Here is a 40,530-nt window from a genome sequence, read left to right as displayed (position 1 = left end):
GCAACGGTGGCTAACTCGCGGCCCCTCAGGGGCCGCGCTCGAGCGCGCCAGCGCTCCAAAAACACAGCCTCAAACAACCCGGGACCACTCAAACCCTGAAGCTCTGCCACACAAGACCCCCCAGACCACCAACACCCCGAAGCTCTGCCACACAAATCCAGTCCAGACCACGAGGCTCGAGCCATCACCCACTACCTCAAATCACGTACCCTCGAGCTCAGATCATGTCCTTCTTGTCCAACCAACGCATGACAGGCCACCCCAAAGCAACTGGGATCCAACAGGTTAGGACGCGGTAGAGCAGCACAGCAGGAACCGCGATCTCCGCCGGAACCCCAAAAGCCGCGAGACCACCGATCAACGCAGCCTCGACCGCACCAACACCACCCGGTGTCGGCGCGGCCGAGGCCAGCGTCCCGCCGATCATCGTGACAATAGTGACGGTGACGAAATTCGTTCCCCCACCAAAAGCTTCGATCGCAGTCCACAACGCCAGCGCCTGACCAAGCGTGATCGCCCCACAACCACCCACGATGATCACAAACCGCTTCGGATCCTTAGCCAGGTCAGCAAGTTCACCGAGAACTTCCTTGAGTTGCGGCCGCACAGAATGATTCACCCACCGGCGCAGAGTCGGCACGAACATGAACGCGCCGATCAACCCAACCCCCACGCCAGCGATCAGATACAGCACGGTCGCATCGGGCACGATGTGGGCCAGATTGGTGGAAGTGCCTGCCACCACGCTGAACACCACCAGCAGCACCAGGTGCGTGATCACCTGCATCGACTGTTGTAGGGCAACCGCGGCCGTCGCGCGCAGCGTGGACATGCCCGCTTTCTGCAGGAACCGCACGCTCAGCGCCAACCCGCCCACACCGGCGGGGGTGGTGGTGGCCACGAACGTGTTGGCCAGCTGTTCCAGCAGCAGGTCGCGCATTCGAACAAGCCCGTCGGCGCACGCACCCAGCGCTGCGGCGGCACCGACGTAGGTCAGGCCGGATACCGCCAGGCCCGCCAGTGCCCACCACCAGTTCAGCGTGCGTAGCTGGCTGAAGAAGGTCGGGACCTGGCTGAAGAACGGGTAGGCCACGTAGACCAGGGCGACCAGCAGCACGAGTTGGATGATCTGGTTGCGGGAGAAGCGGGTGATCTGTTCGGGTTGGATGCGGTCGTGGCCGGTTTGCCTGCGCACTTCCTCGCGCGCGGTGGACATCACTTTCTTCCACTGCGGCACCGATTTTCGGATGCCGACGGACATCGCTGATTTCGTCAAACGTCGTGCGGCATAGGCGACTTCGTCTTCGCCGAGCACGTCGATCGCCGCCGAGACGGCTTCGTGTTTGCCGTAGAGCGAGGTGGTGGTGACCAGCAGTTGCGCGATGTCGGTCTGGGTTTGCGCTTGCGCGGCACCGAATTCCGCGGTGGCGAAACCGCCGAAGAGCGTGTCCCCCTGGGCAACTCGCACATAGTCCGGTTGCATATCGCCGAGGCTGATCTGGTTTTCGTGCAGGTGCACAAGCCCGCGCCACACCCCCGGCAGCACCTGAGCGGACAGCGTCGCGATCGGTGTTCCGCGAGGCACGGTGTGCGCGTACAACATCCAGCCGCGCGCCATCCCGGCCACCGCGACCTGATGGCAGTCGGCCATCCCGAAGTCGCCGATCGCGATGCCCATCAGCGCCCGGTGTTCCACCGCCCGGTGCATCGAACCGTGCAGCGGCGCGGTCTCGTCGGAGCGGAAGGTGATCCACCGCCACAGCTGCCGGATCGCGCCGAAGCTGCGCTGGTTCTTGCCGTACAGCTCGACGTAGATCTCGTCTTCGGGTCCGTCGACCTTGGTGGCGAGCAGCAGCGGTCCGCGCCCGGCCGGTCGGTCGACCCGGAAGGATTTCACGGTGTATCCGCGCCCGGCCAGCACCCGCACGGCGGCGTCGAGGGGCACTTCGAGTGCGGGCGTGCCGACCAGCCAGACGATCACCGCGCCGACCAGCCACCCGACCACCAGCCCGAGCATGGCCCGCGCGGGCACCACCGAGCTCACCACCAGGTGGATGGGCGCGAACATCAACAGCAGGAACCACATCCAGCGCCGCGGCGTCACCGGCAGCCAGGGGCTGGACACGGTGAGCATGGCCGCGAGCATGGCGATCCAGCGCGGGTCGTCGAGGAATTGCGACAGGAAGGTGTCGAAGCGGTCGGGCACGGGCAGGTGCCATTTCGGGGTGGAGATGCCGGCGCCGGTGATCGACAGGGCCAGCACCGCCAGCGCGCCCGCCGCCGCGTACCCGAACAGCAGCTTCCACTGCCTACGCAGCAGGAGTTCGATGAAGATCGCGAACGGCAGCGCCAGGATGAGCATCCCGTAGATCAGATAGACCATGGTCGACTGGTCTTGGCTGAGGAAGCCGACGATTTCGGCCACCGAGCTTTCCAGCGCCAGCCATTCCGGGCGGGTGATCAGGGACCCGGCGATCACCACGGCCAGCGCGATCACGGCCAGCACGACCCGCACGATGTCACTGGTACGTCTGATCAGCGGCTGCAGAAGCTTTCCCGTTACCGGGATCTCCCGACCGTCGACTCGCATGCAGTCACTGTATTTGAGGTGTCACGCGAGCAGCCACCGCCGCACGGTCGTGACCGGGGATTACTTCGATGTCGGGAGGCAGAGCGTGCAGGCGGTGGATGGTTTCGAAGGCCTTGTCGCGGTCGGCGTCGAACAGTTCGCCGACCAGCGGGGCGGTTTCGCGCACGAGGTCGATTTGCAGGGTGCTCCACACGGCGTCGCCCGCGAGCAGCACGTGGGTGCCGTCGTCGACGGCCAGCAGGATGCCGACGCTGCCGGGGGTGTGGCCTGCCAGGTCGACGATCTGGACGGAGCCGTCGCCGAACAGGTCGTGGCTGCGGGGGAAGGTGAGAATGGGCGGGCCGTCGAGTTCGTAGAGGTCGAAGGCGCGGCCGCGCAGGGGGCCGCGGGCGACGCCGAGCGGGGCGTGCGCGCCGGTCATGGCCCAGCGGTATTCGGCGGCGGGCACGCGGATCGGGACCAGGCCGGGCAGTTCGTACAGGCCCGCGACGTGGTCCCAGTGCAGGTGGGTGGGGAGGACGAAATCGATGTCGTTGCCGGTGAGGTCGTGCGCGGCCAGCACTTCGCTCAGGCCGTGAACCGGGTTGTCGGGGGCGACCAGCAGCGGCACCGGGAACGGGAGTTCGGGCAGTACTCGCTGGTGCACGCCCGCGCAGACCGCGGGGTCGACCAGGAAGGTGGCCTCGGGGTGGCGGATCAGGAAGGCCGACATGGTCAGCGGGGTCGATCGCAGGGTGCGCACGCCCTCGGCGACGATCGCGGTGGGGGCGGACAGGTGCGCCTGGACCAGTGCGGTGAGGCCGACGGTGGTGTGCGCGGGCGGGATCGGGGCGCAGTCGAGGGTGTCGAGGAAGGTGGCGTCGGCGGTGCGTGGGCGCAGCAGGCGTGGGCCGGTGGCTACGACAGCGACGAGACAGGCAAGAACCGTCGATAACATCGTCGTTCGCTCACCCATAGGTGCCACCGTAGGCGATCGCCCAGACCCCTACCACCTGGCCAGGTGAGGCGGGTGGCGGTGGCGATAATCCAGGCTTACTCGTCGCGGCCCATGAGCCGATCTGTTTCGCGCCGTTCACGTTTCGTCGGTCGACCGGCACCACGCTCACGTTGCGGCAGCAGCGCGAGGACTTCCTTCGGAGGTGGCGGCGGGGAGCGGTCGATCAGGCACTGGGCGGCGACCGGCGGGCCGACTCGCTTGTGGATGATCCGCTCGACCACGACGATGCGTTCCAGGCCCGCGTGGCGGACCCGGATCTCGTCACCGGGGCGGATGGTCAGCGCCGGTTTCGCGGTGACCCCATTAACGCGCACATGCCCGGCGCGACAGGCTTCTGCCGCGGCCGAGCGTGTTTTGAACAGGCGCACCGCCCAGGTCCACGCATCCACGCGGGCTTGGGTGTCGGAGCGCTGTTGCGCGGGGGTCACCCCTTAGACGATACGACGAGCCGTGACGACGTCGTCAGCCGAGAGCTGGGTGTAGGACACCGGGGTGCCCGACTGCACGGCGTTGAGCAGCTGACCGTTGCCGGCGTAGATGCCGACGTGGCCGCCACCGTTGGTGATCACGATGTCACCGGCCTGCAGGTTGTCGAACGATACCGGCGCGCCCACGTGGGACTGCTCGAAGCTGGTGCGCGGCAGTTCGACACCGGCCTGACGGTAGGCCCACTGCACGAGGCCGGAGCAGTCGAAGCTGGCCGGACCGGCCGCGCCCCAGTTGTACTGGGCGCCGACCTTGCCGCGGGCGGCGTCGAGGGCGATGTTGCCCGGGGACTGCTGCTGCTGGGAGAACGGGTTCTCGAATTCGACGCTGGGGAGCTGCGGTGCGGCCTGGCCTTGCGGGGCGACCATTGCCTGCAACTGCTTCTCGACCTGCTGGGCCGGCTGCTCGAGCTCGGGCGGCAGGTCGAAGTTACCCAGACCCGGAATGTTGATCGTGGCTGCCTGCGAAAGCGCGGGCATCGCACCGGTTGTAGCGGCCACCGCACCCAGAACGAGTGCACCCTTGACGGAATTCGGCAGTCGAGAATCCCGCTGCAAGCTGTGTTTACCCACCGAGACGAGTCTCCGATCTTGCTTCTCTCCCGCCGCTTCGTCGCGAATCGCGGTGGCGATGACGACTATTCGGCGGTGACCCAATGGCGCCGCTTCTCTGACGAACCGACAGACTCCACTAAGTCACAGGAAGATTACGGCCTGTGATGCACGCTGTCCAGCGAAGCACGCAAGTTGTTTTCCTGCAGCCGGAAAAGCCCAGAACAGCGACACTTTCACCGGCGTGTCGGCGCGGGTAACGATTTGATCGGCGTTGCGGCGCGTCGCGTTACCGATCGCGTTCGGTGCCGACGCGTTCGAGTTCGGCGATGCGGGTGCGGGCGTCGGCCAGGTCGATCTCGAGCCTGCCCAACATGATCAGCAGCGGCCCCAGCGCCAGGGTGGCCAGCGCTTCCGGTGGCAGTTCATACCCCTCTTCGAGCGTGGCCTCCAGCGTGGCCTGCAGGTTGCGCCGGACCGAGTCGGCCAGATGCGCGCCCTGCGGCAGCGGCCAGGCGGCCACCATCTCGGCAGCGGACTTCGGTTGCTCGGACATCGCTCCCCTTCGCCATCACGGACTTCTCTGCTGTTCGCTAGCAGTATCTAGGACACAGCCCAGAGTTACCGAGATTCTGGTGTGCGCACGCGCTACGGTTATCCGGCATGGACCCCGTGCGCAATCCGTATGCACCCGGCGCAGGCCAGCGTCCGCCCGAATTGGCCGGGCGCGACAAACAACTCGCGGCCTTCGACATCGTGCTCGAGCGCATCGCCCGCGGCCGCCCCGAACGCAGCGTGATGCTCACCGGCCTGCGTGGCGTGGGAAAGACGGTGCTGCTCAACCAACTTCGCTCCGCGGCGATCTCGCGGAACTGGGGCACCGGCAAGATCGAGGCCAGACCCGATCAGGATCTGCGACGGCCGTTGTCGTCGGCGTTGCACATGGCGGTGCGCGCGATCGCGATGTCGGCGCGCAATGCCGAGCAGGTCGACGACTTCCTCGGCATTCTCAAGGCGTTCGCGTTGCGCGCCACCGCGGACAAGGGGATGCGCGAGCGTTGGCAGCCCGGCATCGATGTGCCCGCGGTGACCGGTCGCGCGGATTCCGGCGATATCGAGATCGACCTGATCGAACTGTTCAAAGAGGCTGCGGCGCTTGCCGCGGACATCGGTGTGGGGATCGCGATCTTCATCGACGAGATGCAGGATCTGGGCCCGGCGGATGTGTCGGCGATCTGTGGTGCGTGCCATGAGTTGAGTCAGGATGGTGCGCCGCTGATCGTGGTCGGTGCGGGTCTGCCGCATCTGCCCGCGGTGTTGTCGGCGTCGAAGAGTTACTCCGAGCGACTGTTCAGTTATCACCGGATCGATCGGTTGGATCGTGAGTCGGCGGACCTGGCGTTGATCGCGCCGGCCGAGCGGGAGGACGTGAAGTTCACCGAGACGGCGTTGGACTCGCTGTACCAAAGAGCTGATGGTTACCCATATTTCGTGCAGGCGTACGGCAAGGCCGCGTGGGATCAGGCGCCGGAGAGTCCTATCACCGCCGAGGATGTCGCGGTGGCCTCCCCCGCTGCCGAGGAGGAGCTGGCGGTGGGCTTCTTCGGTTCCCGCTACGAACGTGCGACGCCTGCTGAGCGCGAGTACATGCGGGCCATGGCCGATCTGGCGGGTGACGATGCGCCGGTCGCCACGTCGGCTGTCGCGGCGGAGTTGGGACGCAAGCCTGCGTCGGTGTCGCCCGCGCGCGATGGGTTGATCAAGAAGGGGCTGATCTACTCGGCCGAACGCGGCACGATCGGCTTCACGGTTCCGCATTTCGGCCGATATCTGCGCAGTGTATGAGTCTCTTCCTGACTCTTGGTTGCCTACTAGAAAACTGTAGAAACTCCTGTCGAGCATCGACTCGATAACCCTCTACAGCTTTCTAGCAAAGAACATAGACAGCTGAATACTCTCCTGAGTAACGGTGGAAGCCCCGCCGGGATCGGTTGCGCATCGGGTGGATAACGCCAGGGTTGACGGGTTAACGCGCTGGAAATCTAGTCCGAAAACACCAGCAGGAACTCGCCACCCCAGGTGCGTTCCGCGCGACAGAGGAGGCCGCGATGTCGAAGACCTTCCCTCTCGAAACCGACGGTCGCCGGTGCACTGTCGTCGCCGACGACGGCGTGCCGATCGCGGTCCGCACCTTCGGCGCCGCGCAGGCCCCGCTGACCGTGGTGTTCGTGCACGGCCACTGCCTGCACACCGAATCCTGGTCGTTCCTGCGCGAACATCTGCGGCTGCAGTGGGACGACGACACCCGCATGGTGTTCTACGACCACCGCGGCCACGGCGAATCCGGGCACGCCCACCACGCCACGTACACGATCGACCAGCTGGCCACCGATCTGGACGCGGTGCTGCGCGCGGTCGCGCCGACCGGGCCGGTGGTGCTGGTCGGGCATTCGATGGGCGCGATGGTGGTGCTCGCCTACGCCCGCCTGTACCCCGACGCGATCGGGCATCGGGTCGCGGGGATCGGGTTGCTCGCGGGGGCCGCGGGTGGGATCGCGCAGGTGGGTCTGGGTCGACTGCTCAACCGGCACGCCGTGGCCTCGCTGCAGCACGCGGTCGTGCACGCGCCGCGGGTGATGCAGGCGTCGAAACGCTTGTCGCGCTGGATCGTCGGGCCGTTGATCCGCGAAGCGAGCACGGGCACCCGACGGGTGAATCCACGCGTGGCCGCGATCGCGACCGCGGTGCTCAACGAGACCGCGCTGCTGACCATGTCGGGTTTCCTGAGTTCGCTGCTGGACTTCGACGAGGCCCACACCCTGCACCGCTTCGGCGATCTGCCCGCGCTGGTGTTGGCGGGTTCGGCGGATCTGATGGTGCCGTTCGCGCATTCGGTGGTGTTGGCCTCGCAGCTGTCGGGTGCGGAACTGGTGCGGATCGAGGGCGCCGGGCACAGCGTGATCCTGGACTGCGCCGAGGAGGTGGCGCACTGCCTCACCGCGCTGGTCGAACGCGCGAGCTCGGGGGTGCGCGCCCGCTACGCCGTGGCGGGGTGAGCGAACAGTTACCCGATGGCAATCCTGTGATCCCCCACAGAACTGAGCGCAAACCGAAAAGATCCGTTATTGTGGTGGAGATCACGTTGTGTGGTGAGTCACACAGCTCGGTGCAGTGCGGCCCGGGACTTTTCGGGGCGTACCCGTGATCCGGCGAGTCGGTATGCCCGCCATCTACATCAGGAGGTAACGATGACACGCAGCGATGTTGCGGAACTGCGCTACGCGGTCGGCCAACTCCGGCAATCGATCGGCGCACTGCGGTCCAACTATGGCGACGCGGCCACCATCCGCCGCCTGGAGAACGATCTCGAGCGGTTGGTCATCGACGCCGAGGATTTCGAACAGGCACCCCCGCCCGAACTGGCCGTCCCCCGCCGCTCCGACCCGATCTACGTCCCCGACAGCAAATCGGACGAAGCAGCCTGGATGGGCGCCCAAGACGAAGGTCTGGGCTTCCACTCCCGCCCCAGAACGAAGTAGAGCCTGAGACCAACGGCGCGGCGCCCTGAACCCAGGGTCGCCGCGCCGCCTCATGCCCACGACCCCGAACGGGCAGTCCTGCTACGCCCCTAAAACAACCTCAAGCCCGATGCCGCCCCAACCGCCGAGTCCGCGACCCATGAAACCGAGCCCCGCGCGGAACCTCGACCGGCTCGGCCACCTCCGCCGACTCGAACAGCGCCGCGATCCCGTGATCGTGCCCCAACGCGATCGCCTCGAGCCCGTACCGCCCGCCGGTCCGACCCAGCTCGTGCAGCATCGTGGTCATGATCCGCAGCCCGGTAGCCCCCACCGGATGCCCGAGCGCGATATCGGACCCGTTCACATTCAACCGATCCAGCGGGTCCAACTCCCATTCGGTGGCAAGCGCCAGCACTTCCACCGCATACCCCTCGTTGATCTCGAGCAAATCGATCTCATCCAGCGAGCACCCGGTCCGCCCGAGCAGCTTCGACACCGCGGGCGCCGCCCCGAGTCCGGGTCCTTCGCTGTCACACCCGGCCGCCGCCCACCCGGCGAGAAACGCCATCGGCGTCAATCCCAACTCATCGAGCCGATCCTCAGCCACGACCAGGCACGCCGATGCCCCGAGTCGATGCGAACTCATGTTCCCCACGGTCACCACCCCATCGGCGAGCAGCGGCCGCAACCCCGCGAGAGTGTGGGTCGACAGATCGTCGCGCACCCCTTCATCACGCGTGATCTGGTGCGCGCCATAACCGGCGCCGACCCCGACGACCTCAGCCGCGAACGCACCCTGCCGCCAGGCGCGCGCGGCCTTGCGATGACTGGCGACCGCGAACTCGTCAGCGGCACTGCGGTCGATGCCGTAGTAGTGCGCCAACCGCTCCGCGTTGTGCAATCCCGCGGTCCCACCGGGCAGCCCCGCCGCGGCCGACGCGCACTCCACCCCACCCGCGACCACCACATCGGCGGCACCGGTCTGCACCATCATCGCCGCGGTGATCACCGCCTGCAGTCCACTGCCGCCGTGCTTGTCGGTCACGAAACCTGGTACCGCGAAAGGCAATCCGGCTCCGCGCGCAGCCAGCGATCCCACTGCGGGAGCATCGGAGAGGACGCCGTCGAGACAAGCCATGGCCACGTCGTCGATCCGCAACGGATCGATGCCCGACCGTTGGATCACCGCCGATAAGACCGTGGTCGCCAACCACTCGGCCGGCATCCCCGACAGCGCACCGCCTTCGACGCCGCTGGGCGTTCGGACAGGTGCCACGATCGCGGCTCTTCTCATTGCGCGTCACGCTCCTCTCCCCGGTGCGGGGAACTGTTGACCTAGGCCACCACAGGTTTGTTGCACCGGCATGACGGCCCGTCACGGCCGTCACCGCTGTGATCGAGATCACCGCCATGCCCGCGTACCGAGTGCGTGAGACCCACCGCGAGCGGCCCGAACACAGGCGTATGGTGCTCCACATCACAATCCATCGCGGCGGGTAATGATCACTGCCGCAATCGAAGATCAGCGAGGCATCCACCGTGAGTGCCGCACCGACCACCACTCCCGCCACGGGCACCGGCGTCTTCAGCAGAACGCGCGCCCGGATCTCCGCACGCACCCTGCGCACCGACCGCTGGTGGCTGCCCCCACTGTTCACCGCCCTCGGTCTCGGCGCGTTCGTCACCTACGCGACGATCAGATCCTTTGTGCGCACGGCCTATTGGGTGCCGGAGTTCCACTATCTGACCCCGTTCTACTCGCCGTGTCTGAGCGAGTCGTGCGTGCCGGGGTCGGCGCACTTCGGCACCCCGTTCCCCGAGTTGCCGATGTGGATCCCGCTGGGGTTCGTGGTGCTGCCGTTCCTGCTCGGCTTCCGGCTGACCTGCTACTACTACCGCAAGGCCTACTACCGCTCGGTGTGGCTGTCCCCGCCCGCCTGCGCGGTGGCCGAGCCGCACGCGCGGTACACCGGTGAGTCGCGGTTGCCGTTGATCATCCAGAACTCGCACCGCTATTTCTTCTATGTGGCGCTGGTGGTTTCGCTGGTCAACACCTATGACGCGGTCACCGCATTCCACGGCAGCAGTGGCGGTTTCGGTTTCGGCTTGGGCAACATCGTGCTGTTGGTGAACGTGATCCTGCTGTGGGCGTACACGCTGTCGTGCCATTCGTGCAGGCACATCGTGGGCGGCAAGCTGAAGAACTTCTCCGCCCACCCGGTGCGGTACTGGTACTGGACCCAGATCTCCAAGCTGAACACCCGCCATATGGCGCTGGCCTGGACCACGCTGGGCACCCTCGTGCTGACCGACTTCTACGTGATGTTGGTGGCCAGCCACACCATTTCGGACCTGCGGTTCGTCAACTGACACCGCGACAATGCGAGGAGTTCGGAACGCAATGCCAGAGGTAGAACGGCACGACTACGACGTGGTAGTGATCGGTGCGGGCGGCGCGGGTCTGCGCGCGGTGATCGAGGCTCGCGAACAAGGACTTTCGGTCGCGGTGGTGTGTAAGTCGTTATTCGGCAAGGCACATACGGTGATGGCCGAGGGTGGTTGCGCGGCGTCGATGGGCAACGCCAACGAGAAGGACAACTGGCAGACGCACTTCAAAGACACCATGCGCGGCGGCAAGTTCCTCAACAACTGGCGGATGGCCGAACTGCACGCGCAGGAGGCCGCCGACCGGGTGTGGGAGCTGGAAACCTATGGGGCACTGTTCGATCGAACACCTGATGGCCGGATCAGTCAGCGCAATTTCGGTGGGCACACGTATCCGCGCCTGGCGCATGTCGGCGACCGGACCGGGCTGGAACTGATCCGCACGATGCAGCAGAAGATCGTGTCGCTGCAGCAGGAGGATTACGCGGAGACCGGTGATTACGAGGCCAGGATCAAGGTCTTCGCCGAGTGCACGATCACCGAATTGCTCACTGACGCAGGCGCTATCGCCGGCGCGTTCGGGTACTGGCGTGAGTCCGGCGGGTTCGTGCTGTTCTCCGCACCGGCGGTGGTGTTGGCTACCGGCGGCATCGGCAAGTCGTACAAGGTCACGTCGAATTCGTGGGAGTACACCGGCGACGGCCACGCGCTCGCCCTTCGCTGCGGCGCGACGCTGATCAATATGGAGTTCCTGCAGTTCCACCCCACCGGCATGGTCTGGCCGCCCAGCGTGAAGGGCATCCTCGTCACCGAGGGCGTGCGCGGTGACGGTGGGGTGCTGAAGAACTCCGAGGGCAAGCGGTTCATGTTCGACTACATCCCGCCGGTGTTCAAGGGCCAGTACGCCGAAACCGAGGAAGAAGCCGATCAGTGGTTGCGCGACAACGACTCTGCGCGCCGCACCCCTGATCTACTCCCCCGTGACGAGGTCGCCAGGGCGATCAACGAGGAGGTCAAGGCCGGGCGCGGCACCGAGCACGGCGGCGTCTACCTCGACATCGCGTCCCGGATGCCCGCCGACGAGATCGTGCGCAGGCTGCCGTCGATGCACCATCAGTTCAAGGAACTGGCCGATGTCGACATCACGGCCGAGCCGATGGAAGTCGGGCCGACCTGCCACTACGTGATGGGCGGGATCGAGGTGAACCCCGACACCGGGGCGGCGCTGGTACCCGGATTGTTCGCTGCCGGTGAGTGTTCCGGTGGCATGCACGGTTCGAACCGGCTGGGCGGGAACTCGCTGTCGGATCTGTTGGTGTTCGGTCGGCGGGCGGGGTTGGGTGCTTCGGCCTATGTCCAGCAGTTGGTCACCAAGCCGGTGCCGGCGGAGTCCGATGTCGACAAGGCGGTGAATGTCGCACTGGCACCGTTCGATTCGTCGGCGCACAGTCGCAGCGAGAACCCGTACACCCTGCATTCGGAGCTGCAGCAAACGATGAACGACCTGGTCGGCATCATCCGCAAAGAGCACGAGGTACGCGAGGCGATCGACAAGCTGAACGAGCTTCGAGCCAGGTACGCGAATGTGAAGGTGGAGGGCAAGCGGCCCTTCAACCCCGGCTGGCATCTCGCGCTGGATCTTGCCAACATGCTGCTGGTCAGCGAATGTGTCGCGCAGGCAGCGCTTTTGCGCACCGAGAGCCGTGGCGGCCACACGCGAGACGACCACCCCGGCATGAACCCGGACTGGCGCAACACCCTGCTGGTGTGTTCGGTGGATCCCGCGTCGACCGACGAGATCCCCAGCGTGACAGTGACTCCCGCCGATCAGTCGCCGATGCGCGACGACCTGCTCGCTTTGTTCGAACTGAGCGAGCTCGAAAAGTACTACACCGAGCAAGAATTGGCTGAGCACCCGGCAGTCGAGGGAAAGGCGTAACCATGGGATACGACGCCCGGTTCCGGGTCTGGCGCGGCGACATCGACGGCGGCAGTCTGCAGGATTACACGGTGGCGGTGAACGAGGGCGAGGTGGTGCTCGACATCATCCATCGCCTGCAAGCCACCCAGACCCCCGACCTCGCGGTGCGTTGGAATTGCAAAGCGGGCAAGTGCGGTTCGTGTTCGGCGGAGGTGAACGGGCGCCCGCGGCTGCTGTGCATGACGCGCATGTCGACGTTCACGCCCGACGACGTCATCACCGTCACCCCGATGCGCACGTTCCCGATCATCAAGGATCTGGTCACCGATGTCTCGTTCAACTACGAGAAGGCCAGGGAGATACCGTCTTTCGCGCCGCCGCCCGGTCTGGCGCCCGGCGACTATCGGATGAAGCAGATCGACGTGGAGCGGTCGCAGGAGTTCCGCAAGTGCATCGAGTGCTTCCTGTGTCAGGACACCTGTCACGTGGTGCGCGATCACGAGGAGAACAAGCCTGCCTTCGCGGGCCCGCGCTACCTGATGCGCATCACCGAACTCGAGATGCACCCGTTGGACACCCGTGATCGGCGCGAAATGGCGCAGGAAGAAGCGGGTTTGGGTTATTGCAATATCACCAAATGCTGCACGGACGTGTGTCCCGAGCACATCAAGATCACCGATAACGCGTTGATTCCGCTGAAGGAACGGGTCGTGGATCGCAAATACGATCCGGTTGTCTGGTTGGGCAATAAATTGTTCCGGCGATGACGAACTGATGACGCTGCGGGGTTGCGAAAACCCCGCAGCGTCCACTGTTTACAACACAGCTACAGTCCCCATCGCGACTGATCCGACCAGTAATCCGATGAACAGCGCCGACAGCAACGAGCTGGTGAGTACGAAGATTCCGACCGCCGATACCGCGAAAAGCAGGATCACGATCAGGCGTTCCACCCCGTCCTCAGGCGCCAGCCTCCGGTACCGGGGTGGCATCTTCTTCAACCCTCGGTCCATATACCTGGGCTACCCGTCCGACACCGCACCAAACCTCGCCCTATGCCGAAAGTTTATCGTCGCGTGATCTACGGCCGGTCGAACTCACCATCGTGCACGCCCGCGGTGAAAGCGGTCCATTCGCTCGGCGTGAAAATCAGCACCGGCCCGTCGGGGTTCTTGCTGTCTCGCAGTGCCACATGACCTTCCGCGAGCATCGCGACCTCCACGCTGCCGTCGTCGGCGCCCGCACGCTGCCAGGTGGCGTCGCTGGTGTCGATGTCGCGCTTCGTGTTCACGCGAAACCGCCCGCGTCGATACCGCGGGTGAACGCGTCCCAGCTGGCGCCGTCGAAGACCAGGGCAGGCCCGCCGGGATTCTTGCTGTCGCGCACGCCGACTTGCCCGCCGTACAGGAAGGCAACTTCGACGCAATCCTTGCCCGCGCCACTACGAGTGCTCTTGAACCAGTGTGCGTCGACGAGATCGAAACTCATGCCACATACTCCTTCGCGACCTGCCGCAGCAGGTTTCTACTCGGTTGGATATCCAGCGAATCACGCTGGAGGCAAACATGTGCCCGCTCGTACCTTCGAACATCGCTGCGTCGTTCCAGGTAGAGGTCGCCGGTGAAGCCTTCGGCGTACACCACCGGAGGTTCGACCGGTTGCCCCTTGCTGTCGGTACCGAACTCGAGAACCGTGAAAGGTCCCGTGGAGACTCCGAGCGGCACGCCGGCGGCAAACGGCAGGATGCGCACTGCCACATTACTTCGAGTACTCGCATCGGCGAGGTGTCGCAACTGCGCAGCCATCACCTTCGCATCACCGACGACGCTGCGCAATACCGATTCGTGCAGCACCACATCGATCTCGGCGGGGGAATGCTTGCGGGTGATCAAGGCCTGACGTTGCAGACGCAGCGCTACCCGGCGGTCGACCTCATCGGTCGAATCTTGTGGGAAGCCAAGATGATTCAACGCCCTCGCGTATTCCGCGGTCTGCAGCAGGCCGGGAATCAGCTCGGATTGGTAGGCGCGAAGTCGGTGCGCCGAAGCCTCCAAACCCACGTAGACATCGAAATTCTCGGGGATCAGATCGCCGTAGGCGTGCCACCAGCTCTTGACAGCGGCCTGCTGCGCCAGCCCGGTGAGTCCCTCGGCGAGATGGTCGGGAATGCCGTAGATGCGGCACAGTTCGTGGATATCGATGGTTCTGATCCGGTCGGCCTGACCCTTTTCCAGGCGCTGCAGGGTGCTGGCACCCCACTCCATCAGCCGGGCCGCCTCGGCGATCGTGAGCCCGGCCTGCGTGCGCCAATCGCGCAGGTACCGGCCTAATTGTCGGCGCGGCAACGTCGAGGAGACCCCCGACGTTTCCGTTCCGATCGATGCATTGACAGCCACTGCCCCACTCCTGCCCGTGTTCGCACGCCCGCCATCCGCTCCCAGCCCCGAATCGACGGTGGAATTCGTCCACTATGGGGAATCCTGCTCTCCCCCTTGGATGTTGTGCTGGGAATTCGCGGAAATCTCGAATCCTGGGCGTGTACTGACCGTTAGCCCGGCGTTTGCGTGCTGTGCTGGGCGTATGCAACTGAGCGAGCTGAACATGCATATCGCTGCTGCACTGCTGAGTTGCGGCAGCGATCCGGGGCCGATGGAACCCGAACAAGCCCATGCCGCAATGCAATTGCATCTGGACTGCACCGTCGACGAGTGTCGGGTGCGCAGGCGCGCGCGCAAGACGCTGGTCGAAGCGGGGCGCTGCGTGTTGGACGAGCGCGCCACGCGTTAGTGGTGTCGGTGATCGGTGATCGGGTCGCGCGGGCCGAATTTGGGTTTGCGGGCCTGCCCGCTCAGCGCCAGCAGCCGCACCGCGCGGTAGCGGTGGGGTTGTAGCGGACGCAGGTATTCGACCATCGCGTCGTCGTCGATCGGGTGGCCCAGCAGGGTCCAGCCCACCACGGCGGCCAGGTGGTAGTCGCCGACCGACAGCGCATCGGCATCGCCGAAGGCGCGCTGTGCGGTTTCCGCGACGGTCCACACGCCGATGCCGGGCAGGCTGCGCAGGCGTTGCGCGGCTTCGGCCGGGTGCAGTGCGGCGGTGCGTTCGATCGAATCCGCGACTCGCGCCGCGCGCACGATGGTCTGGGCGCGCTGCGGGCCGACATTGGCTCGGTGGTACTTCCAGGACGGAATCAACCGCCAGGTCTCGGCGTCGGGCGGCACCATCAGGCCCTGCGGTGCGGGTCCCGGCGCCTTCGTGCCGAACTCGCGGACCAGCGTGCGCCACGACGCCCAGGACGCCTTCGTGTGCACTTTCTGTTCGAGGATGGCGGGGATCAGCGACTCGAGCACCCGGCCGGTTTTCAACATGCGCAGGCCGGGGACGGTGCGGTGCGCTTCTTTGATCTTGGGGTGCTGCGGGGTGAAGTCGTCGAGGTCTTCTTCGAGGCAGAGCATGGTTTCCAGACCCGCGAGAAACTCCTCGGCGCCGGGGCCCCACGCGCGGGCGGTGGCGCCGTAGCGGCCGTCCTGGGTGAGGCGGAAGGTGACCTCGCCGGTGCGCATCCGGGAGGCGTGCCAGCGGGCGCCGTCGGGGGTGACGTGGTGGCAGGGGTCGGCGGCGCCTCTGCGCAGGGGGGAGACGGTGATGTCTACATCGAAGGGCCTGGTCGATCGGACTGTTCTGGACAGACCGGCCACGGCCAGGTCGGGGTCCAGGGTCTCGGGCATTGGTTCATTGTGCGCCTGTGAGCTGGGTCAATCCACGGCGCGGTCCAGTAGGTATCTGGCCAGGTGTACGCCCTGGGTGTTCGCGAGGTGTGCCGCTTGGGTTCGGCAGGAGAAGCCGTCTGCTAGGAAGATGGTGTTCGGGGGCGCGTTGCGTAGGGCTGGGAGCAGGGCGTTTTCGGCAACCGCTTTCGAGACGTCGTAGTGGCCTTTTTGCATGCCGAAGTTGCCTGCCAGGCCGCAGCAGCCTGCTAGTTCTTCGATGGTGACGCCCATTGCGGTGAGAATTTCGCGGTCGGCTTCGAAGCCGCCGACGGCGTGCTGGTGGCAGTGGGGTTGGACGATGACCGTGTCGTTCGGGCGGTGGGGTGGGTGCCAGTCGGGGTGGGCCGTGAGGAATTCGGCGAGGGTTTTGACGGCGGCGGCTACCTGGTGGGCTCGGGGGTCGTTGGGGAGCAGTTCTGGGAGGTCGGCTTTGAGGGTGGCTGTGCAGGAGGGTTCCAGGCCGACGATGACGCCGCCTGCTGCTACGTGGTCGGTGAGGGCATCGAGGGTGGCTTTCAGGCGGGTGCGGGCGCCGTCCAGTTGGCCGGTGCTGATCCAGGTGAGGCCGCAGCAGACTCGTGATTTGGGGATGGTGACTGTGTAGCCGAGTCGTTCGATGAGTTGGGTTGCGGCTCGGGCGTTTTCGGGGTCGTAGGCGTCGGTGAAGGTATCTGTCCACAGCATTACTTCGCGTGGCCCTGTGTGCTTGGTCCAGTTGCGTCGCAGGGGTTTCGATGCGAGTGGGGGTACATCTCTGCGGGGGTCGATTCCTGCCAGGCGCATGCCTGCTCGGCGGAGGTTCGGGCGGGCGGTGAGGGCGTTGGCCAGGCGGGGGAAGCGTTGGGCGATGGCCAGCCAGCGTGGGAGTTGGCCCAGGACATAGTGATCCAGGGGTCTTGGGCGGTTTTTGTAGCGGCGGTACAGTGCCTCGGATTTGTAGGTGGCCATGTCGACGCCTGCGGGGCAGTCGGAGGCGCAGGCTTTGCAGGACAGGCACAGGTCCAGGGATTGTTCGACTGCTGGTGCGCGCCAATCGAGTTCGCCGCGGACTACCTCCTGGAGGACTCTGGCGCGGGCTCGGGTGGTGTCCTTTTCGTCCGAGGTGGCCAGGTAGGAGGGGCACATGAAGCCGCCGTCTTTGCGAGTGTCCGCGCGGCACTTGGCGATTCCTACACATCTGTGCACAGCTGTGGATAGATCGCCGTTGTCTGTGGATAGGGCGAAGCCTGTGCCTGCGACGGGCTGTAGTCCTGCTACTCGGAGGTCGGCGTCGACGGGGTTCGGGGCGACGAGGATGCCTGGGTTGAGGATGTTGTCGGGGTCGAAGAGGGATTTGAAGCCTGCGAAGGCGGCGCGGGCTGCTGGGGTGTACATGAGTTCTAGGAGTTCGGACCTCGCACGGCCGTCGCCGTGTTCGCCTGATAGTGAGCCACCGTGTCGCACAACCAGTTCCGTGGCGTCTACTAGGAACTCGCGGAAGCGTTGCGGGGCATTGGCGATCGGGAAGTCGAGGCGGACGTGGATGCAGCCGTCGCCTAGGTGGCCGTAGAGCAGGCCGGTGAGGTTGTATTCGGTTGTGAGGTCTGCGAATTCGCGGAGGTAGGGGCCGAGGTTTTGCGGGGGAACTGCGGCGTCTTCCCAGCCTGGCCACGCCGGGTTGCCGTCGGGGGTGCGGCCTGCCAGGCCTGCTCCGTCGGCTCGGATTCGCCAGAGTGCCGCTGTGGCGACGGGATCGGTGACTATGCGGTGGTCGTCGGCGTTGGTTTCTCGGCATAGTTGGCGGGCTAGGGCTTCGGCCTCGGCGGGGCTGGCGCCCGCGGTTTCGACGAATAGCCAGCCTCGCCCCTTCGGGAGGTCGGGGACGGTTCCTCGGTGTGCGCGGACTACGTCTACCAGGCCTGCGTCGATGCCTTCGACTGCGATGGGGGCGCAGAGGGTTACTGCGGCGATATCGTCTGCGGCAGTGGCGATGTCGGGGTATCCGATCACTGTCAGCACTGTTGCCGCGGGCGTTGGGGTGAGCGTTAGTGTCGCTTCCAGAAGTAGTCCACAGGTTCCCTCGGAGCCGACGAATGCCTTCGCTGCGGATGAACCTCGTTCTGGCAGAAGGTGTTCGGGGTTGTAGCCGGAGGCTTGGCGGTCGAATCTGCCCATCTCGGTGCGCAACACTGCCAGGTTTCTGGTGGTGAAACTTGCCAGGCCTGGCACGGCGGTCAGGTCGGTGCCGAGGGTTCTGTGTGTGCCGGTGCCGTCGAGGATGCGCAGCTCGCGGACAGTGTCGGAGGTGCGGCCCCAGGCCAGGGCGTGGGGGCCGCAGGCGTTGTTGCCGATCATTCCGCCCAGGGTGCAGCGAGCCTGGGTTGATGGGTCCGGGCCCAGTCTGAGTCCGTTCGGGCGTAGCCGGCGTTGCAGATCCGACAGGACTACGCCCGGCTGCACGGTGGCCGTTCGCGCCTCGACGTCGACGGCTCGGACTGTGTTCATGTGCCTGCTGAAATCCAGCACGATGCCTGGTCCGATGGCATTTCCCGCCACCGAGGTGCCTGCGCCTCGCGCCGTGAGGGGCAGGCCGTTCTCGCGGGCGAATTGGACCGTTTCGGCGACGTCGTCATCGCCGCGGGGGAACACCACCATGGCGGGTTTTACGCGGTAGTTGGAGGCGTCGGAGGAGTACTCGACGCGTCTGCGGATCGAGGCGTCGACCGGGCAGCCGACGCGGGTGCGCAGGGCATCGGCCAGCTTGTCCGCGCTCCGGTCGTCGTCCACGCGACCAGCCTATTCGGGAGTCGAGGCTCCGCCCTCCGGCTGTCGATCCGACCTGGCGATCAGCCAGGATGCGGCGGCCGATTTCGCCGTACACGGGACCGGAGTGCCCGCGGAAAGGATTTGCGGTCAACCTTTGTTGAGGTTCTAGTGTCGGTGGGCAGGAGTTCAATGGGTGGGGAACCGCGAGGAGAGTGGCAGTGAGTATCGAATCCGTGGCGTACAGCCAGATGTACCGGCGCATGAACGCGCCGGACGAGCAGCGACCGTTCAGCACCGTCACCGCGCGCCGCATCCTGCGGTTCGCGCAGGGGCACCGGCGGCGGATCGTCGGCTTCCTGCTGCTCAGCGTGTTGGCCGCGGTGCTCGGCGTGGCGACGCCGGTGCTGGCCGGACGCGTGGTCAACGGCATCGTCGACGGCGCCGCGGCTCGCACCGTGGTGTTGCTAGCTCTGGCCATCGCCGGGCTTGCCATTGCCGACGCGGCTTTGGGCATCGCCATCCGGTGGCTGTCGGCGCGCATCGGTGAGGGGCTGATCCTTGACCTGCGCACCGCCGTGTTCGATCACGTACAGAAGATGCCCGTCGCGTTCTTCACCCGCACCCGCACCGGCGCGCTGGTCAGCCGCCTGAACAGCGACGTGATCGGCGCCCAGCGCGCGTTCAGCGACACCCTCTCCGGTGTGATCACCAACCTCGTCACCCTGCTGCTCACCCTGGCGGTGATGCTCAGCATTTCCTGGCAGATCACCCTGCTCGCGCTGGTCCTCCTGCCCGTGTTCGTCATCCCGGCCCGGCGCGCCGGCAACAAACTCGCCGCCATGCAGCGCGAAGCCGCCCAGCTCAACGCCGCCATGAGCACCCAGATGACCGAACGTTTCTCCGCGCCCGGCGCCACCCTGGTGAAGCTGTTCGGCAGGCCGGCGCAGGAGTCGTCGGAGTTCGCCGTGCGCGCCACCCGCGTGCGGGACATCGGCGTGCGCACCGCCATGCTGCAGACCACCTTCGTCACCTCGCTCACCCTGGTTTCCGCGCTGGCACTGGCCTTGGTCTACGGCCTCGGTGGCTGGTACGCGCTGAAGGGCAGCCTCGACGCGGGGTCGGTCGTGGCGCTGTCGCTGCTGCTCACCCGCCTGTACACCCCCCTGACCGCGCTGGCCAGCGCCCGCCTGGAGATCATGTCCGCGCTGGTGAGCTTCGAGCGCGTGTTCGAGGTCCTGGACCTGAAGCCGCTGATCGAAGACGCACCGCACGCGGTGGATGTGCCCGACGGTCCGGTCGCGGTGGAACTGGACGGCGTGAACTTCGGTTACCCGTCGGCCGACAAGGTCTCGCTCGCCTCCCTGGAAGACGTCGCGACCCTGGACAGCCGCGGCGGCGTCGAGGTGCTGCACGAGGTGTCCCTGCGTGCCGAACCCGGCCAACTCATCGCCCTGGTCGGCTCCTCCGGTGCGGGCAAATCCACTATCGCCCAACTGGTTTCGCGCCTGTACGACGTCGACTCCGGCGCCGTCCGCCTCAACGGCTCCGACGTGCGCGACCTCACCACCGAATCCATCCAACGCACCGTCGGCCTGGTCACCCAGGACGGCCACCTGTTCCACGACACCATCCGCGCCAACCTCCTGCTGGCCCGCCCCGAAGCCACCGAACCCGAACTCTGGGACGCCCTGCACCGCGCCCGCCTCGGCGACCTCATCTCCACCCTCACCGACGGCCTCGACACGGTAGTCGGCGAACGCGGCTACCGCCTCTCCGGCGGCGAACGCCAACGCCTCACCATCGCCCGCCTCCTGCTCAAACAACCCCGAGTGGTCATCCTCGACGAAGCAACCGCCTCCCTGGACTCCACCTCGGAAGCAGCAGTCCAAGCCGCCCTGGCCGAAGCCCTCACCGGCCGCACCGCCCTGGTCATCGCCCACCGCCTGTCCACAATCCGAGCCGCCGACCAAATCCTGGTCCTGGAAGCCGGCCGAATCATCGAACGGGGAACCCACACCACCCTGCTGAACGCCGACGGCCGCTACGCCGAGCTCTACCGAACCCAATTCGCCGAAGACCCCACCACCCCGATCACCCCAGCCATCGCCTGAACCTGGCCGCCATCCCTGGGTGTTCTCGGCGCGCCTCCGCCGATGGACTGACCGGAGGGTGCGACGAAGGAGTGCCCGTAGGGAGGGAAGAGGCGGAGTCAAGCGCCGAGAACCGCGGCACCAGCCGCAAATAAACACAGTGTTCTCGGCGCGCCTCCGCCGATGGACTGACCGAAGGGTGCGACGAAGGAGTGCCCGTAGGGAGGGAAGAGGCGGGGTCAAGCGCCGAGAACCGCGGCGCCAGCCGCTAATAGACACAGCCCTGTTCTCGGCGCGCGCGCTCTACCCACACTGCGGCACCACCCCAACTGAATCAGAACTCGTTGGCTACACCGATCACGGTTCGGCCCGAGTGGGTGCCGTCCTTGATGGATTGCAGGACGGTGCCCACTTCGGTGATCGGGGTGAACGACTCGATCGTCGAAAGGTGTTGTGGCCGCAGCTCTTTGCCCAGTGCTGTCCACAACGTGCGACGCTTTTCGATCGGGAGCTGGACCGAATCGATGCCGAGCAGGCTGACGCCGCGGAGGATGAAAGGCAGGACGGTGGTGGGTACGTCGGCGCCGCCGGTGAGGCCGCTGGCGGCCACCGCGCCGCCGTAGCCGATGGCGCTGAGGACGTAGGCCAGCGAGGAGCCGCCGACGCTGTCCACCGCAGCAGCCCAGTTGGCCTTGTTCAGCGGGCGGGGCTTGGCGTCGGGGACGAGAGGCAGGCGGCCGATGACTTCGTTGGCGCCCAGTTCGGCGAGTAGGTCGCCCGCGTCGGTTTTGCCGGTGGAGGCGATGACTTCGTAGCCGAGGCCGGAGAGGATGTCGATGGCGACCGTGCCCACACCGCCGGTCGCGCCGGTGACCAGGACCGCGCCGTCGTCGGGGGTGAGGCCGTGGTCGAGCAGGGCCTGCACGCTCATGGCGGCGGTGAAGCCGGCGGTGCCGATGGTGGCCGCGTCGCGGGTGTCGAGGCCGTCGAGCTTCACGACCCAGTCGGCGGGGACCCTGGTGTACTCGGCGAAGCCGCCGTTGCGGGAGACGCCCAGTTCGTAGCCGTGGGCGATGACCTGGTCGCCGGGGGCGAAGTCGTCGGAATCGGAGGCGATGACCTCGCCGGTGATGTCGATTCCGGGCACGATCGGGTAGTTGCGCACCACCCCGCCGCGGGGCGTAATCGCCAGCAGGTCTTTGTAATTCGCGCTCGAGTAGTGGACTTCGATCGTCACGTCCCCGGTGCCGAGGAAGTCATCCCCCACCGTCTCGCGGGCGAGCACGATCCCGCCGTCAGCTTCCCTGGCCACCATCGCTGAGAACTCCATGCAGCCGAGCATAGGTTCAACGGGCGCCTCCGGGCGGTCACCCGCCCGATAAGGCGCAACCAGCTGGTCAGTTGATCACCACGCGCTGGTGGCGGAGGCCTCTCGGGCGATGCTTGCGTCAGAGCGTGGTGATCAGGTGTCCAGCAGTTCCAGGCGGACGCCGAGGAGGCGGACGGGGCGGTCCAGGTCGAAGCGGGCGATGATGTCGAGGGCGGTGGCGACGATGGTGGGGATGTCGTCGGTGGGGGCGGGGAGTTTTTGTTGTTTGCTGCGGGTGTAGAAGGTTTTGGTGCGGACGGTGACCGCTACTCGGGTGCTGATTCGGTGGTGTTCGCGGACTTCCTCGGCGACTTCGGTGGCCAGGCGTGCTACTTCGCGGTGGATTTCTTCGGGGTCGGTGAGGTCGTGGGGGAAGGTCTCGGATTTGCTGCGGCCCACGGGAGTTCGTGGGGTGGTGGAGAGTTCGGTGTCGCCTTTGCCGTGGCCCAGGACCCGCAGGTAGGGGCCGGTGTTGGGGCCGAATTCGGCGGCTAGGCGGTCGGGGTCGGCGGCCATGAGGTCGGCGACGGTGGTGATGTCGAGGTCGGCCATGCGTTTAGCGATTCGGGTGCCAACGCCCCAGAGGGCGTCGGTGGGGCGGGGGCCCATGAGTTCGGCCCAGTTGGTGGCGGTGAGTTCGAAAATGCCGGTGGCTGCGCCTTTTTCGTGTTCGGGAACGGCTGCGGTCTTGCCGGTGGACTTGGCGAAGCCGGTGGCCAGCTTGGCTGTGAGCTTGTTGTCGCCGATGCCGACCGCGCAGGTGAGGCCGAGTTCGATGATGGCGGTGCGGATTTCGGCGGCCAGGTGCCAGGGGTCGTCGTCGGTGGCGACGAAGGCTTCGTCCATCCCCCATACCTCGACCGCGCCTGCCACCCGGCCCAGTGTGGCCATGATTTCCTCGGAGGCGACCTCATACGCGGCCATGTCGACGGGTAGGAAGACGCCGTCGGGGCACTTGCGCTGCGCCATCTTCAACGCCATGCCCGCCCGCACGCCATAGGCTCTGGCGGGATAGGAAGCGCAGGTCACGACCTTGCGGGGCTGTGCGGGGTCGCCTTCGCCGCCGACGATGACCGGTTGGCCGCGCAGCTCGGGACGGCGTCGGAATTCCACCGCCGCCTGGAACTGGTCGAGGTCCACATGCAGGAGCCACCGGGGCACTGTTCCGTCATACCTCATCGCGGCCACAATTCGGGTCGCCTCTTGCGCAACCACCGAAACAGAACTAAATTCTGTACATGAAGATCCGAGATCGGTTGTTGCTCGCCGCGGAGCGACAGTTCGCCGAACACGGTGTCCTCGATGCCACCTTGAACGACATCCGCGCCGCCGCCGAAGCCAGCGTCGGGGCGCTCTACCACCACTTTCCCGACAAGGCCGATCTCTACCGGCAGGTCTGGGTGAACGCGCTCACCGACTATCAGCAGCACTTCTGGGATGCCGTGGCCGACAGTGTCGACGCGCACGCGGGCGTCGTCGCCGGAGTGCAGGCCCACCTGCGCTGGGTGCAGGAAAATCAGTACCGCGCAACGATTCTCACTATCGCGAGGCCGCCCGGCGTGCGCGAGAGTGAGCGCAATGTGGAGTTCTTCACCGCGGTCCGGCGCTGGTGGCGGACCCACGCGGGGTACGGCACGGTGCGCGACCTCGAGCTCGACCTGGTCTACGCGCTGTGGCTGGGTGCGGCACAGGAATACTCGCGACAGTGGCTTGGTGGCAATATCCGTACCGCGCCAACCGATGTCGCCGCCGAACTCGCCGCCGCCGCGTGGGCGACACTGCGGGCCGACGGCACCGAATAGACACCATGCAGGACAACGCAACTCACGCAGGGCACGCAACTCGAAGAACGGAACACCCGATGCCGACCGAAGCCTCCACCCTCGACCTCGACCTGGCGCGCCAGGTGCTCGCCGCGCAACCGTTCGCCCGTCTGGTCGGCACCGACCTCATCGAATTCGGTGACGGGGCAGCCACTCTCGTGATCGACATCCAGCCCGAGCACGGCCAGCAGTTCGGCTTCGTGCACGGCGGGGTGCTCGCCTACGCCGCCGACAACGCGCTCACCTTCGCCGCGGGCACGGTCCTGGGACCCAATGTGTTGACCGGCGGTTTCACCATCACCTACTTGCGCCCCGCCCAGGGTGAACGTCTGCGCGTGCACGCCACGGTTCTCGGCGCCACCCGTCGTCAGGCCGTCACCCACTGCGACGTCTACGCCGAAACCGAAGGTGAAGAGCCGATTCTGTGCGCGGTCGCGCAGGGGACGACCCGGCGGGTGGAACAGGAGCTCGGACGCGACGAGCCCGAGGATCTCGCCGAGGAGGAACTCGACGAGACCGACGACGAGGGCGACGAACCGACCGACGAACCCGAGACCGAGCCCGCCGAGGAACCGGCGACCGACCAGTTCGCAGCGATCACCCCGAACAAAGCCGTCGGCGCCCAGGCCTGGTCCATGGTCGCCGCGGAGTAGGAGTCCGTGGGAGCGTCGTCCTCCGATGTGCTGATGGCCGGGAAGCCCTGATGAGACCGGCGTAATCACGCACTTCGGCTCGTTTCGATCAGATATCTGACTGGGGAGACGCGAAGTACGTGATTATGCCGGTTCGTTGGGGCCGCGGACGAGAACGGGCCGCGCACAGGTGGCTGTGCGCGGCCCGTTGCCGGTTCGGTCAGGCGCTGACGGCGAGGTCTTGCCGTCGGCTGTCGGTCAGGCGCTGACGGCGAAGGTCTTGCCGTCGGCGGCGGGTTCGGCGATGGGTTCGATGGCGTAGGCCAGGATGTCAGCCACGTCGGCTACGGGGCGGACGTTCAGGGCGGCCAGGACTTCTGCCGGGACTTCGTCGAGGTCCGGTTCGTTGCGGGCCGGGATGAAGACGGTCTTCAGGCCTGCTCGTTGGGCGGCTAGGAGTTTCTGCTTCACGCCGCCGATCGGGAGGACACTGCCGTTGAGGGTGACCTCGCCGGTCATGCCGACGTCGCCGCGGACCGGGCGGCCGAGGGCCAGCGAGACCAGGGCCGTGACCATGGTGACGCCTGCCGACGGGCCGTCCTTGGGGACGGCTCCCGCGGGGAAGTGAATGTGCAGGTTGCGGTCCAGGACCTTGGGTTCGATGCCGATCTCCTCGAGGTGGGAGCGGACGTAGGTCAGGGCGATCTGGGCGGATTCCTTCATGACGTCGCCGAGTTGGCCGGTCAGGGTGAGGGAGCGTTCGCCTTCGGCGCCGTTGGCCTCGATGTACAGGACGTCGCCGCCCGCACCGGTCACCGCGAGGCCCGTTGCTACGCCGGGGACGGAGGTGCGCTCCATCGAGTCCGGGGTGAAGCGGGGGCGGCCGAGGTAGTCGGTGAGGTTGTCGATGTCGACGGTCAGACTTGTCGCCTGGCCGACCGGCTGTGGACCGGCCGCGATGTCGATGACGTTGTCGTACCCGAGTTCCGGGTCGTAACCCAGCACCGCGCCCTCGCCGAGCGAACCCTTGTCGACGAGCGGGGCACTCTTGTCGAGCGCCGAGTCCGCATGACCTGCGGCGCCGTTGCCCAGCCCGGTGTTGTCGCCGAGACCGGCCTTCTCGCCGAGCGTGGCGTCGTTCCCTGACCCGGTGCCCTCGACGGTGGCCGTCACCAGACGAGTTGCCGCCTTGCGCAAGGCTTTTGCGACCAGGCGCTCCATCTGACGCACCCCGGCCTCGCGGGTGTAGTTGGCCGCGATCTCGCGCAGTGCCGCGTCGGTGATCGAAACCTCTTCGGAGGTCAGGGCATTGCGTTCCAGTTGGCGGGGGATCAGGAAGTCGCGGGCGATGGCTACCTTGTCGGCTTCGGTGTAGCCGTCGACGGTGATGATCTCCATGCGGTCCAGCAGGGGGCCGGGGATGGTGTCCATGACGTTGGCGGTGGCGATGAACAGGACGTTGGACAGGTCGAGGTCCAGGTCGAGGTAGTGGTCGCGGAAGGTGTGGTTCTGGGCGGGGTCCAGGACCTCGAGCAGGGCGGCGGCGGGGTCGCCACGGAAGTCGGAGCCGACCTTGTCGATTTCGTCCAGCAGGACAACGGGATTCATCGAACCCGCTTCCTTCACCGCGCGCACGATCCGGCCGGGCAGCGCGCCGACGTAGGTGCGACGGTGGCCACGGATCTCGGCTTCGTCGCGCACGCCGCCCAGAGCCACGCGAACGAACTTGCGGCCCAGGGCTTTTGCGACGGATTCGCCCAGCGATGTCTTGCCGACTCCGGGCGGGCCGACCAGCACCAACACCGCGCCCGAACCACGTCCGCCGACCACCTCGAGACCGCGCGCGGCCCGACGTGAACGCACGGCCAGGTATTCGACCATGCGGTCCTTCACCTCGCCGAGGCCGTGGTGGTCGGCGTCGAGGACCGCGCGGGCGGCCGAAACATCGGTGCTGTCTTCAGTTTTCACCATCCACGGCAGGTCCAGGACCGTGTCGAGCCAGGTGCGGATCCAGCCGGTTTCCGGGCTCTGGTCGCTGGAGCGTTCCAACCGGCCGACCTCGCGCAACGCCTCGGCGCGCACGCTGTCGGGCAGGTCGGCGTTCTCCACGCGGGTGCGGTAGTCGTCGGCGCCGTCGGGTTCGTCTTCGCCCAGTTCCTTGCGGATGGCGTTGAGTTGCTGGCGCAGCAGGAACTCGCGCTGCGACTTCTCCATGCCGTCGCGGACGTCTTCGGAGATCTTGTCGGTGACCTCGACCTCGGCGATGTGGTCTTTGATCCACTCGAGCTGCCGGGTCAGCCGGTGCACCACGTCGGGGGTCTCCAGCAGCTCACGCTTCTGGTCGGCGGACAGGTACGGCGCGTAGCCGGCGGTGTCGGCGATGGCTTCCACGTCGTCGAGTTGGTTGACCACGTCGATGATCTGCCAGGCCTCACGCCGCTGCAGCACCGCCACGACCAGCTTCTTGTACTCCGCGGCCAGGTCGAGGGTCGCCTGATCGGGTTCCACGGCGTCGACCGGTTCGGCTTCCACCCACAGCGCCGCACCCGGCCCGGTCACCCCGTGCCCGATCCGCGCGCGCCGCTCGGCCTTCAACACCGCCGCCGGCGCTCCGCCGCGCATCCGCCCCACCTGCTCGATGGTGGCGACCACGCCGTACGACGCGTACCCCTGCACCAACCGCGGCGCGACCAATACGGCGCCTGTTTTACCCGCCACAGCGGCGTCGATCGCGGCCTGCGCGGACTCGTCCAGTTCGATGGGCACGACCATGCCCGGAAGCACGATCGGATCGGTCAGGAACAGCACCGGCAGGTTCTGAGCTGAAGACATATCGACCCTTCCAAAGTTGAGCTTTGCTGACTCAACATGGGTCACCGTGACTTTGTTCCTGCAGGTGCGCGGGTTCACTCAGGGCGAAACCGGGGCCGGAAAACACCTCGGCCTCCCCGCGGTGAACGCGAGGAGGCCGAGGTGGGTGGCCGCCTGGGTTGAGGGCCAGGTGGCCGGGTCTTACAGGTTCGAGGGACGGATCCGCTCGGTCGGGGGGTCGATCGTGCTGCGGGCGGGGGTGCCCGAGCTCAGGAAGCCCAGGACGGCGCCCGCGATGAGCAACAGCACGCCGAGGATGCCCAGGACGATCGGCAGGGTCTTGCCGAACAGGTCCAGCTTGTCCAGGCTTTCCTGGGTGACGGCCATCTGGGCGTCGATGGTGGCTTCGTCGAACACGATGTGCGACTTCAGCGCGGTGACGTCGACCTGGTTGGCGCTGCGGCCGTAGTACAGGTGGATCTTCTCGCCGCCCTTGAGGACCGCACCGGTGCGCGGCTCGACCCACAGGTCACGGGTGTTGGTGTAGAAGCGGGTCATGGTGACCGGGTCGGTGCCCTCGAGGCCCCACTTGGCGGCGGGCAGCGCGAGCTTGTTGGTGGGCGCGGCCACGACGTCCCACATGTTGGTCACCGGGATGGTCTGCCGGAAGTGGTAGACCGGCACACCGTTGATCTCCGACTCCTCGATGAAGTCGATGTCGTGGGTGGCGCGGGCGTTGAGGTCGAAGTACGGGTACGACTTCTTCTCGGTGCCGATCGGGAACCGGTACTGCAGGCCGCGACGCTGCGACTCGTCGGCCACCGAGGCGCCCGACTTGTCGACGGTGACCGCGATGGAACCGTTGGGCGAGGCGTCGATCGGCTGGCCGGTGACGCGGTCGAGGGTGACGCGGTCCACCGAGGCGGTGAGCAGCCCGGTGTCGCCGGTGCGGTCGTCACGACGCAGGGTCTGACCGGCCTGCACCGTCATCTCGTCGGAACCCGACGGCTCCTCGACGGTCAGGAAGCGCTGCGACACAACCGGCACGTTGGTGTCGACCTTGGCCGAACCCTCCGGCGAGGTGAGCGACTTCGAGTCCAGCACCAGGCTTTCCTCGCCGGGCACGCTCTTGGCGACCGTGGTGATGCGCAGGTCGAGCGGGGTCTTGGCGACCTTGCCGACCGTGTAGGTGGGGATCATGACAGCGGCCGCGAGCAGCAGCGCGCCGAGGCCGACGAGGATGCAGGCGATGAGCCTGCGCACGTTGCTCATCGCGAGCCGTACTGCACGTTGCCCAGCAGCGACGAGCCGGGGTCACCGGACTCCTCGGGCGCGGGGATCGAATTCTGTTGCGCGGCCGCGGTGATGCCGAAAACGGCGATCACCCCGAGAACCGCGCCGGCCAGCCCGCTGACCAGGCCGGGAACGGCAAACTTCATAGATCGAACTCCAATTGCGTGAAGACTCAAGCGACGGTGAAGAACCCGAGGGTCGGGGCGAACGAGCAGGTACGGTCACCGTCGGCGGTGGCCGTGGTGAGCGAGCCGGTGATCACGGCCGCGACCCGGCCCGCGCCGGTATCGGCGATCGCGGACAGGGTGGCCGGGCCGTCGGGGTTGATGCCCGCGGCGGTGGTGAGCGGCTGGGAGCCGGTGCGGCGGTTGTCGAGGTTGACCCACTGCACCGTCATCGGCGGATTCTGCACCAGGGTGGCGGTTTTGGTGCCAAGGGCGGTGAACACGAAACCGGTCTGGCCCGCGGCCGGTCCGGGCGGGGGCAGCACGGCCGGGCCGGGCACGGCGAGGGCGGTGCCCACAGAGTCCGACGTCGGGCCGATGCAGCCCTTGCCGATGGTCGGGTAGAGGAACTGCGCGATGCGCGGGCCGTCCGAGGGCGGCAGTTCGGGACCGCCGCCGCCGCTGCCGTCGAGGAAGGTGATGACCTTCTCCAAGGTGGCCTTGACCTGTGCGGGGATGCCCGGGGTTGCCAGCAGCACGCGCGCTTGAGCGAGGATGCCCGCCTGTGCGCCGTCGGCGATGGGGCTCGGCGCGGAAATCGCGCCTACGATCGTCGGTGCCAGCGCCGCGAGAGTCCCGGAGGGGACGTTCTCGGCGATGGCGGGAACGCTGGGCTGTGACACGGCAGGCCGCGGGGCAGCCATGGTGGGCGCGGGCGCCACGAGTGCCGCACCCGCCGCTAGTACGAGGGCAGACATTGCGGTCCGCGATGCTCGGGTGGTCAGCACTGGTCGGCCGTCCTTCGTTCGGTGGATAGATGAAGCAACCCGGAAAGGTCAGTGTTATCCCGGGTTTCAGATACTTTGGAGAGGTGACTACAGCGGACAGACGGTATGGGGGTCGTACGGTCGTCGCGCGCAAAGCCGAACGCCGACTGCGATTCCTGGAAGCAGCGACGCGAATTTTCGCCGAACGCGGGTACGCCACGTGCTCGCTCGCCGAGGTGTGCGCGGCGGCCGGACTGTCCAAGCGGCAGTTCTACGAGGAGTTCGAAACCCGCGAGGACGTGCTGCTGGCGGCCTACGACCGGATCCAGGACGACGCGGCCACCGCGGTGGGTACCGCGCTGGTCGCGCTCGGTTCGGCCGATCCGCAACTGGCGCTGCGGGCCGGATTCGGGGCGTACCTCGAGTCGCTGGGCTCCGACCCGTTTCGCGCGCAGGTGGCGCTGATCGAGGTGGTCGGGGTCAGCGATCGGATGGAAGACCATCGACGCGCCCGCAGGCACGCCTGGTCGGCGCTGATCGAGGGGGCGCTGCGCGGGGTCGGCGTGCGGTTGCGCGGCGATGCCGAGCTGACCACGGCGCTGATCACCGGGGCGGTCACGGGCGTGGCGCACGAGTGGTTGCTGCGCGAGTCGCGCCCGCCGGTCGACGAGCTGGTCGATCTGCTCACCGGCGCGGCGCTGGCGCTGGTCACTTTCGACTGACGGTGGGGCAGCGCACGAGAAGGCGGCAACTATGAACGCGTGCCTCCTGCTCACCGAACTCCCTTTCCAGACATTGTGAGACCGACCGGCTTCACAGTGTGGGCGAGAGTTTGACATATTAGTGACCCAGATCGCAATGCCAGAATTACTGAGACGGGTACCACCTGGGGTAATGCGGTGACAGCCCGTCGCACGCACTATGCCATTCGCGGCTCGGCGGCGGTGACTGAATCTGGACAAATGACCGGGTGGGCCCTTTCGGGTGCTCGGTCGGGCTATCGGATAGCAACCTGTTTCAGCGTTCACGGTCAGACCCTTCGCAGGGAACCGGCGATGGTGCCGCCGAAGACGCCGGGGGTGCTGTAGGCCACGGTGCCGTCGGACTGCAGGGTGACCGTCGAGGTGGCGCCCTCGTCTTGGCAGCTGCCCGCCGACGTCAGCCTGGCGCGGAAGGTCAGAGTGGTGGGGGTGGCGGCGGTGAGGGTTTCCGCTCGGGCGCAGCGTTCGCCCGCGAAGGTGCCGGTGTTGGCGGAGGTGGCCAGTTCCTGGCCTACCGAGCCCTCGGAGATGGTGAGTTCGATGTCGAAGCGGACGGGGCCGTCGGCGGCTCGGCCTTTCCAGGTGCCGAGGAAGGCGGTGGGGACGGTGGTTGTGCTCGATGGGGTGGGGCTCGTGCCCGTTGAGGCGGTGGGCGATGGGGCTGTGGACGGGAAGGCTGTCTGGGTGGAACTTGCGGCGCCGCCTGCGGTGTTGAGTTGGGTGCCGATCAGGTAGGCGCCGCCTGCCACGGCCAAGGCGACTGTTGCCGATGCGGCGATCAACAGGTTGCGGGTGTGGTGTTTTCGGGGTGCGGGGTGATTGTGCGGGGGCACAAAGCGTTGCTGCGTGAATTCCCCACTGGGGGTGGGTGATCCGTGGCCCATATGAGTGACGGCTTCTCGCGATGCGCGGTCTGTACCGGCGGTGGGGTGGCTGTATAGAGGGGGCGTCGAACCGCTGGCAGTGGGCCAGTTCGGTGCCGAGGTGACGGTCGGTGCGCCCGACGGGGGCGGCAACGCGTCGGCGGGGCCGGAGTCGAGGTCGAGTAGGCGGATCGCGTTGGTGCTGATGGACTCGAAGACTTGTGGTGGCAGCCAACCCGTGCGTTCGGGTGCGCCGATCCTCGCGAGCTCCGAAAGTACTTGCTGCGGAGTGGGTCTGGAGGTTGGGTCTTTGGACAAGCAGGAGGCGACGAGGGGGCGCAGGCTCGGCGGGACGGCCTCGAGGCGGGGCTGTTCGTAGACGATGCGCCACAGCAGTTGCATGACTTCGGCGCTACCGAAAGGTCCGTGACCCGCGGCCGCGAAAGTGAGGACGCCGCCCAGTGCGAAGACATCGGCTGCGGGAGTGAGGGTTTCGCCGCCGACCTGCTCGGGACACATGAAACCTGGTGAGCCGAGAAACTTTCCGGTCGTGGTGAGCGCGGCGTCCTCGAGCACGCGGGCAATGCCGAAATCGATCACCTTGGGGCCGTCGATCGCCAGCATCACGTTCGACGGTTTCAGATCGCGGTGCACGATGCCTGCCGCGTGGACGGCGACCAGGGCTTCGGCGAGGCCGTGGGCCAAGGCGAGCAGGGCTGGTTCGGGGAGGGGGCCGAACTGGGTGATCGCGTCGGTCAACGAGATGCCTGCTACGTAACCGGTTGCCAGCCAAGGGGATTCGGCGTCGACATCGGCGTCTAGAACCGGGGCGGTGAAATTGCCGCCGACGCGTTGGGCGGCGGTGACCTCGCGACGGAACCTCGCACGGAATTCGGCGTCGATGAGGTCGGGGCGGATCACCTTCACGGCGACGGTGCGTCCGCCGGAGTTGCGACCGAGATAGACCTTGCCCATGCCGCCCGCGCCGAGGACCCCGAGAAGCCGGTAGTCGCCGATCCGTCGAGGATCGTTCGGGCCGAGCGGTTCCATCGCGAGCGGTTCCTTCAGATCAGGTCAACTGCCCGGTCACTGTAGCTCTATTTCTTGCGGCGGGGGATGGCTGTTCGGTTGGGGTAGGTGAGTTTGGCGAGGAGGTTGCGGACGTGGGTTTCTACTGTGCGTTCGGACAGGGTCAGGTGGGTGGCTATTTCGCGGTTGGTCAGGCCGGTGGCGATGAGGTCGTGGACTTCGCGTTCGCGGGGGGTGAGGGGGTCGGTGGTGCGGGTGGCTTTGGTGATTTCGGTGAGGAGGGTGTCGGTTTCTCGGAGGCGGTGGGGCATGTTCAGGTGACGGAAGGCGGTTGCGGCCGCTGTTGCGGCGGTGTGGGCGGCGGGGAGGTCGGCTCGGGCCAGGTGGGTGCGGGCTAGGCCTAGGTGGCCCAGGGCTGTGAAAGGGCGGGCACCGATTTGGGTGTCCATGGTCAGGCCCTGCTGATAGAGGGGTACGGCGGCGTCGAAATGACCTGCGACGCGGGCGTTGTCGGCGCGGATGCGGGCGATGGAGCCGACGCAGTACAGGGCGCCGGTGCCGTCGGCGGCGTAGTGGTGTTCGCGGCCGGCGAAGGCGCGGTAGACGCGGTCGGCGGTGTCGGCGTCGGCGAGCAGTTCGGCGATCACGCCCACCGAGTACACGGTGCCCGACCAGCGCGCGCCGATCTCCATCGTGTCGGGCAGGTGGCGGAACGGTGCGAACAGGACGGTGGCCTCGTCCAGTTCGCCTGCCAGAGCGTGCAGCATCGGGGCGAACAGTTGGGCGATGGTGATCTTGGGGACGAACTCCAGCGAGGCCAGGGCGGCGGCGAGTTCGGTGCGGTCGATATGGCCCACGATCACCGCGTGCATTCCGCGGAAGGCGTGGTGTAGGCCGACCAGGGAGTAGTCGCCGATGCTGACGGCCAGGTTGTAGGCGGCGTCGTCGCAGGTCAGGGCGGCGGCGAAGTCGCCGACCAGGGCGGCGCGGGTGGCGCGCAGGCGCTGTAGGTGCCAGCGGGCGATGGGCAGGCGGCGTCGGTCGGCGAGCAGTTCGATGTGGTCAAGGGCCGCGTCGAAGCCGGGGAGGTCGCCGCGTTGCAGGGCCGCGTCGGCTGTCCACACGTGTCCCCAGAGTTGGGCCAGCGGTTGTTCGGCGTCGACGGCGATCTCTATTGCCTTGGCCGCCAGCACTATTCGCTCTTCGAGGAAGTCCGTGGCGGCCAAGGACAGGTGCCTGGCATGGATCACGTCGAGGATGACGTCGGGGTCGGTGGAGCGTTCGGCGGCGCGCATGGCCTGTTCGGACAGTTTTCTGGACTGCACGCACGCGCCTCGTTCGGCGGCCGCCAGCGCGTGTTGGGCGAGGATGCGGGCGACCAGGTCGGGGTGCTCGATGGGGTCCAGCAGGCGTAATGCCTTGCCACACAACATATCCAGATGGGCCATGATCGACGGCGAGTTGACGCCCTGGACCACAAGGCCGGCCTCGGCGAGCAGGTCGGGGCGGTCGGCCTGTTCGGCGAGGGCGCCCGCTTCGACGCAGTGGTCGAGGCTGGTGGTGATCTGACCCGCCGCGAACTCGTCGCGGGCCAGTTCGATCAGCAACTCGGCGCGTTCACTGTTGGTCGCGGTGGTCGCTGCGTCGATTGCCCACTGTCCGAGGCGAATTGCCTCGGCATAGGAGGCGCTGGCGCGGGCTGCCACTGCGGCGCGGCGAGACCAGTGGCGGGCCTGGGGTGAGTCGGCGCAGGCGGACGCGTGCCGCCAGTGCGTGGCGATCGCGCCCGCGACGGCGGAATCCGGGCCGCCGCGCGTGGCTAAGGCCTGCGCCGCCGCACGGTGGTAGGCGGCTCGCTGCGATGGCGCCAGTTCCGCGTAGACGGCGTCGCGTACCAGCGCGTGGGTGAAACCCAGTGTGCTGTCGGGGAATCGACGAACAATCCCCGCCGCAACCGCCGCATCGAGCGCTCGCGCTACCCGATCCCCCACGCCCACAACCTGTTCCGGGTGCGACGTCGACAAGTCCGCATGTTCCACTCCCGGCGTCGACGCGTCCCCTTGCGCCAGGCGCGGCCTCGGTGAATCTCCCGACGTCGACACATACACCTGTTCGAGCAGGACGGGGTCGATTCGTTCGCCGATAACGCTTGCGGCGCTGAGGACTTCGGTGGCGGTGGAGTCCAGGCGGTCTAGTTGGGTGAGGATCAGGCGGCGGATTCCGGGGGTTGAGAGGAGGGGGTCGTCTCCCGCGTGTAGGCCTGATTCGATGACCAGGCGGACCAGGAGGGGGTTGCCGTCTGTGCGTTCGTGGATGCGAGCCGCCAGGTCGGGGGCGTGGTCGGTTTGTTCGAGCCAGCAGCGGACCTCCGGTGCGGAAAGGCCTGGTACGGGTAGGGATTGGAAGTGGGGTAGGCGCAACCAGTCCGGTTGGTGGGCCAGCAGGGTTTCGCCCATCGGGTCGCGGGCGGTGGCGACCAGGAGCAGTTTCGTGCGCGGCGTCTCGGCGGCGACGTGGGTGAGCAGGGCCAGCGACGTGGGGTCGGACCAGTGCAGGTCCTCCAGGATCAGCACCAGGCCCGACGGGGCCGCGGCCGCGGTGAGCACGTCGGCGACCTCGGTGAACATGCGGAAGCGTTGCGCGGCGGCACCGCCACCGGGCTCGGTGACGGTGTGCAGGGCCGCGGCCAGTTCCGGCAGGTCGCGGGCGGCGCGGCGCCACGGCCACAACGGCGGCATCCCCGCGTCGTCGAGTGCGTTGCCGCGCACCACCCGCACACCCGCCTGCGCGGCCAACGTGGCCACCTGTTCGGCCAGCCAGGACTTGCCGATCCCCGCGGCGCCGCTGACCAGCACGAATCGGCTCGCACCCGACGCCGCCGCCCCCACCGCGGCGCGCAGGCGGGCGAGCTCGGAATGGCGTCCGACCACCGGATTACGCACCGCCTCAGTATCGCGCGTGCGCGAGTTCAGTACTGCGAATACGTACCGGCACTGATCCGCGCGCCGCCGATCCGCGCCAGGCTTGACCTATCACTTCCTCCCAGGTCAGGAGCCACATCATGTACGCACACCTGCTCTACTTCGACAAGCCACGCAACGCCGACGAGCTCGCCGCCGTGGACTTCGCGCACGCGCACCGCATCATGCCCGCCGCGGCCACCGTGCCCGGCCTGCTCGACTTCTACGAACTGCGCCGCCCCGACGGCTCCGGCGTGGTGGTCGGTTTCGCCGAAACCGCCGAGGCGTTCGACGCGGTCCGCACGGCGATCCTGGCCACCGAACTGCTGCCCGGCGAGGACCCCGCGCTGCTGCCGGGGCCGGATCGCACCGAGGTCATCCCGGTGGTCACCCGACACGACCGCGCCGACATCTACGCCCAGGCGGTGCCGTCATGAACCTGATCATGATCGGCTCTCGATTCCCGGTCGGCCGCTGCTTGGGCATCGCGATCCAAGCTGTCCTGCGGCCCGCGATTCCCACCGCCACGCGTCCCATCGTCGCAGGTCAGCGAGTGGTCCGGTCACCGTAACTGGGTTCGACTCGATGGGCGCTGCGGTGTGTGGCGCCCATCGGCTGGTACCGAGCGTCACCGCGCGGCACGACATCTCGAGCACCACCGTGGTGCTACAGATCCGCCAGCGCGATCCCGGTGAGGGGACTGCCGATGCGGACCAGGTCGGTGTCGGTGCCCGTGCCTACGTCGACCAGTCGGATCGTGCCGCCCAGGTCGCTCACGTAGAAGCGGGTGTCGAAACCGGTGACCCCGATCGCCTCCCGGTAGCCGCTCGAAATAATTCGCGGAGTGCCGACCTTCGGCTGAATCTGCGCTTCGTACAGGGCATTTCCGTTGGGAGCGGCGCCGCGGTCGGTCCACACCAGGTCGCCGACGCCATACAGTTCGAGGTCGATCGGCTCAGGCAGGTTCTCCCAGAGCAGTTCGATGTCGGTGCGGGCGGCGGGATCGTCGCCCGCGGGCAGGTCAAGGGGGGCGCGGAAGATTCGACCGTCGCCGCCCTTGGCCTCGCCTTTCTGCGTCCAGTAGAGCAGTCGGCGGTCCAGGTCGAGGCAGATGCCGACGCACCAGTTGCGGGGGATGCGGGCGTCGATGTCGCCCTGGCCGGTGATCACCAGGGGGCGCAGGTCGTCGCCGTGCAGGTCGCAGGTGAGTACCTGCATCCCCTCGCGGTCGCACCAATACAGCCGTCCGCCTTCGAAATCGGCGGTCAGCTGTTTGCCGGTGGTGAAGCCGCCGATCGGCACGATCGTGGTGCGGTTGCCGCCGTCGAGGTCGACGCGTTCGATGGAACCGTTGCGGGAGAAGAACTCTGGTTCCACGCCGGGCGCCGGGGGTGCGTCGGGCGTGCCCATGTTGGTCCAGTAGATGTGGCCGCGTAACTGGTCGACCACCACGCCGTCCGGCATCCGATCCAGGCCGTCGACCAGGGTTCGCACGTTCTTGCCGTCCAGCGAGATGGCGTGCATGGCACGGCCGAGCAGGTCCAACGCCACGATGTCGGTCATCGGGTCAGCCCTTCTTCGGCTTGGGGTAGTCGTTGTAGAAACCTTCGCCGGTCTTCACGCCGAGCTTGCCCGCGTCGACATACTTCTTCAGCAGCTTGATGGGACCTTCGGGCAGATTCGGGTTCTCCTGGTGATAGTGCTCCTCGATGTCCAGGACCACGTCCAGACCCACCTGGTCCATCATCCGGAACGGGCCTGCCTTGGTGCCGAAGTTCAGCGCGAACATCGCGTCGACGTCCTCTGGCACCGACACGCCCTCGTAGACCACCTCGAGCGCCTCGCGTTTCACCGCCGCCCAGATGCGGTTGAAGATGAACCCGGTGGACTCCTTGCGGACCAGGAACGGGTGCAGGCCGTACTGCGGGAAGGTCTTCAAGACGAAGTCGAGCACGTCCTGCGAGGTGTGCCCGTCGGACGCCACGTCCAGCACCGTGGACTGCGGCGGCATGTAGAAGTGGGTGTTGAGCATGCGGTCGTTGGTCTTCAAACCCTCGGTGAACAACCGGCTGGCGTACGACGACGAGTTCGACGCGACGATCGCGTCGGGGTCGGTATCGCGGTCGAGCTGGGCGAAGACCTTCTTCTTCAACTCCAGGATCTCCGGGACGGCCTCGACCACCAGCCACGCGCCCTTCACGCCGATCGCCTGATCGGGCACATACTCGGCGGTGCCCGGCGTGCCGCCCTCGATCGTGGCGGCCACCGACGGCAAGTTCTTCTCGACGAACGACACCGCTTGGTTGCCGATCTCGCCGTTGGGATCGATGATGCGCACCTCACCACCCCTGGTGGCGAACATCAGGGCGATCCGTCTGCCCAGCGTGCCGCCCCCGATGACCGCGACCGGACGCTGGAGATAATTGCTCGGAACACTGCTCACGACGACTCCCTCTGTACAGGCGACGGGAAGAACACGGTGACGCATCTGACAAGCCCTGCCAGCCTAGCGCTGACGACCGACAACTCGGCCGTCCCACACACCCCCTCGCGTTGACACCCCGTCACGACCGGTGAAAATGTGATTGCCTTATCCTCACGACTTCACGTTCTTCGCGCGTTCGCACTAGGGGGCTCCTCGATGACCACACTGGCCTCCGGACTTTTCGTCAACTGGGAAGAGCTGACCGGCCAGTCGAAATTCGTCGTCGACCTGGTCAGTTTCCCGATCTTCAGCGCGATCGCCGGCTGGCTCACCAACTGGACCGGCGTGCTCATGCTGTTCTGGCCGCTGTACTTCAAGGGCTTCCGGGTGCCGATGCTGCACGTGCTGTACCCGTACCTGCCCCGGCGGGTACAGGTGCTGCCCACGTTCTCCGGTGACGGGCGGATGCTGGGGTTCCAGGGGTTCATCCCGGCGCGCGCGGAGAAGATGGCCAGCATCTGCGTGGACAGCGCGCTGCTGCGAATCGGCAGCCCGCGCGACTTCATCCACGAACTGGACCTGGACGGCATCGGCGACTATCTCGCCGAACGGGCGCGCGATCAGGTGCAGCCCATCGTCGACGAGATCATGTACCGGGAGAACCCCGACCTGTGGCGTTCGCTGCCGCGGCCGGTGAAACAGGCCATCTACCAGCGGATCGACCGGCAACTGCCCGCGCTGTGCCGACGCGCGTTCGAGACCCTGGGCGACAATATCGACCAGCTGCTGGACGTGAAGAACTTCGTGATCCGGTACCTGGAGAAGAACCCGGCCATCCTCAAGGACCTGACCACCACCATCGCCGCGCCCGAGCTCAAGTTCATGGCGCGGATCGGTCTGCTGGGCGCGCCGTTCGGTCTGATCTTGGCGCTGTACCTGCACGTGCACTCGAAGATCCCGTACTTCGGGGCGATTCCGTCCTGGGTGATCGTGCTGTTCGCGTCGGCGATGATCGGCGTGACGGTGAACGTGATCGCGATCAAGATGGTGTTCGAACCCGGCGATCCGCAGCCGCGCTACAAGTACCTGTGGCGGCAGGCGCTGCTGGCCAAACGGCAACCGCAGGCCGCCACCGACCTGGCGCACATCCTGGCCTACCAGGTGCTGACCGTGGAGAACCTGTCCAACGAGCTGCTGGAGGGGCCGAACGGGGACAAGACCCGGCAGCTCATCGAGCGGGTGGTGTCCGAGGAGATCCACAACCAGCTCGGGGCGACCGCGTTCATGGTGCGCGCGGCGCTGGGCAAGCGACAGTTCGAGAATCTGGCGGTCTCGGGGGCCGGGGCCGGGGTGATCTCGGCGCGCACGATGATCGAGGACGAGCAGTTCGTGCTGGAACAGGCGAAGAAGATCGACGACTTCGCGGCACGAAAACTTCGCACGCTCACGCCCGGTGAGTTCATGGAGATGTTCTACGCGTCGGTCGAACAGGACGCATGGTTGCTGTATCTGCACGGTGGGGCGCTGGGGATCGGTGTCGGCGCGCTGCATCTGCTGACCTTCGGCTGGTAGCGCGCACCCGGTCAGCGACAATAACAAGCACGGTTGCTTTTTTTCTCGAGCACTGCGACCCTTGTCACGTCGGCGCACCCGAACCGGGTCGCGCCATGATCGGCAAGGGAACACCATGGCTGACCTGGAAGCGCTGCTCGATGACTTCGCCGCCGAATGCGCGGACCTGGAAACCCTGGTCGCGCCACTGACGCCCGAGCAGTGGCAGACCCCCACCCCCGCGCCGCGCTGGGACATCGCCACCCAGATCGCCCACCTGACCTGGACCGATGAGGTATCGATCCTCGCCGCGACCGACGCCGACAAGTTCGCCGCACTCGTGGCCGAGGCCGCCCCGCGCATCCTGACCGCCGTCGACGACGCCGCCGAGGAACTGGCCCAGATCCCGCCCGCAGAACTGCTGGACCGCTGGCGCGCGGGCCGCGAACAGCTCATCGCCGCACTGGGCGCCGTCCCCGCGGGCACCAAACTCCCCTGGTTCGGCCCCCCGATGAGCGCCGCGTCGATGATCTCGGCCCGCATCATGGAAACCTGGGCCCACGGCCAAGACGTCGCCGACGCACTCGGCGTCACCCGCGTGCCCACCGACCGCCTGCGCACCGTCGCCCACATCAGCGTCCGCACCAGAAACTTCGCCTACATGGTCAACGGCGAATCAGGCCCCACCGAAGAATTCCGAGTAGAACTAACCGCCCCCAACGGCACCCTCTGGACCTGGGGCCCCGAAGACGCCCCCCAACGCGTAACAGGCCCAGCCCTGGACTTCTGCCTGATCACCACCCAACGCCGCCACCGCGCCGACACCACCCTGACCACCGAAGGCCCCGACGCCAACCACTGGCTAGGCATAGCCCAAGCCTTCGCAGGCCCTCCAGGACAGGGCCGCTCAGCAGGCCAATTCACCTAACCACACAAACCCAGCCCCCACCTGCGACCCATAGGGAGCAGCGGCCACGCAGTGGCCGTAGCGGCCCGGCCGCGAGTTAGCCGCCGTTGCGTCCGAGG

Annotated in this window: 35 protein-coding genes and 1 pseudogene; 14 read left to right on the top strand and 22 right to left on the bottom strand. The window is 66.9% G+C overall.

Annotated elements, in window-relative coordinates; translation table 11 throughout:
* Positions 1-217 precede the first annotated feature (217 nt).
* The 5 genes from ACFWVD_RS21650 to ACFWVD_RS21630 form a co-directional block, all read right to left on the bottom strand.
* Positions 218-2,590, bottom strand: a complete 2,373-nt coding sequence (locus ACFWVD_RS21650) for a YbhN family protein (protein ID WP_379245452.1) — start codon at positions 2,588-2,590, stop codon at positions 218-220.
* 4 nt (positions 2,591-2,594) lie between these two features.
* Positions 2,595-3,545, bottom strand: a complete 951-nt coding sequence (locus tag ACFWVD_RS21645) for an MBL fold metallo-hydrolase (protein ID WP_379245450.1) — start codon at positions 3,543-3,545, stop codon at positions 2,595-2,597.
* A gap of 77 nt (positions 3,546-3,622) precedes the next feature.
* On the bottom strand, positions 3,623-4,015 hold the full coding sequence (locus ACFWVD_RS21640; protein ID WP_379245448.1) for an RNA-binding S4 domain-containing protein: 393 nt from the start codon (positions 4,013-4,015) through the stop codon (positions 3,623-3,625).
* Between the two features lie 3 nt (positions 4,016-4,018).
* The gene (locus ACFWVD_RS21635) at positions 4,019-4,552 is read right to left on the bottom strand and encodes a C40 family peptidase (protein ID WP_379245474.1); all 534 of its coding nucleotides are present in this window, start codon (positions 4,550-4,552) and stop codon (positions 4,019-4,021) included.
* A 361-nt stretch (positions 4,553-4,913) separates the two neighbouring features.
* Positions 4,914-5,180: a hypothetical protein gene (locus tag ACFWVD_RS21630; protein ID WP_379245446.1), complete on the bottom strand. Its 267-nt coding sequence runs from the start codon at positions 5,178-5,180 to the stop codon at positions 4,914-4,916.
* A gap of 107 nt (positions 5,181-5,287) precedes the next feature.
* On the opposite strand from ACFWVD_RS21630, the gene ACFWVD_RS21625 reads away from it, so the two are divergent.
* The 3 genes from ACFWVD_RS21625 to ACFWVD_RS21615 all read left to right on the top strand — a co-directional run bounded on the left by ACFWVD_RS21625 (position 5,288) and on the right by ACFWVD_RS21615 (position 8,163).
* Positions 5,288-6,469: an AAA family ATPase gene (locus ACFWVD_RS21625; RefSeq protein ID WP_379245444.1), complete on the top strand. Its 1,182-nt coding sequence runs from the start codon at positions 5,288-5,290 to the stop codon at positions 6,467-6,469.
* A gap of 263 nt (positions 6,470-6,732) precedes the next feature.
* On the top strand, positions 6,733-7,680 hold the full coding sequence (locus ACFWVD_RS21620) for an alpha/beta fold hydrolase (RefSeq protein WP_379245442.1): 948 nt from the start codon (positions 6,733-6,735) through the stop codon (positions 7,678-7,680).
* Between the two features lie 192 nt (positions 7,681-7,872).
* Entirely contained in the window at positions 7,873-8,163 is a 291-nt protein-coding gene (locus ACFWVD_RS21615; protein ID WP_379245440.1) for a hypothetical protein, read from the top strand.
* Between the two features lie 100 nt (positions 8,164-8,263).
* On the opposite strand, the gene ACFWVD_RS21610 is transcribed toward ACFWVD_RS21615, so the two are convergent.
* Positions 8,264-9,439 carry an acetyl-CoA acetyltransferase gene (locus ACFWVD_RS21610; RefSeq protein WP_379245438.1) on the bottom strand — a complete coding sequence of 392 codons (1,176 nt, stop codon included), beginning with the start codon at positions 9,437-9,439 and terminating at the stop codon, positions 8,264-8,266.
* 245 nt (positions 9,440-9,684) lie between these two features.
* Here ACFWVD_RS21610 and ACFWVD_RS21605 point away from each other — a divergent pair, with 245 nt between their 5' ends.
* Genes ACFWVD_RS21605 through ACFWVD_RS21595 form a run of 3 tightly spaced genes read left to right on the top strand, consistent with a single transcriptional unit; the run spans position 9,685 to position 13,218 of the window.
* Positions 9,685-10,515 (top strand): hypothetical protein, encoded by an 831-nt coding sequence (locus tag ACFWVD_RS21605; protein WP_379245436.1) that lies wholly within the window; start codon positions 9,685-9,687, stop codon positions 10,513-10,515.
* Between the two features lie 31 nt (positions 10,516-10,546).
* On the top strand, positions 10,547-12,469 hold the full coding sequence (locus ACFWVD_RS21600) for a fumarate reductase/succinate dehydrogenase flavoprotein subunit (RefSeq protein WP_379245434.1): 1,923 nt from the start codon (positions 10,547-10,549) through the stop codon (positions 12,467-12,469).
* Between the two features lie 2 nt (positions 12,470-12,471).
* The gene (locus ACFWVD_RS21595) at positions 12,472-13,218 is read left to right on the top strand and encodes a succinate dehydrogenase/fumarate reductase iron-sulfur subunit (RefSeq protein ID WP_379245432.1); all 747 of its coding nucleotides are present in this window, start codon (positions 12,472-12,474) and stop codon (positions 13,216-13,218) included.
* Positions 13,219-13,266: 48 nt separating this feature from the next.
* On the opposite strand, the gene ACFWVD_RS21590 is transcribed toward ACFWVD_RS21595, so the two are convergent.
* The 4 genes from ACFWVD_RS21590 to ACFWVD_RS21575 all read right to left on the bottom strand — a co-directional run bounded on the left by ACFWVD_RS21590 (position 13,267) and on the right by ACFWVD_RS21575 (position 14,847).
* The gene (locus ACFWVD_RS21590) at positions 13,267-13,404 is read right to left on the bottom strand and encodes a hypothetical protein (protein WP_379245430.1); all 138 of its coding nucleotides are present in this window, start codon (positions 13,402-13,404) and stop codon (positions 13,267-13,269) included.
* A 128-nt stretch (positions 13,405-13,532) separates the two neighbouring features.
* The gene (locus ACFWVD_RS21585; protein ID WP_379245428.1) at positions 13,533-13,742 is read right to left on the bottom strand and encodes a DUF397 domain-containing protein; all 210 of its coding nucleotides are present in this window, start codon (positions 13,740-13,742) and stop codon (positions 13,533-13,535) included.
* Positions 13,739-13,939 carry a DUF397 domain-containing protein gene (locus tag ACFWVD_RS21580; protein WP_379245426.1) on the bottom strand — a complete coding sequence of 67 codons (201 nt, stop codon included), beginning with the start codon at positions 13,937-13,939 and terminating at the stop codon, positions 13,739-13,741. Before ACFWVD_RS21580 ends, ACFWVD_RS21585 begins: the two co-directional genes overlap by 4 nt.
* Complete coding sequence (locus tag ACFWVD_RS21575; protein ID WP_379245424.1) at positions 13,936-14,847, bottom strand: helix-turn-helix domain-containing protein; 912 nt, start codon at positions 14,845-14,847, stop codon at positions 13,936-13,938. The genes ACFWVD_RS21580 and ACFWVD_RS21575 overlap by 4 nt, the downstream gene beginning before the upstream one ends.
* Before the next feature lie 184 nt (positions 14,848-15,031).
* On the opposite strand from ACFWVD_RS21575, the gene ACFWVD_RS21570 reads away from it, so the two are divergent.
* A complete protein-coding gene (locus ACFWVD_RS21570) occupies positions 15,032-15,238 on the top strand; it encodes a hypothetical protein (protein ID WP_379245422.1) in 207 nt (68 codons plus the stop codon).
* Here the strand turns inward: ACFWVD_RS21570 and ACFWVD_RS21565 are convergent.
* On the bottom strand, positions 15,235-16,179 hold the full coding sequence (locus ACFWVD_RS21565) for a DNA-3-methyladenine glycosylase family protein (RefSeq protein ID WP_379245420.1): 945 nt from the start codon (positions 16,177-16,179) through the stop codon (positions 15,235-15,237). The genes ACFWVD_RS21570 and ACFWVD_RS21565 overlap by 4 nt on opposite strands.
* Before the next feature lie 27 nt (positions 16,180-16,206).
* Entirely contained in the window at positions 16,207-18,987 is a 2,781-nt protein-coding gene (locus ACFWVD_RS21560) for an FAD-binding and (Fe-S)-binding domain-containing protein (RefSeq protein ID WP_379245419.1), read from the bottom strand.
* A 197-nt stretch (positions 18,988-19,184) separates the two neighbouring features.
* On the opposite strand from ACFWVD_RS21560, the gene ACFWVD_RS21555 reads away from it, so the two are divergent.
* Entirely contained in the window at positions 19,185-21,077 is a 1,893-nt protein-coding gene (locus tag ACFWVD_RS21555; RefSeq protein ID WP_379245417.1) for an ABC transporter ATP-binding protein, read from the top strand.
* Positions 21,078-21,390: 313 nt separating this feature from the next.
* On the opposite strand, the gene ACFWVD_RS21550 is transcribed toward ACFWVD_RS21555, so the two are convergent.
* A complete protein-coding gene (locus ACFWVD_RS21550; RefSeq protein ID WP_379245415.1) occupies positions 21,391-22,386 on the bottom strand; it encodes an acryloyl-CoA reductase in 996 nt (331 codons plus the stop codon).
* A gap of 132 nt (positions 22,387-22,518) precedes the next feature.
* On the bottom strand, positions 22,519-23,586 hold the full coding sequence (locus ACFWVD_RS21545) for a DNA polymerase IV (RefSeq protein WP_379245413.1): 1,068 nt from the start codon (positions 23,584-23,586) through the stop codon (positions 22,519-22,521).
* A gap of 77 nt (positions 23,587-23,663) precedes the next feature.
* Here ACFWVD_RS21545 and ACFWVD_RS21540 point away from each other — a divergent pair, with 77 nt between their 5' ends.
* Together ACFWVD_RS21540 and ACFWVD_RS21535 are read left to right on the top strand one after the other, a co-directional pair.
* Positions 23,664-24,227, top strand: a complete 564-nt coding sequence (locus tag ACFWVD_RS21540) for a TetR/AcrR family transcriptional regulator (RefSeq protein WP_379245411.1) — start codon at positions 23,664-23,666, stop codon at positions 24,225-24,227.
* A 59-nt stretch (positions 24,228-24,286) separates the two neighbouring features.
* Positions 24,287-24,694: pseudogene (locus ACFWVD_RS21535) on the top strand (PaaI family thioesterase); the annotation flags it as partial.
* A gap of 444 nt (positions 24,695-25,138) precedes the next feature.
* Here ACFWVD_RS21535 and lon read toward each other — a convergent pair.
* The 4 genes from lon to ACFWVD_RS21515 all read right to left on the bottom strand — a co-directional run bounded on the left by lon (position 25,139) and on the right by ACFWVD_RS21515 (position 29,906).
* Positions 25,139-27,712 carry an endopeptidase La gene (lon, locus tag ACFWVD_RS21530; RefSeq protein WP_379245409.1) on the bottom strand — a complete coding sequence of 858 codons (2,574 nt, stop codon included), beginning with the start codon at positions 27,710-27,712 and terminating at the stop codon, positions 25,139-25,141.
* Between the two features lie 180 nt (positions 27,713-27,892).
* Positions 27,893-28,963, bottom strand: coding sequence for a DUF3068 domain-containing protein (locus ACFWVD_RS21525; protein ID WP_379245407.1), 1,071 nt, complete (start codon positions 28,961-28,963; stop codon positions 27,893-27,895).
* The gene (locus ACFWVD_RS21520; RefSeq protein WP_379245405.1) at positions 28,960-29,130 is read right to left on the bottom strand and encodes a DUF2613 domain-containing protein; all 171 of its coding nucleotides are present in this window, start codon (positions 29,128-29,130) and stop codon (positions 28,960-28,962) included. The genes ACFWVD_RS21525 and ACFWVD_RS21520 overlap by 4 nt, the downstream gene beginning before the upstream one ends.
* A 26-nt stretch (positions 29,131-29,156) precedes the next feature.
* Entirely contained in the window at positions 29,157-29,906 is a 750-nt protein-coding gene (locus tag ACFWVD_RS21515) for a hypothetical protein (RefSeq protein ID WP_379245403.1), read from the bottom strand.
* A gap of 113 nt (positions 29,907-30,019) precedes the next feature.
* On the opposite strand from ACFWVD_RS21515, the gene ACFWVD_RS21510 reads away from it, so the two are divergent.
* Positions 30,020-30,637 (top strand): TetR/AcrR family transcriptional regulator, encoded by a 618-nt coding sequence (locus ACFWVD_RS21510; RefSeq protein ID WP_379245401.1) that lies wholly within the window; start codon positions 30,020-30,022, stop codon positions 30,635-30,637.
* A 308-nt stretch (positions 30,638-30,945) separates the two neighbouring features.
* Here the strand turns inward: ACFWVD_RS21510 and ACFWVD_RS21505 are convergent, their stop codons facing one another.
* Positions 30,946-32,589, bottom strand: a complete 1,644-nt coding sequence (locus tag ACFWVD_RS21505) for a serine/threonine-protein kinase (RefSeq protein ID WP_379245399.1) — start codon at positions 32,587-32,589, stop codon at positions 30,946-30,948.
* 47 nt (positions 32,590-32,636) lie between these two features.
* Positions 32,637-35,510, bottom strand: a complete 2,874-nt coding sequence (locus tag ACFWVD_RS21500; protein ID WP_379245397.1) for an ATP-binding protein — start codon at positions 35,508-35,510, stop codon at positions 32,637-32,639.
* 119 nt (positions 35,511-35,629) lie between these two features.
* Here ACFWVD_RS21500 and ACFWVD_RS21495 point away from each other — a divergent pair, with 119 nt between their 5' ends.
* Positions 35,630-35,965, top strand: a complete 336-nt coding sequence (locus ACFWVD_RS21495) for a hypothetical protein (RefSeq protein ID WP_379245395.1) — start codon at positions 35,630-35,632, stop codon at positions 35,963-35,965.
* Between the two features lie 229 nt (positions 35,966-36,194).
* On the opposite strand, the gene ACFWVD_RS21490 is transcribed toward ACFWVD_RS21495, so the two are convergent.
* A complete protein-coding gene (locus ACFWVD_RS21490) occupies positions 36,195-37,091 on the bottom strand; it encodes a hypothetical protein (protein WP_379245393.1) in 897 nt (298 codons plus the stop codon).
* 4 nt (positions 37,092-37,095) lie between these two features.
* Complete coding sequence (locus tag ACFWVD_RS21485) at positions 37,096-37,971, bottom strand: 3-hydroxyacyl-CoA dehydrogenase family protein (protein WP_379245391.1); 876 nt, start codon at positions 37,969-37,971, stop codon at positions 37,096-37,098.
* Positions 37,972-38,169: 198 nt separating this feature from the next.
* On the opposite strand from ACFWVD_RS21485, the gene ACFWVD_RS21480 reads away from it, so the two are divergent.
* Positions 38,170-39,525, top strand: coding sequence for a hypothetical protein (locus ACFWVD_RS21480; protein ID WP_379245389.1), 1,356 nt, complete (start codon positions 38,170-38,172; stop codon positions 39,523-39,525).
* 115 nt (positions 39,526-39,640) lie between these two features.
* Entirely contained in the window at positions 39,641-40,432 is a 792-nt protein-coding gene (locus ACFWVD_RS21475; protein ID WP_379245387.1) for a TIGR03084 family metal-binding protein, read from the top strand.
* Positions 40,433-40,530: the final 98 nt, after the last annotated feature.

Source organism: Nocardia sp. NPDC058666 (assembly GCF_042714895.1).
In the GTDB taxonomy this organism is placed as follows: Bacteria; Actinomycetota; Actinomycetes; order Mycobacteriales; family Mycobacteriaceae; genus Nocardia.
This window is presented reverse-complemented; position numbering and strand designations above follow the sequence as displayed.

What these genes read in the sequence shown, in the direction of transcription:
- ACFWVD_RS21650 (WP_379245452.1), bottom strand. Translation starts at nt 2,590, where the DNA reads ATGCGAGTCGACGGTCGGGAGATCCCGGTAACGGGAAAGCTTCTGCAG.
- ACFWVD_RS21645 (WP_379245450.1), bottom strand. Translation starts at nt 3,545, where the DNA reads ATGGGTGAGCGAACGACGATGTTATCGACGGTTCTTGCCTGTCTCGTC.
- ACFWVD_RS21635 (WP_379245474.1), bottom strand. Translation starts at nt 4,552, where the DNA reads ATGCCCGCGCTTTCGCAGGCAGCCACGATCAACATTCCGGGTCTGGGT.
- ACFWVD_RS21630 (WP_379245446.1), bottom strand. Translation starts at nt 5,180, where the DNA reads ATGTCCGAGCAACCGAAGTCCGCTGCCGAGATGGTGGCCGCCTGGCCG.
- ACFWVD_RS21625 (WP_379245444.1), top strand. Translation starts at nt 5,288, where the DNA reads ATGGACCCCGTGCGCAATCCGTATGCACCCGGCGCAGGCCAGCGTCCG.
- ACFWVD_RS21620 (WP_379245442.1), top strand. Translation starts at nt 6,733, where the DNA reads ATGTCGAAGACCTTCCCTCTCGAAACCGACGGTCGCCGGTGCACTGTC.
- ACFWVD_RS21615 (WP_379245440.1), top strand. Translation starts at nt 7,873, where the DNA reads ATGACACGCAGCGATGTTGCGGAACTGCGCTACGCGGTCGGCCAACTC.
- ACFWVD_RS21610 (WP_379245438.1), bottom strand. Translation starts at nt 9,439, where the DNA reads ATGAGAAGAGCCGCGATCGTGGCACCTGTCCGAACGCCCAGCGGCGTC.
- ACFWVD_RS21600 (WP_379245434.1), top strand. Translation starts at nt 10,547, where the DNA reads ATGCCAGAGGTAGAACGGCACGACTACGACGTGGTAGTGATCGGTGCG.
- ACFWVD_RS21595 (WP_379245432.1), top strand. Translation starts at nt 12,472, where the DNA reads ATGGGATACGACGCCCGGTTCCGGGTCTGGCGCGGCGACATCGACGGC.
- ACFWVD_RS21580 (WP_379245426.1), bottom strand. Translation starts at nt 13,939, where the DNA reads ATGAGTTTCGATCTCGTCGACGCACACTGGTTCAAGAGCACTCGTAGT.
- ACFWVD_RS21570 (WP_379245422.1), top strand. Translation starts at nt 15,032, where the DNA reads ATGCAACTGAGCGAGCTGAACATGCATATCGCTGCTGCACTGCTGAGT.
- ACFWVD_RS21565 (WP_379245420.1), bottom strand. Translation starts at nt 16,179, where the DNA reads ATGCCCGAGACCCTGGACCCCGACCTGGCCGTGGCCGGTCTGTCCAGA.
- ACFWVD_RS21550 (WP_379245415.1), bottom strand. Translation starts at nt 22,386, where the DNA reads ATGGAGTTCTCAGCGATGGTGGCCAGGGAAGCTGACGGCGGGATCGTG.
- ACFWVD_RS21540 (WP_379245411.1), top strand. Translation starts at nt 23,664, where the DNA reads ATGAAGATCCGAGATCGGTTGTTGCTCGCCGCGGAGCGACAGTTCGCC.
- lon (WP_379245409.1), bottom strand. Translation starts at nt 27,712, where the DNA reads ATGTCTTCAGCTCAGAACCTGCCGGTGCTGTTCCTGACCGATCCGATC.
- ACFWVD_RS21525 (WP_379245407.1), bottom strand. Translation starts at nt 28,963, where the DNA reads ATGAGCAACGTGCGCAGGCTCATCGCCTGCATCCTCGTCGGCCTCGGC.
- ACFWVD_RS21520 (WP_379245405.1), bottom strand. Translation starts at nt 29,130, where the DNA reads ATGAAGTTTGCCGTTCCCGGCCTGGTCAGCGGGCTGGCCGGCGCGGTT.
- ACFWVD_RS21515 (WP_379245403.1), bottom strand. Translation starts at nt 29,906, where the DNA reads ATGTCTGCCCTCGTACTAGCGGCGGGTGCGGCACTCGTGGCGCCCGCG.
- ACFWVD_RS21505 (WP_379245399.1), bottom strand. Translation starts at nt 32,589, where the DNA reads ATGGAACCGCTCGGCCCGAACGATCCTCGACGGATCGGCGACTACCGG.
- ACFWVD_RS21495 (WP_379245395.1), top strand. Translation starts at nt 35,630, where the DNA reads ATGTACGCACACCTGCTCTACTTCGACAAGCCACGCAACGCCGACGAG.
- ACFWVD_RS21490 (WP_379245393.1), bottom strand. Translation starts at nt 37,091, where the DNA reads ATGACCGACATCGTGGCGTTGGACCTGCTCGGCCGTGCCATGCACGCC.
- ACFWVD_RS21480 (WP_379245389.1), top strand. Translation starts at nt 38,170, where the DNA reads ATGACCACACTGGCCTCCGGACTTTTCGTCAACTGGGAAGAGCTGACC.
- ACFWVD_RS21475 (WP_379245387.1), top strand. Translation starts at nt 39,641, where the DNA reads ATGGCTGACCTGGAAGCGCTGCTCGATGACTTCGCCGCCGAATGCGCG.